Raw genomic sequence first — 55172 nt, 5'->3', positions numbered from 1 at the left:
CTAGGGAGGCGGGGCTGCCCGTGCACCTGGACGGGGCGCGGCTCTTCAACGCGGCCGTGGCCCTGGGGGTTGAGGGGCGGGAGGTCGCCGCCGGCTTCGACACCGTCTCGGTCTGCCTCTCCAAGGGGCTGGGCGCGCCCGTGGGCAGCCTGCTGCTGGGTCCCGCCGCGCTGGAAGGGGAGATCCGCCGCTACCGCAAGATGCTGGGCGGCGGGATGCGCCAGGCCGGGGTGCTGGCCGCGGCGGGCATCGTCGCCCTGACCGAGGGGCCGCAGGCGCTGGCCCGCGACCACGCCCTCGCCCGCGAGCTCGCCGAGGGCCTGGTGCGGCTGGGGCTCGACGTGGACCTGAAGTCGGTGCAGACCAACATGGTCTTCGCGCGGGTGGGGGACGCCCCGGGCTTCGCCGCCCGGCTCCGGGAGGCGGGCGTGCTGATCAACGCGCTGGGCCCCGACCGGGTGCGCTTCGTCGCCCACCGCGACCTTCCCGACGAGGCCGCCGCCGAGGCGCTCGCGCGCATCGAGCCGCTCCTGGGATAGCCCCGACGGCGTCGGATGCTGTACTATGAGTAAGACATGGCAATTCGCGTAGGAATTTTAACGGTGTCGGACCGCAGCTCCCGCGGGGAGCGCGCCGACACGACGCACCAGGCCATCCGCGAGGCCCTGGCCGGCGGCCCCTACGAGGTGGTGGCCTACGAGGTGGTCCCCGACGAGGTGGCCCAGATCCGCCGGGTGCTCAGGCTCTGGGCCGACCGCGACAGCCTCGACCTGATCCTCACCAACGGGGGCACGGGGCTGGCGCTGCGCGACCATACCCCGGAGGCCACCCTCGAGGTGGTGGACCGCCAGGTGCCGGGTCTGGCCGAGCTGGTGCGCAGCGAGGGCGTGAAGAAGACCCCGATGGCCGCGCTCTCGCGCGGGGTGGCGGGGGTGCGCGGCTCCACCTTGATCATCAACCTGCCCGGCAGCCCCAAGGGGGCGCGCGAGTCGGTGGAGGCGCTGCTCGGGATCCTGCCCCACGCGATCGAGCAGGTGAGCGGGCGCAGCGTACCGGGCGGACACGAACACAGCTAGCCTGTATAAAATGGGGCGCATGACGCCACCGAATCGTTGGGCCAGCGAGCGGGTTCGGGCGATGCCCGAGTCCGTTTTCCTCTTGATGGACCGGGCCAAGAGCGCGGCACGTGCCCAGGGGAAGCGGGTGATCGACCTTTCCATCGGCGCTTCCGACCTGCCGGTGCCGGGCGAGCTGATCGCCGAGCTGGAAAGCGCCGCCCGCGACCCCGCCACCTGGGGCTACTGCCTGAAGAGCTGCACCCACCGCTTCCTCGAGGAGGCGACCCGCTGGTACGCCGGCCGCTTCGGGCTCGAGCTCGATCCCGGCTCGCAGGCGCTCAGCCTGATCGGGAGCCAGGAGGGGCTGGCCCACCTGCTTCTGGCCGTGGCCGACCCCGGCCAGGCGGTGCTCATCCCCGAGGTTGCCTACCCCAGCTACTGGGGCGCGGCGGCGCTGGCGGGGCTGGAGGCGGTGCCCCTGAAGCTGGGCGACGACCTGCTGCCGGTCTTCGAGGACCTGGAACCGGAGGTGCTCGCGCGGGCGCGGCTGATGGTGCTCAACTACCCCAACAACCCTACCGCGGCGCTGGCGGGCCGCGACTTCTGGGAGCGCGCCCTCGCCTTCGCCGAGGCGCACGACCTGCTGATCGTGCACGACAACCCCTACATCGACATGGTCTACGAGGGCGAGGCGGTGAGCCCGCTGACCCTCGAGGGGGCGCTCGAGCGCACCGTCGAGCTCTTCAGCTTTTCCAAGAGCTTCCACATGGGCGGGTTCCGGCTGGGCTTCGCCCTGGGCAACTCAGAGGCCATCGCCGCTCTGGAGGCGGCCAAAGCCCCGGTGGACTTCAACCAGTACCTGGGCATCCAGCGGATGGGCATCGCCGCGCTGCGGCTGCCGCCCGACCGGGTGCTGCGCGACGTGCAGGTCTTCCGCGGCCGCCGCGACGCCCTGGTGGAGGCCATGGAGGGCTGCGGGGTGCCGGTGAGCCGCCCCAAGGCGAGCATGTACCTCTGGCTCAAGCTTCCGGACGGCATGGACGACGTGCGCTTCGCGCTGCGCGCGGTCGAACACGCCGGGGTGGCGCTGGCGCCGGGGCGCGGCTTCGGCCCCGGCGGGCACGGCTACGTGCGCTTCGCGCTGGTGCAGCCGCCCGAGGTGCTGGCCGAGGCCGGGCGCCGCGTCGCGGCCCTGCTCGACTAGCCCGCGCCTGGACGAGCCGGTCGCCCACCCCGGCTGCGGCGGGGGACGGCAGCGGGTAGAATCCGTTCATGCGACGACGGAAGCGCCGCCGCCGCACCCGCCTGCGCGAGCGCTACGAGCGGCGCCTCTTCGAGATCCTGCGGGAGCTCTCGATCCCCCTGGTCATCCTTCACTTCACGCTGGCCGTGGGCACGCTGGGGTACATGGCGCTTTCCGGCGGCGACTTCATCAACAGCTTCTACATGACCGTGATCACCATCGGCACCATCGGCTTCGGCGAGGTGGTGCAGGGGGCCGACACGACGGCCGGGCGCATCTTCACCACCTTCCTGGCGCTCGGCGGGGTGGGGGTTTTCACCAGCACGATCACCGTCATCGCGCGCGTGATCTTCAAGGAAGAACTGCAGCACCTGTGGAGGAGGCTTTCCATGATGAACGCCATCGACAAGCTGGAGGGGCACTACATCCTCGCCGGGTTCGACGAGGTGACCGCGGAGCTGGCGCGGCTGCTCGAGCGCCGCAAGGTGCCCTTCGTCGTCCTCGACGACACCCAGGAGGGGCTGGCGCGCATCGCCGAGCTGCGCCTGCCCTACTACCTGCCCGAGGCCCCGTTCGAACAGGAGACGCTGCTGGCCGCGGGCATCCGCCGCGCCGAGGGGATGGTGGTCAACCTCGGCGACGACGCCCGCAACATCTCGATCATCGCCGTGGCGCGGCTCCTGCGCCCCGAGCCCGAGGAGTTCGCCATCTACTCCTTCGCCTCCTCGCCCGACGACGCCGAGCGCCTGGAGGAACTGGGCGCGAACCGCGCCTTCTTCCCCGGCCGCATGGTCGCGGGGCGGCTGGCGGCCTACCTGTTCCACCCCGAGTCCAGCTACCTGCAGGGCCTCTTCGACCGGCTGGCCTTCGGGGAGGAGACCGACGTGGACCTGCTCGAGGTGCGCGTCGAGGAAGGCCACCCCTGGGCGGGCCGCCGGGTGGGCGAGCTGCGGCGGGAGCTGCGGGTCAACGTGGTGGCGCTGCGGCTGCCCGGCGGCCGCCTGGAACTGGAACTCGACGACGAGCGCGAGGTGCAGCCGGGCTGCGCCCTGATCCTGTTCGGACGCGCCGAGCGGCTCGAGAAGCTGCGCGAGCGCCTGGAGGTGGAACGTGAGCTCCCGTAAACTGCTGACCGACTTCTTCGTGTTGATGGCGCTGACGACGAACGTCAGCTTCGTGGTCTTTCCCAACGGGGTCGAACTCTTCGTCACCGTGGTCACCAACCTGGCGGCGACCCTGCTCAAGGTGGGCGAGGGCCGGGTGCTCTCGGCGGAGCTGATGGCCACCGGTTTGGTCGCCGACCTGCACCTGATCCCGGCGCTCTACTTCTTCTACTCCGGTAACCCCGCCGAGGCGGTCTCGCTGGCGTGGGGGGCGCTGGCGGCCAACGTGGTAAGCGTGCTGCTGGTGGTGATCGACACCGTCCTCAAGAGCTATATGGAGGAGGAGTAGCCGCGGCGGTGGCGCGACGGCTCTTCCTCCTGGGCGGTGCGGCGGCGCTGGAGGCGGCCAGCCGCGAATTCGTCGCCGCCGCGGGGCCCGATCCGGAGCCGGTGCTGCTGCTCCAGGGCGGGCCGGGTTGGGAGCGGTACCTGCCGCGCTACCTCGAGCCGTGGAAACGCCTGGGGGTGCGGCGGTACCGTGTCGTAGCGCCCGACGGCGACCGGCTCGACGTGGAAGCGGCCCTGCAGGCGGTGCGGGAGGCCACGGGCATCTTCATCGGGGGCGGGGACACCTCGATCTACCACCGCCTCTACGGCGCCGAACCCCTGCGCTCGGCCCTCGCCGCGCGCTACCGTGCGGGGGTGCCCCTGGCGGGGCTTTCGGCGGGGGCGCGGCTGGCTTCGCGGAGCTGCATCCTCGACCCCACGGAGACGGGTACGAACGCGATCGCTACGGTGCGTGGCCTGGGCTTCGTCGAGGACGTGGTGGAGGCCCACTTCGACACGCCGCGCGCCCGGTCCTGGCTCCTCGCGGCGATGCGGGTGACGGGCAGCCGCCGCGGCTGGGGGATGGGCGACGGGGCCTGCCTGGTTTTCGAGGACGGGCGGTTCGAACGCGTGCTGGGGGGACCGGCGTACCGGGTCGAGATGAGCGACTTCGCATCCGGAGCGCACGTCTTGCACGAGCTGACGTAGGCCGCCGGGCGGCTACCCCCCGATGCCCAGCATCACCCGCTCGCGCACGGTGGGCAGCGTCGAGCCCTGCCGCGGCTTCTTCCCGGCGGCGGCCAGCAGCGCCTCCTGCAGCGCGGCCACCGGATCGTCGGCCTCGAACGCCCAGGCGATGTCGAGCTCCAGGTCGGTGAGCAGGCAGGGGCGGATCTTCTTGTCCGAGGTCAGGCGCAGGCGGGTGCAGTTCGAACAAAAAGGCTCGGAAACCGAGTTGATGAAGCCGATGGTGCCCTGGCTGCCGGCGACCTTCCAGACCCGGGCGGGCGAGCTGGGGTCGGTGGGCACCTCCTCGAGCGGCCCGAAGCGCTCCTCGATGCGCCGCCGCGTCTCGGCCCCGGAGACGAACTGCCGCTGGTACTCGTCGAAGGGCGCGTTGTTGAGGTGCATGTACTCGATGAAGCGGACGTGCAGCGGCCGGTCCACGGAGAGCGCCGCCAGGTCGCCCACCTCCTGGTCGTTGATCCCGCCGATCACCACCGCGTTCAGCTTGACGGGGTGGAGCTCCAGCTCGAGCGCCAGCTCGATGGCGTCCCACACCTGGGCGATCTCGCCGCCGCGGGTCAGGTTGCGGAAGACGTCGGGGTTCACGGCGTCGATCGAGATGTTGACGCGCGAGAGCCCCGCGGCGAGCAGTTCCTTGTGGCGGCGGCGGAAGAGGGTGCCGTTGGTGGTCACGGCCACGTCGCGCACGCCCGGGGTGGCGGCCGCGGCCTCGATCATCTCGGGCAGTTCGCGCCGCACCAGCGGCTCGCCGCCGGTGAAGCGCACCGCGTCCATGCCCAGGCGGGCGGCCGCGCGCAGGAAGTGGCGCACGTCGTCCGTGGTGACGGTTCCGGGAGGGTCGCTCATCTCCATGCCCAGCGGGTGGCAGTAGACGCAGTGGTAGTTGCAGCGCGGGGTGATGGAGATGCGCAGGTCCCGGAGCACGCGGCCGTAGTTGTCGATGAGCTTCATACCGCCCCCTTCCACCGTGTTGCACATTATAGCAACACGCTTTCGGGGCGAATGCAAGCCTGCTTACCGCCCACGCCTATACTGGGGGCGATGAACGAAGCGACCGAACGCACGCATTCCGGGTTCGTGGCCATCCTGGGCAAGCCCAACGTGGGCAAGAGCACCCTGCTCAACCAGATGCTGGGGGTCAAGGTGGCCCCCATCAGCCCCAAGCCCCAGACCACCCGCAAGAGCGTGCGCGGCATCTACACCGAGGGCGACCGACAGATCGTCTTCGTGGACACCCCGGGGCTGCACAAGCCCGCCGACGCCCTGGGCGACTACATCAACCGCCAGGTGACCGAGGCGCTGGCGGACGTGGACGTCGTCCTCTGGCTGGTGGACCTGCGCCACCCGCCCACGCCCGAGGACGAGCTGGTGGCGCGCACGCTGGAGCCGCTGGTGGGGAAGAAGCCGGTGCTGCTCGTGGGCAACAAGGCCGACGCCGCCAAGTACCCCGACGAAGCGCTGGAGGCCTACGCGGCGCTTTTGCCCGGGGCCGAGGTGCGCAAGATCAGCGCGTTTTCCGAGCGCGACGTGGCCAGGTTGCGGGCCGAGCTCCTGGCGCTCCTGCCCGAAGGCCCCTTCTTCTACCCGCCAGGCCACGCCAAGAGCGACCAGCCCATCGAGGACTGGATCGCCGAGACGATCCGCGAGGAGGTGATGAAGCGGCTGCGTCAGGAAATCCCCTACGCGGTCGCGGTCAAGGTGGAGGAGGTGGCCGAGCGCCCGGGCGGCACCCTCTACGCCCACGCCGTCCTCTACGTGGAACGCGAGGCGCACAAGCCGATCCTGATCGGTAAGGGGGGGCGCATGCTGAAGGAGCTGGGGCGCGCGGCGCGCAAGCAGCTCGAGCTCTTTTTGAACCGCCCGGTCTTCCTGGACCTCGAGGTCAAGGTCTACCCCAACTGGCGCAAGAACCCCGAGGCCCTGCGCGAGCTGGGTTACGAGTAGCGCGGACGGCGGAAAGGCCGGGCGTTCTTCCGGGCGCCGGCGGGGCCGCGGGCCGGAAGCGGGCAGGCCCGAATCGGCGTCGGGCTCCGGTTCCTGCCGCGTCCGCGCCCCATTCTCAAGGGGGCCTGGCCTTGCCCGCCGCAGGTTGCGGGCTGCGGGCACGTCGCCGGAGGGAGCGGTACGTGGTGCGCCGTCCGCGGTGCGGGCTGGGCGGTAGGCGGCGGGGAAGACCGCGGGTCGTCCTGGACTTCCGCTGCGTGTCGCGGCCGCACCCCTTGCCCGGTCCTCCTCCGGAGGCCGCCTGATTCGCCGGCGGTTCGGCCGCCGCGTCTTTTCTGGGAACGCCAAGGAAGCACGGGCCCGGCTCGGCTGGCTTGAGGACGCTCGAGGTGTGGCCACCGGCCACAGGCTGCAGCCCGCAGGCTTTTCTGTGGCCCCAGGGCCCCGGGCCACGCGCCGCGAGCGTCCGAACGGATCCAGCCCGCCGCTTGCTCCAGGTCGCGGCCACGGGGCAGCGCCTGGCCCGGCCGGGCTACAGCTTGTAGAGCATGAAGGTGAGCAGGCCTTCGTAGGGCCCTGCGGGCTCACCGGGCTCGAGCCGGACCCTCAGGTCCAGGTCGAAGCGGGCGCCGCCCACGCCCTCGCGCACGGTGCGCTCGAGCGCCGAAAGGGTCCGGCCCGCGAGCACCAGCCGCTCGGGCGGCAGCGTGAGCGGCCCGGTCAGCGGCGTCGCGGTCACGGTCAGCCGCCAGGAGGTGTTGCCCACCACCCGTACGTGCAGCACGCCCGGCGAGACCTGACCGTTCTCGACCCGCACGGGTACCTGCGAGGTCTTCTGGCCGTTGATCTCCAGCCACAGTATTTCGGGCATCCGCACCACGAAGTTCGTGGTCGCGTTGCCGCCCGCCCAGGCCAGGCCCAGAACGAACATCATCAGTCCAATCCATACGCTTTTCTGCATTCCCACCACTCCTTCGTGGGTGGAATGCAACCGGTCGTGCTCGATGAGGGGAAGTGATCGTAGAAATCGCAATCATCTTCTTGGCCGGTTGCACCACTGGCTCCCCGTGCCCCTTGGTGCCCAGATTGGGGACTCACGGTTCAACGCCTCCAAGATTTGAGCCGGAAACCGGCTCGCGAGGATCCGCCCGGGGGCCGGGTCCTCGTAGCCTCAGCCTAGCCGCTATCCGCCTGCGGGAACACCCCCAAACGGGTGAAGTCCCCCGGGCGCTGTTGCCGAAGAGGTCCAGAAAACCCGACACCGTCGCGCATCCCCCGTTTGGGGGCCCCCATTTGGGGGTAGGCAAGCCGCGCCGGCTCGCCTAGCCTGAGACGTGTAGTTGGAGGCGATGACCCGCCAGGTCCCTATACGGGCGCCAAGGGACGAGCGGCGAGCCAGTGGCGCGACCGACCAAACCCCTACAAGGAGGAGATACGACGATGAAGAACGCGATCAAACTCTTGGTGTTGGCCGGTGCGCTCCTGAGCGTTGGGGCGCTGGCGCAGGGCGCGCAGAACTGGAACTTCAACTTCCCCGCCTTCGCCTACGTCTACACCAACACCAGCTCGGTGGACTTCGACTTCACCGCAACCTCGACCGGAACCGTGGTGTACGCGGGGGCCAAGGGACAGGCGTCCAAGGCCAACCTGCAGAGCTGCATCGGCGGCCTCGTCACCTCGTCGCTGAGCGTTACCGCGCAGAGCAGCGCGCCTGCGAGCCCTAGTGCACTTGGTACGTGCGAGTTCGGCCCCACCAGCGTTTCCACCAGCGGCTACACCGTGAACTGGAACGGCCTGGGCAGCGCCGACGGCTCGCTCTTGGTCGTCACCAACGCGTCCACCTACTCGGTGTCCGTCGTGGCCGACAGCGTTCCCTCCGGCGTGACCTACAAGGTGGCCCCCGATTTCGGTGACGCGTCCGGCATTACCTTCACCAGCATTCCCACCGGCACCGCCACCGGCCTGGCCACCCAGGCCGATGGGCTGTACACCCAGTACGCCGGCGTGTACGCCATCCCGCTCACCTTCGCCGCCGACGTCGACCCCACGGCCTCCGCGGCCACCACCAGCGCCGTCACCACCGTCGTTACCTACACCGCTTCCGCTCCGTAATACCCTCATTCCCCCTTGGGTATACTGGAACGGTGCTTAGGACCCTCTTGAACCCCCGGAACCTCATCCCGGGGGTTCTTCTGTTTTTTTCGTTTCACACGGCGCTGGCCCAGGTGGGCATCGGCGTGGCGCCCCCGCGGTTCGAGCTGGTGCTGGCGCCGGGCGAGTCCACCACCGAGAACGCCGCGGTGTTCAGCAAGAACACCCCCGACCAGCAGATCACGGTCTCGATCGTCGACTGGACCAGCCGCCCCGACGGCAGCCTGGTGGCGCTGGAGCCGGGGTCGGTACCGTACAGCGCTTCACACTGGATCCTCGCCAACCTCGACCCCTTCACCCTTGAGCGCGACGGCGCCCACTCCATCCGCTTCACCGTCAGCGCCCCCGCCGATCCCAACCTGGAGGGCAGCTACTGGGCGGCGCTGGCCTTCACCACCGAACCCAGGCCGGTGAACCGCAAGGGCATCGTCGCGCTGATGCGCACGCGGGCGCTGGTGATCGTCTACGTCACCGTCCAGGGCACCGAACAGCCCGCCGCCGAGCTGCAGGGCGTGACGGTCGTGACCGGCGAGGAGGACGGGAAACGGTTCCTGGTCGCCGACGTGGCCAACACCGGCAACGTCTACCTGCGTCTCAACGGCGAGCTACGCTTCGTCGACACCGCGGGCGAGGTGGTGCGCCGCGTCCCGCTGCCCGAGCGGGTGCTGCTGCGCGAGGGGCTGGTGCGCTACCGGCTGCCCTTCCCCGAGGACTTACCGCAGGGCGCGATCCTCGCGCAGGTCGAGATCCAGCCGCAGGGCCCCGCCGGGGGGTACGGCGGCCCGCCGCTCTACGGGGAGGTGGCGCTGCCGTGAGGCGCGCACTCGCGGTGCTGCTGCTCGTCCTGGCCGGGCTGGGCTCCGCCCAGGTCTGGTACTACAACGTGGACCAGGACAACCGCTTCGATCCCCAAACCCTGACGTTCAGCCCCAGCGCGCTCGAGCTGATGTGCGCGGGCCTGCTGGAACCGGGCGGGACGCCCGCGGGCGGGGCCACCGTGAGCAACCTCACGCTCCCCGCCGGCTGCCCGGCCGCGCCGCCGGTCGTCGTCTACGGCACCGACCCCGACACCGGCGACCCGGTCTACGCGACGGTCCTGACCGTCAAGTTCTGGGGCCGCCGCCGGGCGAACGACCGCACCTACGGTACGGACGCGCTCGTCCGCGTGATCAGGCGCTCGTACGCGCTGCAGGTCGACGCCAGCGGCGACCTGGGGCGGGTGGACGACCAGTTCCTGCCCCCCTTCGCCACCCCGCCGGCCGCGGTGCCCCCGCTCACGGGCGCGTGGACCGGCTGGCAGGCTTCGCAGACGATCTCCTTCGCGGATCCGCAGATCTCGAACGTGCAAAACTTCAACCGGCGCAACCGCACCTGCCGCGACCTCTACAACGACCGCTGCTGGACCGCCGTCTTCACCTGGGTGCTGCCGGTGCGGCTGGTGCTGCACGGCAACGAAAGCGGCCGCGCGCAGCTCACGCTCGTGCCCGGCCTCTTCGTGCGCAGGACGGCCACGACGCTCGGCGTGCGCGGCGGGGCGTTCGAAGAGCCCGAGCTGAAGCCCTACGCGCCCTAGTCGTTCCTGATCAGCACGACCCTCTCCAGCTCCACTTCCGTACCGCCGGCCAGGCGGGCCTTCACCGTGTAGCTCCAGCGCTCCCCGGCGTCCTCGGGGACGGTCAGGCGGCCCGACCAGTCGGCGCCCTCCCCCGCGAGGGCGACGCGCCCGCCGTCCGCTTCGATCCAGCTCGCCTCGACCGGGGCGTACCAGTGGACCGCGACGGCCAGCGTCTGCCCGGGTCGGGCCACCGGCAGCGCCCGCACCACGCCCCAGGGGGCGTCGCGGCTGACGCTCAGGAAGAAGGGGAAGCGCGCGGTCGTGCCGTTCGTCGCTTCCACCTGCAGCGCCAGGGGGCCTTCGGCGTCGTCGGGTACGCGCAGGCGGCCGCGCCAGACGCCTTCCTCCTCCGCGACCGGCAGCAGGATGCCGACGATGCGGCCTTGCAGCACCACGACGACCCGGCCGGGTGCGCCCTGAAGGCGCACTTCGACGAGGGGCGCGGCCCCCGGCGGTACCCGGTCGGCTTCGGGCCGGACCTCGAGGATCTGCACCCGGCCGCCGCTGTAGACCTTGCGCGGGGGCGGGCGCACCGCCAGCTCCACCCGCCCCGTCTCGCCGGGGCGCAGCTCGACGGCCGTTTCCGCGACCACGACCTCCCAGCCCGGAGGGAGCAGGTCTTCGAGCAGGCGCACGGCGTAGCGCCCCGGCACGAGCGCGGGTACCGTGAACGCCCCGCCGGGGTCGGTGAAGAGCGAGGTCTGCCGACCCTGGGCGTCTTCGATCGCGACCGCGAAGCGACGGGGCGAAAGCTCGCGACCGGGCTCGGCGACGACGCGCACCCGGCCTTCCAGGACGCTGCGCGCCGCCAGCACGAGCCGCACGGAGACGCGCTGCTTCCGGCGCACCTCGACGCGCACCTGGCCGCGCACCGGCACCAGTACGGCCGGCAACCGGGCCGTATCGACCGCGACGGTGTACGTTCCCGGGGGCAGCTCCAGCCGGAAGCGGCCCTGGGCGTCGGTGCGCGTTTCGCGATCGCCGGCGCGCACGACGAGGCCTTCGCGCAGCCGCTCGGGACCCTCGATCCGGACCTCGCCGGTGATGACGCCTACGTTGCGGCCGCCGAAGAAGCGGGTCACGGCGGGCGGCACCTCGAGCACCAGCGGCAGCTGCGCCCCCAGGCTCAGGGTGGTGCGACCGCCGTACCACTCGCGATCGACGCGGGCCTGCAGCAGCGCGCCCCCTGCGGGCACCTCCAGCGCCAGGGCGGTCTTCAGACCGGGCTTCCAGGGCGCCCAGGCCAGATCGGCCCGGGTGCGCAGCTCGCTGCCGCCCATCCGCAGCCCCAGCTTGACCTCGTTCAGGTCCAGCGGCCAGCCGAGCCGGCCGTCCAGCGCGATCAGCGCCAGCCCGTCGGCGGCGCTGGCCTCGCTGCCACCGGAGACCGTGAACGTCGTGCGGCCCGCGCGCCGCTCGACGCGGGCCTCGGCGCCGAGGTCGCCCCAGGGAGCGGGCAGGTCGAGCCTCGCGCGGGCGAAGCCGCTCAGGCGGTCGGGGCCGGCCGCGGCGCCGAAGGTGACCGGGAGCGGCAGGTCGAGCTCGAGCCGCTCGCTGCTGCTCGCCGCCGCCACCCCCCAGTCGCGCACGCCCAGCCCGGTCCAGACGATCCGCCCGCCCAGGCTGAACGGCTCGGGGTTGACGTCGGCGCTGAAGCGGAACTCCACGGGCACGGCCGCATCGCCGGTGAAGCCGCCCTGCAGCCGCACCGGCCAGTCGCGGTAGCTGAAGCCGTAGGCAAGCTGGCCGCTCAGTTCGGGGCGCGCGGGCCGCAGCGTCAGCTCCGCCGAGAGCGTTCCCGGCCGGAAGGGCTGGGCTTCGTCGCGGCCCGTGGCCAGATCGGCGCTCAGCCGCAGGCTGGGGTCCTCGTCGAGGAGCGCCGCGGCGCCGAAGCCGTAGCCGCGGCCGGAGACGTCGAAGTTCATGCTGCCCCGCCGGACCGGCCCGCTGAAGGCGATCTGGGTGCTCACCGCCCCCTCGTAGAGGCCCAGGGCCACGCCGTAGCTGGGTCCGAAGGCGGCGCTCAGGTACCCCCCCGGCCAGCTCAGGCCCAGGCTGCCCGCGGGCCGGCTGCCCAGGGCGTAGCCCGCGCCGACGCTGAACTGGGCGAAGTCGGAAAGCGGCCCGGCGGCGCCCAGGGCCAACGAGAGGTCGCCGGGGTAGCGGTAGGCGACGCCGGCGCGGCCCAGCAACCGGAAGGCGCCGTCGCTCTTGGCGCGCGCCGGCTGAACGTTGACGTACCCCTCGCGTTGCACCCCGCCGCGCTCGAGCCGCACCAGCAGGCGCAACACCCGCGGCTCGGCCACGGTCACGCGCAGCTCGCGCCGCTCCCCGGCCTCGAGGGGGAGGCGCGCCTGGTAGACGGGAACCCCCTCCAGGGTGGTCAGGCGCACGAGGACGACGTCGGCGCCGTTGCCGGTGTTGGCCACCTCCAGGGTGAAGCGCCCCAGGGGCGGCAGGTAGGCGACCTCGGCCGGCCAGCGCGCCTCGAGCCCGGGGGCGTAGGCCGCCTCGGTGAAGGCGTCGGCGAAGCCGCCGTCGGCCTGGAGGCGCAGGCGGTCGCGGGTCCCGGCGGGAACGCCCTCGGGTACCCGCAGGGTGACCGGGAAATAATAGGGCCGCCCGGCCTCGAGCGCGACCGTGCGTTCGCGGGTGAGCAGCGGCCAGCCGTGCTGGGAGGCGAGCCGCACCTGCACGCGGCCCGAGCCGCGCAGGACGAAGACGTGGGTGACCGTCGCGCCGGGGGCGGCCTTCTTGACCTCGGGGGAGGCCCGCTCGACCAGCACCCCCTGCCCCAGCCCCGGCCCCCCGAGCAGGATCAGCAGGGCGATCCAGAGGGCAAGGTGCGGACGCTGGCGGGTGCCGTAAGCCATCCCGATCATTCTAAACGCCCATGGCTACGCGATTCTTCCCTCAAACGGGGGTATGAACGGCGGTCGGGGCCGCCGTAGGATAGGATGGGAAGACTGCGGAGATCTTGGAATGCGTGAAATTTGGAAGATTTTAGGAGTATTTTTGCTTACCGTTCCGGCGCTGGCCCAGGTCAACGCCGTCTGGGTGATTCGCGACCACGAGATCGTGGGCGGCGAGCTGCACGAGTACGTGGGCACCAAGGTCTACCCCGTGAACAGCGCCGAAGAGGTGCGGGCCCTCGCGGACAAGGTGCGCCGTGAGGTGCGGCCGGCGCGCTGGGTCTACGATCCCCATCGCGGCTGGGTGGCGCTGCAGCGGCGCGGCTACCGCATGGACGTCGAGGCCGCGGTGGTGGCCTACCGCGACGCTGCCTTCCTGGGGCGGACGCAGTTCGTGATTCCGGTCGAGGTGATCGAGCCCGAGCCGAGCGTTAGCGAGTGGTACGCCCGGGGCGTGCGCGGGCTGATCGGCGAGGGGGTAACCGGGTTTTGGGGCTCGAGCCCGGCACGCATCCACAACATCCGCACTGGCGCGGCCCACCTGAACGGCCGCTGGATCCCCCGCGGCGCCGAGTTTTCCTTCAACCGGGCCGTGGGCGCGATCGACGAGGAGAACGGCTACGTGGAGTCGCTGGTCATCCTCGGCGACGCCACCGAGAAGGGGGTGGGCGGCGGCATCTGCCAGGTTTCCACCACCACCTTCCGCGCCGCCTTCTTCGCCGGGCTGCCGGTGACCGAACGCTACCCGCACAGCTACCAGCTGCGCTACTACCGGCCCGTGGGGCTCGACGCGACGATCTACCAGCCCTGGCGCGACCTGAAGTTCATCAACGACACCCCCGGCGACGTGCTGGTGCTGGCGCAGGTGCGGGGGTACAAGCTCTACGTCCGCTTCTTCGGCACCGCCGACCGCAGCGTCACCTGGGAGGGGCCGTTCATCCGCGACCGCAAGCCGCCGCTCGAGCCGCGCGAGGTGGTGGACGAGACCCTCGAGCCTGGGTACCGCAAGCAGATCGACTGGGCCGCCGAGGGGCTGACCGCGGTGGTGCGGCGCAAGGTCTACTACGACGACGGCCGCGTCTACGAAGACGTCTTCGAGAGTACCTACCGCCCCTGGGGCGACGTCTTCCTGGTCGGCCCGCCGGGGCTCGAGCCCGCGGTGCCGCTCCCGCCGGTCATCGGCAAACCCGAGGTGCAGGGCGCCGGGCCGCCGCCGCGGCCCTAGCGGCACCGTTCGCAAGCGTCGATCCCCGGCCCCGTCGCCGCAAGCGACTTCCCCCCGTCACCCCGGCGAAGGCCGGGGCCCGGGGCCGGGTCGAGGCGCGGTCCTGCGGAACGTTGCCGGCGCCCTCCCCAAAGGGGAGGGCCGGTGCGGGGATTCGGAAAGCGGCCTGCGGCCTGCAGGAACCTGTTTACGCCGTTTCCGCATCCACTTCCCAAAACCTGTTCACCCCCTACCACGCACCACGCACTACGTACCGCCCCCGCGGGGGAGGCCAGGGCGACCGGCAGCCCGTGAACTCCAAATCGAGCCCTCACCCCCGGCGGCTTTGGGGAACGACGTCTTGGGAGGCGGCCGCTAGGCCCCGAACTTTTGCAGCTTGCCCGCGTGCGCCAGCAGCAGCGGCAGCACGTGGGTGCCGTGCAGGTCGCCGAGCGCGCCCTTCGCCGCCTCGTCTTCGGTGAAGCGGCGGGCCGCGTCGGCGCGCAGGTTGGGGCCGTAGAGCAGGAAGGGCACCGGGTGCCAGGAGTGCGCCTTCATCACGCTGGGCGTGGAGTGGTCGCCGGTGACGGCGATCACGTCGGGCCCGAGCGCCAGCAGCTCGGGGAGCAGGGCGTCGAAGGCCTCGATCTTGTGCACCTTGGCGTCGAAGTCGCCGTCCTCGCCGGTGGAGTCGGTCTTCTTGAAGTGCAGGTAGAAGTAGTCGAAGGCCGCCCAGTTGGCCTTCAGGGCCGCGAGCTTGCCCTCGGGGGCGTCGGGATCCTCGCCCACCTCGACCTCCAGCGCGGTCATCCCCACCAGCGAGGCCACCCCGCGGTACATCGGGTAGCTGGCGATCGCCGCCGGCGTCAGCCCGGTAATCTCGCCCAGGGTGGGCCAGACCGGCCGCTTGGAGACGCCCCGCAGCAGCACCCCGTTGATCTTGGGCTCGTCCGCGAGCGCCTGCCGCGCCAGCGCGCTGAACTTGTTGAGCACGTCGGCCGTCTTGGCGCTGGCCTCGTCGCTTTCGTCGTGGGGACGGGCCGCGAGCGGCGGCACCCCGGTCTTCTGGGGGTCGGTATCGTGGACCCGCTCGCCCAGCCCCACGCCCCGCAGCACCAGCACGAAGCGGTGCTCCGACTCGGTGTGGAGCTCGACCTTTACGCCGTCGATCTCGCGGATCCGCGCCTTCAGCTTGGCGAGCACCCGCCGGTTCTCCTCGGTGGGGGGGCGGCCGGCGCGGCGGTCGGCCACGGTGCCGTCGGGGTTCAGGGTGGCGAAGTTCCCGCGCACCGCAACGTCGTCGGGGCCCAGCTCGATGCCCAGCCCCAGCGCCGAGAGGACGCCGCGCCCCACCTCGTAGCGGAAGGGGTCGTAGCCGAAGAGGCTCAGGTGGCCGGGGCCGGAACCGGGGGCGAAGCCCGGGGCCACGAGGGTCACCCGCCCCAGGTTGGCCTTGGCCGCCAGGGCATCGAGGTTGGGGGTGCGGGCCGCGGCCAGCTCGGTGGGTCCGCCCGGCTCGCGGGGCAGCCCGCCCACCCCGTCGAGCACGATGAAGAGGATCTTGCTGGGGGTGGTGCGGCTCAGTTCCTTGAGGTGAGGGAGGAGGTCCATGCCCGCATTCTACTCCCGCCGCCGACCCTTCCGACCGCAAGATACGTACAATTCGACGCACATTAAGATTGACATGAGTAATATCAAATGATATGTTACAGGTAGCGAAAGGGGGCGAGAGCCGTGTGGGCGGAGTGGTTGCGACGCATGACCCCGAAACACAAGGACCGCTTGCTCGAGGTGCTGACCGAGCGTTACGCGGACGAGCTGCACGACGCCGCCCTGGTGGAGGAGGCGGCCGAAGGTCTGCCCTACGAACACCTGCGCAAGGTGCTCCGGCGCATCGCCGCGCGCGAGCGCAAGCACGCGGAGTGGCTGCGCGCCAAGATCCGCGAGCGGGGCGGCACGCCGCCCCCGCCGCCCCGGCTGCCCGCGGCGCCCACCTGGCGCGAGGTGCTCGAGGCCTTCGAGTCCGAGAAGGCCGACCAGGTGCGCTACCTCGAGGAGGCCTACGGCGCCGACGACCCCGAGCTGCGGGAGCTGCTGAGGCGGATCCAGCAGGAGGAAGAAGCGAACTACCGCGACCTGCTGGACGTGGTGACGCGCATGGAGTCGCACGCCGGAGGCGCGTAAGCAAGAAAGGAGGCGGCCGTGATCTCCAAAGAGGCCATCCAAAAGCTGAGGAACGAGATCGGGCTGCGTTCCGGACCCGTCCTCTCGCTCTACCTGGCCACCAACCCCGCGAGCCGCGACGTGCTCGACTACTCGGCGTCCGGGAAGCGCAAGCCCTTCGTGATCCGCGCCAAGGACACGCTCAAAGCCCTGGCGGTGCCCGAGGCGATCGCTAGCCGGGTGATCGACCGGCTCGAGCACGACGTGATCCGCGGCCGCACCCGCGCGGTCTTCGCCACCGAAGACGAGCTCGAGGTCTACGACCTGAACGTCGACCTGCCGGTGGTGAACCTGCCCCACGGCGAGGTGCTGGCGCGCTGGGGCGAGCCCTACGTGCTGCCCCTGGTGCTGGCGCTCGACGAGTACGAACGCTACGCGGTGGTCCTGCTCGACGAGGAGCGCTGGCGGCTCTTCGAGGTCTACCTGAACGACGTGCGCGAGGTGGCCGACGCCTTCCGCGCGGTCGCGCCCGAGACCTGGCGCAAGCTCTCGGAGTCGAAGCCCGCCACCCCCATGGGCCTGGGCGCGCGCGGCACGACGGCGCGCGGCGGCATGGGCCGTGACCGCTTCGACCGCAGGGTGCTGGCCTGGACCCACCGCTTCTACCGGCAGCTCGCCGGCGAGCTGGAGGGATGGCTCGAGCGGCTGGGGGCCGAGCGCCTGATCCTCATGGGGGTGCCCGAGGAGACGCGCTACTTCGAAGAGCTGCTGCCGCGCGCGGTGCGCGAACGGGTGGTGGCCCACCTGCCCATGCCCGCCGGCGGCAGCAAGGTGGACGCCAGCGAGGTGCTGGCGCTGACCGAGGCGGCGATCGAGGAGGCGGAGCGCCGCAAGGAGGCCGAGCTGCTCGACCGCATCCGTGAAGAGGGCGTCTGGGGCACCGAGAACGTGCTCGAGGCCCTGCAGCAGGGGCGGGTCTACGTGCTCGTCATGCCCTGGCATCCCGAGGGCAGGGTCTGGCGCTGTCCCGATACGGGTTACGCCGCGCTGGCGCGCGAGCGCGCCGAGGCCGTCTGCCCCGGCGCGGCGGAGGAGGCCGACCTGGCGGAAACGCTGGTCGAGCTCGCCGGCCTCTTCGGCGCGCGGGTGGAGTTCGTTCGCGGAGACAACGCGGACCGCCTGGAACGCGAGTTCGGCGGTCTCGCGGGGCTCAAACGCTGGTGAACAGGAATGGAGGTGCAACCATGATGCGTTGGGATCCGTTCAAGGAAATCGAGGAACTGCAGGAGCGGCTGGGCCGCGGCCTGGGCATGGGCCGGGGCGCGCGCGGCGAACAGACCCTGGCGCCCCTGGTGGACGTCTGGGAGGACGAGCACGGCCTCCACTTCGCGGTCTACCTGCCCGGCATCGACCCCGACAAGGTCGAGGTCACGGCCGAGGAGGAGACCCTGACGGTCAAGGCCGAGCGCCCCTTCGAGAAGCAGGAGAACGTGGCCTACCACCGGGTCGAGGGACCGTACGGCACCTTCGTGCGCAGCTTCTCGATCCCCGCGGTCTACGACCTCGGCAAGGTGGCCGCCAAGTTCAAGAACGGCGTCCTCTACCTGACCGTGCCCCGGGCCGAGGAGACCAAGCCGCGCAAGATCCAGGTCGAGGTCGAGTCCTGAAGCCCGGCGGGAGGTGGTGCCCGTGATCATGCGCGCCCCCCAGTTCGAGCGGCTCTTCCGGATCGCGGCGTCGCTGGACGTGGACAAGGACGACCTCAAACGCCTTTCGGACTTCCTGGGTAAGAAGATCTACGACCTGCTCGTCGTCGCCGAGCGCAACGCCAAATACAACGCCCGCGACGTCATCTACGAGGCCGACCTGCCCGTGACCAAGGGCCTGCAGGAGACGATGCGCGAGTTCGAGCAGCTGGACGTCGCGCCCGAGCTCGAGCCCGTGCTCGACCACCTCGCGGGCCTGCCGCCGCTGGACCTGGAGGTCAGCGACGAGGTGCGCGCGCGGCTCCCCAAGCTGGCGGGCGCCCTGGTGGTCGCGGCGGCGCGCGTGATCCGCGAGCTGGACCCGGAGGTCAAGAACCCCCGGACCGAGCACTGGGAGCGGCTCGAGCGCGTCTTCGACCTGCTCCTCTAGGCCGCCCCTAAACGCTCAAGCCGGCCCGCATGCGGGCCGGCGTTCGCATGCGGGCGCGGCTCAGACGAACTTGCGCAGGACGCTCGCGATCTCCTCGGGGCTCGCGGGGTCGCCCTCGGCCACGTCGGTGGCGCAGAGCGTCAGGAACTCCTTGAGGATCAGGTTGGCGGCCGACTCCATGGCCTTCTTGGTGGCCGTCATCTGCGTCAGCACCTCGTCGCAGGGGCGCCCTTCGCCCACCATCTTCTGCAGGCCGCGCACCTGCCCTTCGATGCGGCGCAGACGCTTGATGATGCTGTCTACGGTCTCGTCGCCCAGGTCGGTCGTACGCATCGACATATACCCCTACCCCCTACTGGCCCCAGCATACCCCGCAGGGGGGTGAATGTGCTACCGCTCACGACGGCGGTAGGCTGAGGCATGGAGCTCTACCTGGGGACCGGCGGCTTCAGCTACCCCTATTGGAAAGGGATCTTCTACCCGCCGGGGTTGAAGCCGCGCGACTACCTGTGGCACTACGCCCGCCACTTTAACGCGGTGGAGGTGAACGCCAGCTTCTACCACGTGCCGGCGGCCAAGACCTTCGCGGGGATGCTCGAGCGCTCGGACGGGCGGGTGCGCTTCGCGGTCAAGGTGCACCGTTCGGTCACCCACGCGCGCGACGCCACGGACGAGCTCTACGCCCGCCTCTTCGAGGCCACCCGGCCGCTCGCCGAGGCGGGGGTGCTGGGGCCCTTCGTGGCCCAGTTCCCCTACGCTTTCCACCGCACCCCCGCCAACCGGCGCTACCTGCTCGAGGTGGCCCGCCGCTTTGAGGGACGCCGGCTCGCCGTCGAGCTGCGCCACGCCAGCTGGGCCCGCGAGCCGGTCTGGGACGCCTTCCGCGAGCTGGGCCTCGTCTGGGTGAGCGCCGACTACCCGCCGCTTTCGGGCCTGCCGCAAAGCGGCCTGGTGGTGACGGCCCCGGTCGCCTACCTGCGGCTGATGGGCCGCAACGCCGCGAAGTGGTGGGACCACCAGGAGCGCGAGGAGCGCTACGACTACCTCTACGCCCCCGAAGAGCTCCGCCCCTACGCCCGGGGGCTGGCCGCGCACGCCGGGGAGCTGCAGGAGGCCTGGGTCATCTTCCACAACACCCCGCGCGGCCAGGCGCTGGCGAACCTGGGCGGCTTCAAGGACCTGCTCGCGGAGCAGGGGCTGGTCGCGCCCATCGAGCCGCCGCGGCCGGGCTAGGGACCCGTTCAGCGAAGGGCGAGCGTCGCGAGCAGCCGCGGGAGCCGGTCCAGGTCGGGTTCCAGGTGGTCGGGTTCGGCGCCGGCCAGCACCGCGGGCGGGTGGGTGCCCCAGCTGACCGCGTAGGTGCACAGTCCGGCGGCCTTCCCCGCGAGGACGTCGTGGGTGGTGTCGCCCACCATGCAGACGCCGCGGCCGTTCACCGCCGCGAGCGCCGCCAGCACCACGTCGGGCGCGGGCTTGGGCGGCAGCCCGTCGGTGCCCTGCACGTGGTCGAGCAGGGGTAGCAGCCCCACGGCCTCGGCCAGCTTCTGGGCGGTGGAGCTGCGCTTGGTCGTGGCCACCGCCAGCGCGAAGCCGCGTCGCCGCAGCTCGCCGAGCAGCTCCGGCACCCCGGGGTAGGGGCGGCTCCTGTCGGCCATGTGCGCGCGGTAGTGGCGGCGGTAGGCTTCGGAAAGCGCCTCGGCGTCGGCCGCGGGCGCGACCCGGCGGAACATCTCGGCCAGGGGACGGCCGATCAGGTCGGCCATTTCGGCGTCCGTGGGCCGGGGCAGGCCGGCCTCGCGCAGCACGTGGTGGAAGCTCGCGGTGATGTCCGCGAGCGAGTCCACCAGGGTGCCGTCGAGGTCGAAGACGACGGTCGGCTTCAAGGCTTGGGCTTCCTCAGGATGCGGACGCTGCGGATGGTGTCCTGCTGGGTGAGCTTCTCCACCACGTCCATGCCCTCGACGACCTTGCCGAAGATCGTGTAGCCGCCGGTCAGGTGGGGCGCGGGGGCCAGGGTGATGAAGAACTGGCTGCCGTTGGTGTTGGGATCGTTGGTGCGGGCCATGCCCACCCAGCCTGCGGCGTCGTAGCTGAGGTTGGGGTCGATCTCGAGGCCGAAGCGGTAGCCGGGACCGCCGGAACCCCTTCCGGTGGGGTCGCCGGTCTGGGCCACGAAGCCGGGGACGACGCGGTGCCACCTGAGGCCGTCGAAGTAGCGGTGCAGCGCCAGGAAGACGAAGGAGTTGACCGTGTTGGGGGCGCTGTCTTCGAGCAGGTCGATGGTGAACGTGCCCTTGCTGGTCGCGAGTACGGCGTAGTAGTCGTACTTCTTGTGGTCGGTGACCACCTCGGGTTTCTCGAAGTTGCGGACCGGGGCGTCGCTTTGGTAGTCCAGGGTTTCCATACCGCCTGCTTTCTGCGCGGCAGCGGGGGCGGTGCCGCCCGCCGCGCTCTCGGATTTCTTGGGTTTGCAGCCCGCGAGCCCCAGACCGAGGACCAGGGCCAGCGCGAAGACGAGGGCCGTACGCATAACGGCAGGATACCGCGGGGAAATGAAGGGGTGGTGGGCTAGCGGCAGCTCGCCCGCCCGGCGTCGCGCACCTCGCCGTCCGTGGTCACGAAGCGCCAGGCGTAGCCGCCTGGTTCCAGCGTGAGCTCGAGCACCCCGTGGGCGTCGTCCACGAAGGCGCGGCTGAGCGGTTCGGGCGCATCGATTTGGCGCAGGCCCGCGCCCCCGGTTCCCACGACGAACTGCACCAGGCCGCCTTCGGGGTCGTGCGCGCCGGCGGCGTCGCGGGGGGCGAAGCGCTCGTAGTCGTGGTCGTGCCCCGCCAGGTACAGCTCGGCGCGGTAGCGCTGGAGCAGGTCCCACAGCGCGTCCATGCCGGGAAGGTCGCCGTGGCGGCCGGAGCTGTAGCGCGGGTAGTGAGCGAAGGCGAGGGCGCAGCCGTCCGGCTCCTGGCGCAGCCGGGCCTCGAGCCAGGCGTACTGGGGCGACCCCGCGCCGCAGCCCCCGACCCAGTCGCAGTTGCTGTTCAGGGCGTAGAGCCGCCAGCCCGCGAGCCGGGTCGCGTACCAGCCCTCGGGGGGCGCGGCCCGCGCGCCCCAGTAGCGGAAGTACCCGCCGCCGCCGCTGTAGTACTCGTGGTTGCCGGGCACCGGCAGGGTGCGGCTCTTGAAGCGCCCCCAGGAGGGCGCGTAGCAGTCCTTGAACTGGGCGTCGGTGCCCGCGGAGTAGGCGAGGTCGCCCAGGGCGAGGACGTACCAGGTCGCGCCCTTCGGGGCCAGGCGTTCGATCAGCGCGGCCGTGGCCTCGTCGGCGTCGGACCAGCAGGTGGCGATGTCGCCGGCGACGTAGAGGGTCACGGACGCCGGCTCCTGGGACTGGGCGCAGCCCGCCCCGATCAGGGCGAACAGCGCGAGCGTCGGCAGCAGGAGGGCGCGCTTCATATCTTGGGCAGGGTGATGCCCCGCTGGCCCTGGTACTTGCCGCGGCGGCTCTTGTAGGTGGTCTCGGGTTTCTCCCCTTCGAAGAAAAGGATCTGGACGATGCCCTCGCCGGCGTAGACGCGGGCGGGAAGCGGGGTGGTGTTGGAGATCTCGAGCGTCACGTGCCCTTCCCAGCCGGGCTCGAGCGGGGTGACGTTGGCCACGATGCCGCAGCGGGCGTAGGTGGATTTGCCCAGCGCGATAGCGATCACGTTCTCGGGCATGCGGATGTACTCGACCGAGCGGGTGAGCGCGAAGGAGTTGGGCGGGATCAGCACCGCGTCCCCTTCGATCTCGACGAAGCTCTGGGGGTCGAAGGCCTTGGGGTCGACGACCGCGCCGTAGGCGTTGGTGAAGACCTTCCACTCGGGAGCGGCGCGCAGGTCGTAGCCGAACGAGCTGACCCCGTAGGAGATCACCCCTTCCCGCACCAGGTTTTCCTCGAAGGGCTCGATCATCCCCTCCTCGCGGGCCATTTTCCGGATCCACCAGTCGGGCTTGACGCTCATGAAGCGAGTATACCCAGCTAGTCCGCGGGCCAGAGCGCCAGCCCGCTCACGACCGGGCGCGCGCGCTCGGGGAAGACGAGCGCGCCCCGCAGGTAGAGCTGGGCCGAGCCGCCCGCGTCCATGCGGATCGCCCCCCAGGCCCCCAGCGCCAGCAGCTGCTCGGCGAGGACGCCCGGGGTGGTCTTGCCACTGGTCACGAACCACAGCTCGCCCTCACGGGTCCAGGCGACGGCGGCCTGGTAGGTGACCTTCTCGATCTGCGCCGCGCCCTTGGCGAAGCCCTCGGCCTCGGGGTGGTAGGCGAGGCGGCCGGCCTGGACGAGCAGGGGGCCGGCCTCGAGCGCGTAGCGCACCGGGGGGTCGAGGCGGACGTAGAGCGAGAGGCGCGCCCCCGGCTTGAGCCGTCCGGTCCACTCGCCGTCGCCGTCGGGGTAGGTGAGGGCCCACTGCCCCGGCTCGAGCACGACCGGGGCGGGGTAGGTGTGCAGCACCTGGTCGCCCCGGACCACGATCACGTTCTCGCCCGCCCGGCCGACGCGGCCCGGCAGCGTGTGCGCGGTCAGCCGCGCGGGCCAGCGGTTGAGGCCGACGCGGTAGCGCTCGCCGCCGCCGGTCTCGACCCAGGCCTCGAACTTCGGCACCGCCGCCTGGGGCAGGCCGCCGTCCCACATCAGGGCGCTGCGGCCGTAGGGCAGGCTCACGGGCACCCCGTCCACCACCCACAACCCGATGGGGGTGGCCGTCTTGGGGTCGTAGTAGCCGCCGTTGAGCACGGCGAGCGCCCCCGGCGCCATCTCCGGCAGCTTCCGGCGCCGGCCGGGGGTGCCCACGGGGCGCAGCTTCCAGGCTCCCGCCGCGGCGACGAGGCGCACCAGCTCCAGCGGCTCCGGCGTCCAGACGTACTCGCGGCGCAGCTCGAAGCCGGGGGCGACGGCGCGCACCTGCGGCGGCGGCACGAAGTAGGCGTCCATCACGAAGCGCGCGGGCGCGCCCAGCTCGAAGGTGCGCCAGCGGTAGACCCGGCCCTCGGGGGCGAGGTAGCGGATCTCGGTGCCGCGGTCGTCGTAGCGGAAGCTGAGCCCCTCCAGGTCGGGCGGGTTGGGCACGAAGTAGGGGGCGTAGAAGGTGAACCAGCCGGGGCTCTCGCCCTCGGTACGGGGCAGCTCGGGGGCGGGGCCGGGGGGCAGGTCGAGCACCAGCCGCAGGCGGTCTTCGGCGAGCCGGTAGCGCAGCCGGGCGCTGGGCAGCTCCGCGGGGATCAGCCCCGCGGCGCGCAGCACCCGCTCGTCGAGGCGACGCTCGGGGCCGCGGGGCGGCGGCAGCGCCGGGTCGAGCGGCGCCGTCCAGCCCAGGCCGGGGACGTAGCTGAAGCGCAGCCCGCCCTTCTGAAAGACGAGCGCGCCCTCCTGCTCGCGCACCTCGAGCCCCAGCCAGGCCGCCGGCACCTGGGCCAGCGCCAGGCCGAGGGTCAGGGCCAGGGCCAGGAGACGGCGCACGGTCAGGTTTCCCGGGGCAGGTAGAGGCGCGGGTTGGCCTCGGGGAAGGGGTTGTCGCGGGCCTCGAGGGCGGCGAGCTCCGCGGGGTCGGCCCCGGAGCGCAGGGCCTCGGCCAGGGCGAAGAAGGCGCGGGCGTGTTCGCGGTAGCGCTCGCGGGCGTAGTCGGCGGCCTGGCCGGTGTGGATCAGGAAGGGCCAGTCCGAGGCCTCGAGCAGCAGCAGCTCGCGCATCATCTGCCGCAGGGTGCGCACCCGCTCCTCGCGGCAGCCGCGGGCGGCCAGGATCATCTCGGACTCGGCTTGGTAGACGGTGCGCCAGTAGTCGCGGGTGGCGTCGTTCAGCCAGACGCGGTGGTCGCCCCCCTCGCCCCAGGAGCCCTCGGGAAGGCTGAGGGGCAGCGCCGGCTCCTGCACGGCCACGCGCGCGGTCACGGCCTCCAGGGGGCGGGAGGCGAGGGTGCGGTAGACCTGCTCGAGCCAGGCCACCCCCTCGAACCACCAGTGGCCGAAGAGCTCGGCGTCGTAGGCGGCGGTCGTCACCCCTCCGGGGTGGCGGCGGGCCAGGTCCTCGAGCAGGCTGGCGAAGTGGCCGGCGTGCACCCGTACCCGCTCGAAGGCGGCCTCCGGGTCGTAGGGGGCCTTGCCGCCCAGGTCGGTCTGGCGCGAGGTGACGCGCCAGTGGTGCAGCCCCGACTCGGGGTCTTTGCGGTGGAACTCGCGGTAGACGGGATCGCCGGGGTAGCCGTAGTCGGCGCTCCAGACGACCAGTGAGGTTTCGCGGCTGCGGGCGAGCATGCGCAGGCCCGAGGGCAGCTCGAGCACCCGGTGGACCCGGTCGCCCTCGTCGCGCTCGTTCGAGCGGCCGTAGGGCCCCGCGGGCTCGCCCCCCTCGACCAGCGCGGCGTCGGTGAAGGCGTAGCGCAGCCCCGCGTCCATCAGGAACTCGTCCACGCCCGGGCGCATTCCCGCCGGGGGGCCGGGAACCGGCGGGGTCCACAGCCCCGCGGGTCGGTAGGCCATCTCCGGTAGCCAGTAGCCCAGCGGCTCGACGCGGAAGTGGCGGCGGTAGGTGTGCACCCCGGTGCGCACCTGGGCGGCGAGCGCCTCCGGGTAGCCGAGGAGCGGGGAGTAGCCGTGGGTGGCGCTCGAGGTGACGAGCTCGATCTGCCCCCGGGCCTGGGCGCGGCGGAAGGCGCCGGGCAGGTCGCGGTCCAGCTCCTCGAAGGCCGCCAGTGTGCCCTCCCAGAAGCGCAGCTGGAAGGCGGCCGAGGCCTCCAGCTCGCCGCCGCGGTAGCGCTCCAGGTCGCTTCGGGCGCGCTCCCGGCGGTCCTCCGCGTAGCGCGCGAACCCCTGCTGCACGTCCGCGTCGGCGAGCTGTTCCACCAGGATGGGGGTGAGGCCGATCGTCAGCGGGGCGGGGACCCCGTCGGCCCAGAGGCGGTCGAGCGCCTGCGCCAGCGGCAGGTAGGTCTCGGCCATGACCTCGTAGAGGGTCTCCTCGCCGAAGGGCCAGGCCCCGTGGGCCCGGACGTAGGGCATGTGGGCGTGCAGAACCAGGACGAACTTCATCGTCCTCATCCTACCGTCTGCGCCAGGCGAACCCCACGAGCCCCGCACCGGCGAGCGCCAGCGCCCCGGCGAAGAGCGAGCGCCAGGGAAAGCGCTTGCGTGCGGGCGGCAGCACGCCCGAGCTCCAGACGCCCGCCTGGTCGGCGGCGACGACGTCGAGCGCGCGCGGCGCGTCGGCGGGGCCGTCCAGATACCAGACGCCGCCGCCGGGCAGCGCCCGGCGGAAGCCCCAGGGTTCGAAGGGGTCGTAGAGGCCGGCGGCCACGTAGGCGCGGGGCCGCCGGGTCAGGTCGGTCTGCACCCAGATCCAGTCGCCTTCCCGCCAGGCGCGCGCGGGGCCGGCGGCGCCGTCCGGCGTGCGCCGCTCCGCCCCCCAGCCGCTGATCAGGTAGGCCTCCTCCCAGCCGCCGCCCGCGGGGGTGCGCAACCCGGCCCCGGGCAGGGACTCCTCGCCGCCGGGTTCGCTGTCGAGGTAGACGGCGACGACGGCCAGCGAGAAGCCCAGCGGCGCGCCGGCGGGGTTGGGGTAGCGGTCCAGGCGGATGCCGAGCCGCCAGCGGCCCTCCACCCGCTTCATCTCGAAGCCGGTCAGGTCGGCCGCGCCCACCTGCTGGTATACGGCGGCGCGGGGGTAGCCGAGGTCGGCGCCGTGGTCGTCGCCGACCGGGTCGGTAAGCAGCAGCAGCGCGAGAACGAACCAGTTCACCGTACACACTCCAGAAGTCGGGCCGTCAGCTTTTCGGGGTCGTGGCGCACGAAGGCGCCGGCGTGGGCGAAGTCGCCCTCGACGACGCGCACGCCGTCGGCGCCGAAGGGCGCGGGGTCGTAGGCGACGGGGTGCTGGCCCTCTTCGGCGTAGCGCGCGAGGGCTTCGGGGTCGAGCGGGGCGGTGTGCACGAGCACCGCGTCGGGCCGGCGGCCCAGGTGCTCGGCCACCGCCTTGTAGTGGGCGTAGGCGTCCATGCCGTCGGTCTCGCCGGGTTCGGTCATGACGTTGGCCACGTAGACCAGCCGGGCGGGGCTCTCGGCGATGGCCCGCCGCAGGCCGGGGGGCAGGAAGCTGGGGATCACCGAGGTGAAGAGGCTGCCGGGGCCCAGGACGATCAGCTGCGCGCGCGCCACCGCGCGCAGCACCTCGGGCATCACCGGGGGGTTCTCGGGCTCAAGCCAGACCCTGCGGACCCGGCCCGGCGCCTCGCGGATGCGCGACTCGCCCTCCACCCGCGCGCCGCCGGCCAGCTCGGCGACGAGGCGCGCGGGATGGGGGGTCGAGGGGTAGACCGCGCCCGAGAGCGCCAGCACCCGGTCGGCCATCCGCACCGCCTCGGCGAAGTCGCCGGTGAGCTCGAAGAGGCTGACCAGGAAGAGGTTGCCGAAGGTGTGCCCCGAAAGTCCCTCCCCGCGCTGAAAGCGGTACTTCATCAACTCGGGCATCCGCTCCACCTCGCTGAGCGCGGCCAGGCAGTCGGTGAGGTCGCCCACCGCGGGCACGTCGAAGCTACGGCGCAGGCGGCCGGTGGAGCCGCCGTCGTCGGTGACCGCGACCACGCCGGTCAGGTTGGCCGTGCGCGTCTTGAGGCCGCCGAGCAGGTTGGAAAGCCCGGTCCCGCCGCCCAGGGCGACGACGCGGGGGCCGGCTTCGAGCCGCCGCTTCTTCCAGATGCGCTCGGGAAGCTCGTCGGGATCGGTGACGGCCGAGAGGATCGAGCGGTTCATGGCGCGGATGCCGAGGCTGAACACCCCGAGCCCCACGAGGAAGGAGACCGTACCCGAGAGCCAGAGCGGCAGGCCCAGGTTGCGGGTGAAGAGCACGAAGTCGAGCACCCAGTCGAGGAAGACGCCCTGCCAGCTCAGCTGGGCCACGCCCAGGAACATCAGCAGCATGCCCGCCGCGGCGACCAGGACGTAGCGCTTGACCCCCATGCCCGGCCGCAGCCAGCGCAGGAAGCCGAGCAGCCGCCTAGCCCTCTTTGCCCACATCGCGGTGCTCCCGTTCGACCTCGAAGTCTTCGCCCAGCTCGCGCGCCAGCCGCTCGACGACGGCCACCGAGCGGTGGCGGCCGCCGGTGCAGCCGACGGCGACGGTGTAGCCGCTGCGCCCCGCGGCGCGGGCGGCGGCCGCGGCGCGGGCGGCGGTCTCGCGCAGGGCGCGGTAGTAGGGCTCGGCCTCGGCGGTGAAGACGTAGGCGGCGACCTCGGGGTCCGTGCCGCTGCGCGGCCGCAGCGCCTCGTCCCAGTGAGGGTTGGGCAGGGCGCGCACGTCGAGCAGCAGGTCAGCCACCTGGGGCGGCCCCCACTTGTAACCGAAGGAGATCAGCCGCAGCACGAAGGGGCGCTCCTCGCCGAGCAGCTGGGCCAGCCGCTCGCCCAGCTCGCCGGGGCCGGTCTCGCTGGTGTCGAGGATCCAGTCGGCGCGGCCGCGCAGCGGCGCCAGCAGCCTGCGCTCGGCCTCGATTTCGCGCAGCAGGTGGCCGCCGCGGAGCGGGTGGGCCCGCCGGGTGAGGTTGTAGCGCGCGAGCAGGACCTCGGGCCGGGCCTCGAGGAAGACGAGGACCGGCCCCGCGCCGGCGCCGGCGAGGGCGTCGATCGCGGCCGGCGCCGCGTCCAGGAAGGCGCGGGCGCGCACGTCGATCCCCAGCGCGGCCCGCCGCACCCCCGCGGCCTCCAGCGCGGGGACGAGCTCGGCCCAGAGCGCGGGGGGCAGGTTGTCCACCGCAAAGTAGCCCAGGTCTTCCAAGTGGGCCAGGGCCGTGCTCTTGCCGGCGCCGGAGAGGCCGCTGATCACGACGACGCGCATCCTTTCCAGTTTGGCATGCGTTGCGCAAGGCCTCATGAGACGGACGGCCGTCCCCCGGCGGCCGCGTATAATCGCCTTGGTATGCGCGTGCGGGCGGGAGAACCGCGGGACGCCGCCGACCTGCGTCGCCTGCTCGAGGGGATCGTGGGAAGGCGGCTGGAGCCGGAGCTGGTGGGCGAACTGAACGCCCAGCTGCTGCGTTTCCTGGGGGGCGAGGGCACCACGCTGGTCGTGCTCGAGGACGAGGGCCGAGTCGTGGGCGCGGTGACCCTGTGGTTGCGGCGGGGCCTCTACGACGACGGCCCGGTCGCCGTGGTGGACCGGCTCGTGCTCGACCCCGGCTACCAAAGCCCCGAGCACGCCCTGCGCCTTCTAGAGCAGGCCTTCGGGGTGGCCCGCACCGTGGGCGCCCTCGACGTCGAGGTGCTGGAGGCCGAGGGGTCCTACCTGCCCGAAGCGGCCCTGGAGGCCCTGGGGCTCGAGCCCGCACGCCTGTGGAAACGCCGCATGCTCTAAAGGAGGCCGGAATGAACGTACTGCCCAAAGGAGCCGAACCGCCCCACCTCAAGCTCACCGCCCTGGACGGACGCGAGCTCGACCTCGCCGCGCCCCCGCAGGCGTTGGTGCTGGCCTTCGTCCACCCCGACGTCGCCGCCAGCCGCAACGTGGTCGGTTTCCTGCGCAAGCTGCAGGAGATGCTGCCCGAGCTGCCCGTATGGCTGGTCTCCAGCGCGGACCGCGAGGCCACCGAGCGCTACGTCAAGGGGTACCTGGGCAACTACCTCGAGGGCTACCCGGTCGTCGCCGAGGGCTGCGCGGTGCTTGAGGCCTTCGGCGCCACCCACGTGCCCACCGTCCACTACTTCGCGGACGGGAAGGTGGACGTGGCCTTCACCGGCTTCCACAAGCTCGCGCTCAACACCCTGGCCGAGCGCGCCGCCGCCGCGCTCGAGGCCCGGGCCAAACCCCTGATCACCGACCTGGAGAACAAGGGCGAGTACGAACTGGCCGAACCCAGCGGTTGCTAGGACGATGCAAGGGCCGGTGACGCGGCTGTACAAGCTGAGCATCCAGGTGGCCTTCAACCTGGCCATCGTGGTGCTCGTCCTGGGCATGTTCGTGGGGGTCTGGCGGGTGCTGGCCAACCTGGGGCACACCCTGGGCCCTGGCACCACCCCCGAGGCCTTCCAGACGCTGATCACCGACGCGCTGACGCTGCTCGTCGTCATCGAGCTCGTGCGCACTTTCGTGGACTACTTCGAGTGGCAGCGGGTGCGCATCCACGTCCTCCTCGACGCCGGCGCCATCTTCCTGCTGCGGGAGCTGATCATCAAGCTCTACGCCCACGACTACCAGGGCCTGGAAGTGGTCGGGTGGACCGCGGGCATCCTGCTGCTGATGCTCGCCCGCACCCTGGCGGTGCGCTGGCCGCCGCCCCGCCACCCGGTAGGGGAGGAGGAGGCCGATTCCTGAAGCCCGCCCCGAGGTCGTGCTGGGGTGGGTGCTGGGCGCCGACCTGCGCGACCCCGAGGTGCTGGCCGCCTACGACGCCGCCCGCAAGCGGCTGCACGACCAGCTGAGCCAAACCTTTCCCGAGTTCGCCTGGCGGATCGAAACCTCCGAGCGCCGCGCCTTCATGCCCCGCGGCGCCCTCGACCCCGTCGACCTGCTCGAGGTGGGCGTGGCCGAAAAGCTGCACCGGCACTGGGACTACGTCCTCGTCGTGGTGCCCAACGAGCTGATCTCGCGCCACGGACCCAGCACCCTGGGCGTGCCCAGCTCGGCGCTGGAGGCGGCGGTGATCTCCAGCAGCCGGCTGGGCTCGGGGGCCCGGCTCGCCGAGCGCCTGGCGGCGCTGGCGCTCCACCTGCTCGGCCACCTCTGGGGGCTGGACCACGCCGCGTCGGGCCCCATGCGTCCGGTCGAGAACCCCGAGGACCTGGCGCCTGCGCCCTTCCCCGCGGCGCAGCGCGAACAGGCGCGGCGCCAGCTTGAGGAGGTGGCGCGCACCCGTCTCGAGGACGTGCGTGCGCGCTGGGGGGCGCTGAGCTTCTACGGCCGCACCTTCGCCAAGGACCCGCGCGAGATCCTCGCGGCCATCTGGGGCTACCGCCCCTGGCGGATGCCGATCTACCTGGGACGGCTCAGCGCCGCCGCGGCGGTGAGCGTCGTCTACTTCCTCCTCACTTCGGACGCCTGGGCGCTGGGGGCGCACCTTTCCTGGCGGGCGGTGCTGGGTCTGGCGGCGCTCAGCGTCGTGGCCGCCGCGGTCTTCATCTTCTCGGGGCAGGACCTGGGCCGCCTCGGCCGCGAGCACGCCTGGCGCGAGCAGCTGGCCCGCACCCGTCTGGTGCTGCTGGGAACGCTGGGGCTGGGGATGCTCTCGTTGTGGCTGGGCCTGCTCCTGCTCTCGCTCGCGGGGGCCTGGATCCTGCCCCGGGCGCTGCTCGAGGCCTGGATGGGCCTCGCCCCCACGGCCGAGCACCTGCTGCGCTACGCCGTCTTCACCGCGACGATCGGGGTGCTCGGGGCGGCGCTGGGCGGCAACCTGGAAGAGGAACGCGAGATCAAGGCCGAGCTCTTCTTCGACGAGGAAACCTGAACCCAGGGCAACCCGGAGAGGCCGGAGGGGCGCCGACGCGCTCCGGCTATAGTCTGGATATATCAAGAACCATAAGCCATTACATTGACATATTCGCTGTGGTATGCAATCAATAAAGTTGCGGTATCGATGCTGCCCGTAAGGGGCCGGCTCCGGCGTGCGGCGGCGCGCGCCGGCTGGACTAGACTGAACGATAGGAGGAACACAAGATGGTGATAAAAAAGGAGCACGCGCAGGCGCTCGAACGTCTGCTCGCGGACGAGCAGGCCAACAAGCCCTACACCCCGCTCGAGGAGGTGGACGAGCCCACCTTCGTGGAGCTGGAGCTCGCGGGCCTGGCGCGTTTCAGCACGCCGGTGCGGATCGTCCCGACCTACTTCGGCCGTGAGCTGGCGCTGTTACTCCGCGACCTTTACGCCCAGGGCCCCGACGCGCGCCCCGAAACCGAAGCGGGCGCGGAGGGCGAGCTGGTGGTGCTCGAGGGGCGCGGCCTCGCCCGCCCCGAGGCCTGGCCCGAGGGCTGGCGCTGGATCGGTAGCGAGGTCGTAGCCATGCTCGACGCCGCCGAGCGCGCCGGACGGGTGGGGCCGCTGGCCGCGGACGCCCTGATGGAGCGGGGCCTGGCCGTGCGGGTGCGCGACCGCGCCAGCAAGAAGGAGTTCCTGACCCTCTCCAGCGCCGGGCGCCGGGTGCTGGAGATCTACCGCGCCGCCGAACCCGGCCTCGAGATCGACGCGGCGCTGGCCGAGGCGGTGCGCAAGCTGCCGCTGGGCCCGGCACCGGCGAGCGAGCTGCCCACGCCCGCGCACGACGAGCAGCGGCTCGAGGCGATGCGGCTCGTCGCCTACTCGCTGCCCGACTCCGACGTCTTCGCCTTCACCGCGCTGGGGCAGGCGGTCAAGAAGGCGCTGGCCACCGGCGGCTGGGGCGAGGGCGACGTGCTGACCGCCGACATCCTCGGGGCGCTGGCCGACTACGTCGACGCCGGCGAGGCGACCGAGGCGGGGCTGGCCACGCTGCAGGCCCTGGGCTACGTGGGCCCCGCGGGCGAGCTGCTGCCCGCGGGCGAGTGGGCGCTCGAGGCCCTGCGGCTGTGGCAGGGCGGCGTCCGCGAGGAGGTGTGGAGCTTCGCGCTCGAGGCCGAAGAGGCCGAGGTGCTCGAGCAGATCGCGGCGCTGTGGCAGAAGGCCAGCGAGACGAACCCCGAGGAACGCCCGAGCTTCGAGGCGCTCCGACGGGCGATGATCGACCGCAAGGCGGCCGAGTACAAGGCGCTCGTGGAAAAGTACGGGCGCAAGCTGGACGAGATGCCCGAAAAGCAGCGCCTCATCGCCGAGCGCTTCCAGGCCGCGGCGGACCTGGCGCGCTGGTACGACGACAACTTCGACCTGCGCGAGGCGCTCTTGAGCCTCGAGTCCTTCGGTCTCCTCGAGACCGGTGAGGACGAGAAGGGCAAGGAAGTCTTCTACCTGACCGACTGGGGCGAGCTGGTCCTCGACGACCAGCGGGCCCAGCGCCGCGACGTGAGCGCCACCGCGGTCAAGGCCGTGACCCTGACCCGCCGCAGCTTCTCGGCCCCGGGGTACGCCTGGTGGCGCGAGGCGCGCGAGCAGGGGCTCGTGGGCAGCGCCGAACCCACGCGCTCGGGGCTCTTCTACGCCCAGCTGGCGGAGCACGTCGAGCGGCTGCCGCACCTCTCGCGCTACGAGCTGATGGTCTTCCACGTCGTCCCCGCCCGCGGCATGAGCGAGGACGAGGTCTACGCCGCGCTCGAGGGCCGGCTCGACCGCGAGCGCATCCGCTGGGCGCTGGAAAAGCTGGAGGCGCGCCACCTGATCGACCGCCTTCCCGACGGCAACGTCGTCGAGACCCGCGCCGGCGAGCTGCTCGACCGCGCGCTCGCGGGCGTGCCCGAGGGCTTCGGCCACCCGGTCAACCCGCTGATCTTCCGCGTCGTCGAGGCCCTGCGGGCCGTGGGCAGCCTCTACGTCAAGGAAAAGCGCGTGCGCGTGCTGCCGCGCAACCTGAGCGAGGCCATCGAGTACAGCGGGCTGCCCCGCGACGTCTTCGAGGACACCCTCGAGGCCGCCCGCGCGGCCGGCTTCGTGGGGCGCAACTCGGTCAACGAGGCGGGGCTGCGGCTGCTTGAGGCCGCGGAGGCCATGAATCCCGGCGAGGACGTCCACGGTCTCGTAGAGTTGGAGTAAGGAGGCCGCCATGGTGGACCTGGAACAGGTGAAGCAGCTGCTCGAGCGGGGCGACGTAACCGAACTGGCCCGGTACCTGGCGCGGACCTACCCCCAGGGGCTGGTGGGGGAGCGCGACGCGCTGGTGACCCTCTTCATGCAGACGGGGATGGAGCACGCCCAGGCCGTGCGCTGGGCCAGCCGGCTGGAGAAGGAGGGGCACGCCCACCACCTGCCCGGCACCAGCCCGCGCTGGATCTTTACCAGCAGGCCGGTGTCGCTGGCGGCGCTGGCGCGGATGGTCAAGGGCGAGTGGGGCGCCTTCGTGGGCGCGAGCGACGAGGCGGTGGAGGAGGCGCTGGAGTTCTTCGAGCGGCAGCTCGGCGTGGACCACACCACCGCCCAGGAGATCTACCGCGGCCTCGAGGCCGCCGGCTACGTCTCCGTGGCCTACCAGGAAGGCCCCGACTACGCCCGCGACCGGGTGCTCTTCGAGTTCCCCGAAGTCTTCCTCAAGCAGGTCTAGACGTGTTCGTACTGGAGACCCTGGGCCCCCTGGCCGCCGGCCCCGAAGGCTTTCCCCGGCGCGACGGGGCGCCGTACCTTCCCGGGGCCGACCTGCGCGAGGCGCTGCTGACTGCGGCGCTGACCTACGCCATCGAGCGCGACGAGGCCTTCGCCGCCGAGATGCGCCGTTTCGCGCAGCACGCCTTCAAGGGCAGCGCCGGCGAGCTGGCGGCGGCGATGCTGGAAGCGCTGCTAGTGCGCCAGCCCGAACTGGAGGCGCTGGCGCCGGCCGACGTGCCGCTCGCCGAGCCAGAGCGGCGGCGCGTCCTGGTGGTAAACACCGCGGCGGGGCGGGTGGAGGGCGGGCTCGAGCTGGAGCTCTTCGAAGGGCGCGCGGAGGTGCCCGCCCTCCTGCAGCCCGAACTGGAAACCTGGCTGGCCGCGGCGGCGCGGCGGTACCGGGCGGTGCTGTCTTCCGCCGAGGCGGCGGAGCTGACGCGGGTCCTTCCCGAGTCGGAGCCGCTGTACCGCGCGCTGGAGGCCCGCGAGGGCGAGGGGACGTTCTGGCCGCTGCGCGCGGGTTACTGGACGCCGGAGCCCGAGGGCGGGCGCTTCCTGGCCTTCGCGCGTTCGGCGGCCGCGGACCGGGCGCTCGAGCGCCGTTTCCGCACCCGGCCGCTGCCGCAGCGGATCCTCTACGACCCCGAGACCCGGCGCAGCCTGGGCTGGGTGAACCTGAGGAAGGAGGGCTGATTCGTGTTTCCCATCCGCGACTCGATCCGGCACCACGGACCCGCGCTGGTGACGCGCCTGCTCATCGCCGCCAACGTCCTGGTCTTCTTCTGGCAGCTGAGCCTGGGGCCCGAAGGCTTTCGCTGGGCAGTGAACGCCTACGGGTTCGTGCCCAAGCTTTTCTTCGCCGACCCCGCGGGCGAGTTCGGCCGCATCTTCACCAGCATGTTTCTGCACGGCGGCTTCGAGCACATCCTGGGCAACATGTGGTTCCTCTGGATCTTCGGCCCCGCGGTGGAGGCGCGCCTGGGCGGCGGCCGCTACCTGCTCGTCTACCTGCTGGCGGGAATCGGCGCCGCGCTCGTCGAGGCCCTCTTCCTCCCCGGCAGCACCGTGCCCATGATCGGGGCCTCGGGGGCGATCTCCGGCGTACTGGGGGCCTACTTCCTGCTCTTCCCCACGGCCTGGATCCTGACCCTGATCTGGCCGCTGCCCCCGATCTTCTTCTGGTTCCCGGCCGCCTTCTTCATCGGCTACTGGGTGCTCATCCAGGTCCTCTACGGGGCCCTGGGGCTGCCGGGCGTGGCCTGGTGGGCGCACGTGGGCGGGTTCACCGTCGGTTACCTGCTCACCTTCCTGTCCCGGCCCCGGCGCGAATACAAGGCCGAGCCCTTCTGGCACGGCATGTACGGTTTCTAGGAGGTGCATAGGTGAACAGCAGCGACTGGATCAGCCAACTGTTCTGGCTCTTCATCATCTTTTCGATGATGAGCCCCTACTTTCAGCAGCAGGCCCTCTTCGCCGCGCGCGCCCGCAAGATGGCGGCGCTCGAGAAGAAGCGCAAGAGCCGGGTGATCACCCTGATCCACCGCCAGGAGGCCATCAGCCTGCTCGGCATCCCGCTGGCGCGCTTCATCGACATCGACGACTCGGAGCAGGTGCTCCGGGCCATCCGCATGACCGACAAGAACGTGCCCATCGACCTGATCCTGCACACGCCGGGAGGGCTGGTGCTGGCGGCCGAGCAGATCGCCGAGGCCCTCAAGCGCCACCCCGCCAAGGTGACCGTCTTCGTGCCCCACTACGCCATGTCCGGTGGCACGCTGATCGCCCTGGGCGCCGACGAGATCGTGATGGACGAGAACGCGGTGCTGGGGCCGGTGGACCCGCAGCTCGGCAACAAGCCCGCGGCCTCGATCGTCAAGGTGCTGGAGATGAAAGAGGTCGCCGACATCGACGACGAGACCCTGATCCTCGCCGACGTCTCCAAGAAGGCGCTGAAGCAGGTCAAGGACACCGTCGTGGGGCTGCTCAAGAACACGATCCCCGACGACCGCATCGAGGACGTGGCCACCCTGCTCAGCCAGGGCACCTGGACCCACGACTACCCCATCGACGTGGCCCAGGCGCGAGGTTTCGGCCTGCCGGTGAGCACCGAGATGCCGCCCGAGGTGTACGAGTTGATGGAGCTCTACCCCCAGCCGCGCGGTGGCAAGCCGAGCGTGCAGTACATTCCGCTGCCGCACCAGCGCGAGGTGAACGGCAAGGGCCGTTAGCCTGCCGCCCTCCCGGCCGCCGGGCGCGCCCGGTGGCCGGGGACGTCATGCGTCGCACTCCGCGGCGCGCTTCAGGTAGGCGAGGACGGCGGACCAGCCGCTTACCAGGACCAGTACCGTCACCCACGCGATGTAGGGATAGTCGGCGGGGGTGAGGGGCCGGGAGGGGACGAGCGGCGCGGCGACGCCCAGGAAGACGGCCCCGATCAGCAACAAGGCGAACAACGCGCGCCCCGTGTGCGCGTGGCCCGGTCCGCAAGGGGCCCGGCGGGCAAGGTGCGCGAGCCACAGCAGCGCGCCGCCCCAAGCGATTACGAACCACGTCACCAGGACCATGACCAGAGGTTAACGGTTACCCGCCCTGCCGGGCCACCGCCCGCAGGTAGGCCGCGGCGGCCGTGAGCAGCGAAGCCGCCACGACCCAGGTAAGCCAGCGCTCCAGCGGGGTACGGAAGACCCCGGCGGCGAACGGGCCCTGCTGCGTCAGCCGCCCCCAGACCAGGCAGGCGACGAGCGCGGCGATCCATCCAAAGGTCAGGATTCCCAACCAGCGCCCCGCGCGGTTCACGCAGCCGGCGCTGCGGCAGCGCCCCGCGCGGTACGCCAGCCACAGGAAGCTCGCGCTCGCGGCCGCGGCGAAGGCCACCACCCCCAGCAGGTCGCGGATCATGGCGCCCTCCCTTCGGGCATCGGCTTTCCCCTGCTTTCATTCTACGCCTTCGGTGTAAATGTGGCCGGGACGACGCCACGAAGAAAAAAGGGTGCGAGAATGAGGGCATGCGGGCCCGGATCGCGCTCCTGGCAACCCTGCTCCTGGTGACGGCGTGCGCGCAGCAACCCGACGCCGGGCGACCCTTCGCCATGGGCTTCACCAGCTGGCCCTACGCTTTTACCGACGAGGCCTGGGCGGTGACCGTGGCCGAGGTCCGGGCGCACGGGGAGCTGATCACCTTCCACCAGGACCACGGCGTTCCCTGGTGGGAGGCGGCGACGGGCACCGCCTACGACCCCAACGTCGAGACCACCCTGGAGCGGCAGGCCGCTGCTCGTTCCGGGTTCCGCTGGGTCTACGTCTCGGCCACCCCTCAGAACAACGACCGCCGCACCCTGGCGGGGCACTGGGGGGCGCGCGACCACGAACCGCTGCCGCCGGAGTGGGCGGGGCGCAGCTTCGACGATCCCGAGGTCATTAGCGCCTACCTGAATTATCTGCGCCGGCTGGTGCGGACGCTCGAGCCCGACCTGCTCGCTTACGGCATCGAGGTAAACGCCGCCTACACCCCGGACGACCCCCGCTTCGCCGAGTTCCTGGCCTTTTGCCGCAAGGTCTACCCGGTACTCAAGCGCGAGTTTCCCGACCTCACCGTCTTCCTCACCTTCCAGACCGACAGTTGGGAGGTGGGCCGCACCGATCAGCTCGAGGTAACCCGGCGGCTCCTGCCCTACACCGACCTGATCGCCCTGTCCACCTACCCCTACGTCACCCCCGAAGCCGTGCGCCGTGGCAGCGCCGAGGGGCTGCCTCCGGAGGGCTGGCTCGACGTCTGGGCGGCGCTGGATCCCGACAAACCGCTGGCCGTCAGCGAGACCGGCTTTGCCGCCGAGGACCTGGTCATTCCCGCCTACGGCTTCGACGTCCGCGCCACGCCCGGCATGCAGGCGGCCTACGTTCAGCGGCTCCTCAGTGATCTGGAGCGCCTCAAGGCGCGCTTCGTGGTCTGGTGGGAGGTGCGCGACTACGACGAGGGTTACGCTTTCCTCAAGGAACACGGCCTCGACGATCCGGCCCTGCTCATCTGGAAGGACATCGGGCTCGAAGACGGCCGGGGGAGGCCGCGGCCGGCGCTCGAGGTCTGGGACGCCTGGCGCGCCCGTCCGCTGCGCCCCTAGCCCTGCGACCGCGGTGGCTGGCCGCCTTCCTCGCTTCGCAGCAACGCCCCCAGGTAGCTCACCGCGGCGGCGGCGACCGAAAGGCCCAGCAGCGAGCCCAGGCCCTTGGTGACCCAGACCGGCAGCTCAGACGGGGCGATCCGGCCGGAGGCCACCGCGTACGTGACCAGGGCCACGAGGGTCAGCACCAGGAGCACCAGGGCGAAGCCCAGCGGCAGGGTGCAGCGCGGGCGGCGGCAGCCGCGGCCGAGGGCGGCAACCCAGAGGAAACCCGCGGTAAAGACCAGCGAAAGCAAGGCGGTCTGGGTGGTGGCGTCCATCTTCAGCACTATAAGGCCGCGGGGCGGCGTTCGCCCCCACATTCCCCGGAGCGCCGCGGCGGCTCCGCGTTGGTGGAGCGTCCCGGCTCGAGCAGGGCCGGGTAAGGGTCGCCGGCGATACCCAGGCAGCGGGCGAGGACACGGGCGAGCCGCCGGGCGAAGCGCTCGGGGTTATCCGTTCGGCACACGACGTCAAGGTCGCTTCCCTCCACGTCCAGCTCCAGCGGAAAGGTACCGGCGAGCACGGGGTCTGCACCCCGCAGCGCCGGGTGGCGCGCGAGCCGTGCGAAGGCGGCGAGAGCCGCGGCCGCGCGGGCGGTCACGCTCCCATTCTGCCCCGGAGAGGCTGACCGGTGGGTCAGTTTCGCGGTAAGCTGAAAGGGTGCGCGCCGTATGGAACCTGCACCTCGCCACCTTTCTCTTCTTCCTGGCCTACGGCCTGACCGTGCCCACGCTGCCCCTTTACCTCAAGGCCCAGGGTCTCGGGGCGGCCTGGATCGGCTGGGCGGTGGCGCTGATGCCGCTTGCGGGGTTGGCGTTGCGGCCCTTCGGGGGATGGGCCTCCGACGGTTGGAGCCGTAAGAAGCCGAGCCTGATCGGCCTGGGTTTGGGGGCGCTCTCGGGCCTCTTCTACCTGGGGCCCCTGGGCGCGGTGCTGGCCGGGCGCTTTCTCCAGGGCGCGGCCATGGCCCTCTTCGCCCCCAGCTCGCTGGCCATCACCAGCGACCTGGTGCCCGAACACGTCGTGGGCCGGGTCATGGGCACCCGCAACCTGATCCTGGGCATCGGGGTGATGAGCGGCACCGCCCTGGGCGGCTTCGTGGTGGACCTCTACGGTTTTTCCGCGGTCTGGCTGCTGGTGCTCGGGGTGCAGCTCGTCTGGATTCCCTTCTTCGTCTGGGGCGTGCCCGAGACGCTGGACGCCCCCTCCGCCAACCCCTGGTGGGCCAACTTCGGCACCGTCCTGCGCGACCGGGGCATCCTGGCGCCCACGCTGGCCAACACCGGTTTCGCCGCGGTCTTCGCCACCCTGCAGACCTTCTACCCGCTCGTCCTCAGCGAGGCGGGTTTCCGGGCCGCCTGGGTGGGCGCCTTCCTGGCCTTCTACAGCCTGGTTTCGGTCTTCTTCCGCCTTCCCGCCGGTTACCTGGCCGACCGCTTCGAGGCCGGCTGGGTGGCGCTCGCCGGGTTCGTGAGCGCCACGCTGGGCCTGTTCCTGCTCTGGGCGCTGCCCCTGCCGCCGTTCGCCTTCGCCGCCGGCTTCTTCATGGGCGCCGGCGCCGGCCTCTACCTGCCCGCCAACATCGTGGCCGTAACCCGCGCCGCGCGGCCGGAGATGCGGGGCTCGGCCTTCAGCCTCTTCACCGCCAGCTGGGACCTGGGCGGCCTGGTGGGGCCGCCTGTGGGCGGTGCGGTGGCCGCGGCGCTGGGGTTGAACGCGCTCTTCCCGCTGATGGCGCTGGGGGCGCTGCTGACCGTCCTGGTCTTCGTCTGGGTGCGGGGCGGCGGCGGCCGCGCGCGTCCGGCGTAGCATGAGGGCATGACGATTCTCCGGCGTTTCTTCGCAGCCCTCTTCGGTCTGGTGCTGCTCGCCGCCCTGGCCTTCGCCGGTCTGGTGGCCTGGCTCTGGATCACCGACTACCGGCCGCAGCCCGTGGAACCGCTCGCGGTTCAGGGGCAGGGAAGCTTCGGCGCGCCCGGCGGCCTGAGCCTTCTGACCTGGAACATCGGCTACGCCGGCCTGGGGGCCGAGCAGGACTTCTTTCTCGACGGCGGCCGCCACGGCTGGCCCGCCCGCGCCGAGGTGGAGCGCTACCTCGCGGGCATCGCCGCCTACCTCAAAGACCGCCCCGCCGATGTGGTGCTCCTCCAGGAGGTGGACCTGTCTTCCCGCCGCAGCTACGGCATCAACGAAGTGCTGGCGCTGGCCCGGGCGCTGCCCGGCTACGCCTTCGTCCTGGCCAAGAACTACGACGTCGCCTTCGTTCCGGTGCCCGTGGCCCGGCCGATGGGCCGGGTCAAGTCGGGGCTGATGACGCTGTCGCGCTGGCGTCCTTCCGCCGCCGAGCGGCACGCCCTGCCCGGCCGTTACGGCTTCCTGGTGCAGCTGGTGCAGCTCGACCGCGCCTTCGTTTTGACCCGTTACCCGGCCGCGGACGGGCGCGACTGGGTGGTGATCAACACCCACAACTCGGCCTTCGACGCCGGTCAGCTGCGCGAGCAGCAGCTGGGCTACATCAAGGAGGTCATGACCCGCGAGTACGCCAAGGGGAACTACGTTGTCGTGGGCGGTGACTGGAACCTGATCCTGCCCGGGGTGGACCCCGACACCGCCTTTCCCCACCGCGAGCCGCGCCCCGGGTTCTACCTGCCCTTCCCCGCGGACTGGACGCCCGCCGGCTGGACCTGGGCCTACGACGCCGCTGCGCCCACCAACCGCTCCGTGAGCCGCCCCTGGAAGGCGGGCGAGAACTACGTGACCGTGATCGACGGTTTCCTGGTGAGCCCCAACGTCACGGTGCAGGAGGTGCGCACCGAGGACCTGGGCTTCGCGGACACCGACCACAACCCGGTGCGGGTGCGGCTGAGCGTGGGGGAGCGGTAGTTGGTAAATAGGTTTTCGGAGGTGGGGTGTGGGAGGTGGATAAGCGAACTGTACGTAGTGCGTGGTGCGTAGTACGTGGTAGCCAGCTTGAATCGAGCGCGCTATGCGCGATGGCGCGCTGCGTTGTCTCCACAGGCCACAAGCTATAGGCCACAGGCTACGAGCCGGTTTTAACCCCCACCCCGGCCCTCCTCAAGGGGAGGGGGCGTTGTTTTACAGTAACCAAGCCGTGGATTAAAGGCGTGGCATGGGCCCCGGCTCGCGGGCGCCAAGCGCCCTTGGCCGGGGACTTGCCTTCACTTTTTCAACGACCCATTACCGATTCCCCGGACGAGGCCGGCTGGCCCGCCGAGATCCCGGGGTCCATGCCGGAAGAGAAGCCGGGGTTCTCCTGTCGCTGATGCGCAAACGTTGCAACGAAGAGGTGAAACCTTCCTCTACCGGTAGAAAGCCGAATGATGGGCATGGTGCTTCTACTGACCACAAGCTACGGGCTACAAACCATCCTGTCACCACCACGCACTACGCACTACGTACCACGTACCCGCAAGGGCTGCCCCCTACGGCGAGATAGCGCACCCTACAAGCCACGAGCTACAGGCTGCTTATTCCGCCAATCGGCCCCGCCCCGCTCGGGTTAGGATAGGCCCTATGGCGAAGGAGCAAGGCGTCACGCCGCAGTCGCAGGACTTCAGTGAGTGGTACATCGACGTCATCCAGAAGGCCGAACTGGTGGACTACGGCCCCGTACGCGGCACCATGGTGATGCGCCCCTACGGCTACGCGCTGTGGGAGAACCTGCAGCGCGAGCTCGACCGGATGATCAAGGAGACCGGGCACCAAAACGCCTACTTCCCCCTCTTCATCCCCATGAGCTTCCTGCAGAAGGAGGCCGAGCACGTCGAGGGTTTCGCTCCCGAGCTGGCCGTGGTCACCCACGCCGGCGGCGAGGAACTGGAAGAGCCGCTGGCGGTGCGGCCCACCAGCGAGACCGTGATCGGCTACATGTGGTCGAAGTGGATCGGCAGCTGGCGCGACCTGCCGGTGCTCATGAACCAGTGGGCCAACGTGGTGCGCTGGGAGAAGCGGCCCCGCCCCTTTCTGCGAACGACCGAGTTCCTCTGGCAGGAGGGGCACACCGCCCACGCCACCCGTGAGGAAGCCGAGGAGGAGACGCGGCGGATGCTGGGGGTCTACGCCAAGCTGGCCCGCGACTACGCCGCCATCCCGGTGTGGGAGGGCATGAAGACCGAGAAGGAGAAGTTCGCCGGCGCCGTCTACACCACCACCATCGAGGCGATGATGCGCGACGGCAAGGCGCTCCAGGCCGGCACCAGCCACTTCCTGGGGCAGAACTTCGCGCGCGCCTTCGAGATCACCTTCCAGGACCAGGACCTGGAGGAGAAGTACGTCTGGACCACCTCCTGGGGGCTTTCCACCCGCATGATCGGGGCCATCATCATGGCCCACGGCGACGACCAGGGGCTGATCCTGCCGCCCAAGCTGGCCCCCGTTCAGGTGGTGATCGTGCCCATCTACCGCAAGAACACCCGTGAGGTGGTGCTCGAGGCCGCCCGCGCGCTCGCCCGCGAGATCCGGCGCGCCGGGGTGCGCGTCCACACCGACGACCGCGACCAGTACAGCCCCGGCTACAAGTTCAACGAGTGGGAGCTCAAGGGCGTGCCGTTGCGGATCGAGATCGGCCCCCGCGACGTGGAGGCCGGCCACGCGGTCCTCAAGAGCCGGCTGGGCGGCGAGAAGGAGTTCATCGGCCTGCGCGACCTGCCGGGGCTCCTGCCCGAGCGGCTCGAAGCCTTTCACCGCGCCCTCTACGAGCGCGCGCTCGCCTTCCGCGAGGCCGGGGTGCGCCGGGTGGACGACTACGACGCCTTCAAGGCGCAGGTGGAGCAGGGCTTCGCCGCCGCCTTCCACTGCGGCGAGGCCGCCTGCGAGAAGGCCATCCAGGAGGAGACCAAGGCGACCACCCGCCTGATTCCCTTCGACTTCCCCGACGAGGAGGGGGTCTGCGTGCGCTGCGGCAAGCCCAGCGCCTACGGCAAGCGGGTCCTCTTCGCCAAAGCCTACTGATCCAGGGCGCGGCCTTGCCCCGGCGCCCCGCGCGGTAGGCTGGACGCATGAACTACCGCATCGCGGCGCGGCGCGTCTACTGGCGCTGGTTCGGCGAGGTGGACCTCGCCGGCGGCCCCACGCTGCGGATGAGCGGCGACGCGGCGCGCTGGCTGCGCGAGGGCGAGGAGGTGCAGCTGCGGATCCGGGGCGGGGCCGCGGGCAACCTGCTCGACGCGAACGACTACGTGCTCGAGCGGGCGGGGCGGGTGCACTGGCCCCCCTTCGCGCGCGAGGTCGAGCACGCGCGTTCCGGCGTCTACGCCCGCACCCTCTACGGCTACGCCCTGCGCGTGCGCGAGGCGCGGTCCGAGCCCGACTACGAGGCCATCGCCGAGCTGGAGCAGTACCACCACGCCTCGGACCACGAGACCGTGGCGGTGTGGCGCTGCCCCGACGGCCGCCGGGTGCGGGCGGCCGCCAAGCCCCGCTGCCGGCAGGGCGAGGGGCGGCTGCTCGACATCCGCGGCTCCACCCCGGCGAGCCGTTTCCTGGTCATGGAGCTCGTCGAGCGCCTGCCCTTCGAGCCCGCCATCGTGGCCTACCTGCGGCTCGACCCGCCGCTGCCCGCCATGCACCGGCGCACCGCCGGGGGGATCGAGCGGCGGATCCGCGAGGAGGTCTTTCCCGAAGACTGGTTCCACCCCACCTTCGACGTCAAGGACCTGCTGCCCGAGGGGCGGTCCTGGGAAGAGGCGGCGCAGCGGGCGATCGACCGGGTGCGGGTGGCGGCCGCGCGCGTCGCGCGCGTCGTGGTGCATCCGGACTACCGCTCGGACGGCCTGGGGGCGCGGATCGTGCGGCTGGCGCTCGAGTGGGCGGTGGAGCGCGGCGTTCCCGACGGACGGCGCGACAAGGAGCTGGCCTGCACGGTGGCGCAGATGGCCCGCTACCACCCCTTCTTCGAAAACGCCGGCTTCCGCTACCTGTGGGACACCGCCTCGGGCCGCCCGGTGCTGGCCTACCCCCTCACCGACGCGGCGGCGCGGCGGATGCGGCGCTTCTTGCAGTCCGACCCCTACGCCGTCGAGCACCGTGGGCGGCTCTACCGGCCGAGCTACGGGCGGGTGCGCGGGCTCGCGGGCCCGGTGGTCTTCCACGGGGTGGACAAGGCCTACGCCAGCGACCTGGACCTGGAGGAGCTGGCGCCGGAGGTGCGGGGGATGCTCGAGGCCTTCGGGGTGCGCCGCCGCCGCATCGAGCGCCGGGTGCTGCGCGGGGTCAAGCTGCGCATCGAACCGGGAACGGTGCAGCTGCTCTGGGGCGCCAGCGGGGCGGGGAAGACGACGTTGCTGCGCCTCCTCTGGGACGAGATGCCCGACGCCGGCTGGGTGGACGTGCCCGAGGGGCGGGTCGAGGCCTACCTGCCCGGCGTCGCCGAGCCCGTTGCGGGGGACGAGGTGCTGCTCGAGCGGGTGGCGCGCCGGCTGCAGGACGTGCCGGCCGCGGCGGAGCTGCTGGGGCGGATGGGCCTGGCCGACGCGGTGCTCTGGCGCGCGCTACCGGACCAGCTCTCCACCGGGCAGCGTGAACGCTTCCTGCTGGCGCTGCTCCTCGCCGGACGGCCCGACCTGCTGCTGATCGACGAGTTCGCGGCCCACCTCGACGGGCCGAACGCGCGCCGCCTCGCCCGGGCGCTGGCCCGCCTCGCGCGCGAGGCGGGGATCACCCTGGTGGTGAGCAGCCACCGGGAGGAGGTTCGCACCGCGCTCGAGCCCGACCGCATCGTCTACGTCGGCTACGGCTCGGTCTGGTCCGAGCCGGGCCAGGGAACCTCGGCGAGGTCAACCCAAAGCATCCGCCCCCGGCGCGGCGGCACGGGGAGCGGCACGGAGTAGCGCCGGGGGTTTTCCAGCACCCAGGCCCACAGCGGCGCGCCCCGGGCGTAGGCCTCCAGGAAGGCTCCGGCGCGGTGGCGTTCTTCGTGGGCGCGCAGCTCTTCGGCGCTGAAGGGCCCCTCCACCCCGGCCACGTCCACCTGCCCGATGAGGCGGCCGCCGCTGACGATGCCGATGGGGCCGCGGACGCGGGTGGGGTGCTTGCGGATCTCCCAGGTCTTCACGCCGTCCACGATCCAGCCGGCGTAGGGCTCGCGCACGATCAGACCGCGCTTGGGGCGCCGCATGCGGCCAGTATAATCGGCCCCATGGCGCCCGCTAAGCTGCGCTGCCCGCGCGAGTCCAAGACCAAGAAACGCGCGCGCGCCCTGCGCATCCTCCAGAAGCTGGAGGCCGCCTACCCCCAGGCGCGCACCGAGCTGCGCCACGCCAACCCCTTTCAGCTGCTCGTGGCCACCGTGCTCAGCGCCCAAGCCACCGACCGCTCGGTCAACGAGGCCACCCCCGCCCTCTTCGAGCGCTTCCCCACCCCCGAGGCGCTGGCGGCGGCCACCCCCGAGGAGGTGGAGCCCTACATCCGCCGCATCGGCCTGTACCGCACCAAGGCGCGCAACCTGGTGGCGCTGGCGCGCCGGCTGGTCGCCGAGCACGGCGGCGAGGTGCCGCGCGACAAGCAGGCGCTGATGGCGCTGCCGGGGGTGGGCTGGAAGACGGCCACCGTGGTGCTGGGGGCGGCCTTCGGGGTGCCGGGCATCGCCGTGGACACCCACCTGGCGCGGCTGGCGCACCGGCTCTGCCTTTCGCGGGCGGGTACCCCGGAGAAGATCGGGGCCGAGCTGGAGGAACTCTTTCCCCGGGAAAAGTGGGTCTTCGTGCACCACGCCCTCATCCTCCACGGCCGTTACGTCTGCACCGCGCGCAAGCCGAAATGCGACGCCTGCGTGCTGGCGGACGACTGCTCGAACCGTCAAAACGCCTGAGCGCGTCAGGGTGTTATGATGGAGGACGTGAATATTGCGGGTGCCCTTGCCGACTTGTACACCCTTCAGGAGCGCGACCAAGAGCTTGATAAAATCAAGGAACAGCAGGAGTTGCTGCCGCCCGAGCTGATCGAGGCCCGCGAGAAGTGGGCCGAGCTGTCGGCACGGCTGGGCCAGCTCAAGGAGCGCTACCTGACCCTGCAGCGCGAGTACAAGCAGAACGACCTGGAGATCAAAGACCTCACCGCCAAGCGCAAGCAGGCCGAGGACGAGCAGATGCAGTCCTCGAGCGTGCGCGAGCAGACCCAGTTCGAAAACCGCATCCAGCAACTCTCGACCCGCATCGACGAGCTCACCGAGCTGACCATGCCCATCCTCGAGGAGATGGAGAACCTGGCCGAGCAGATCCAGGCGCTCGAGGCCGAGATGGCCGAGATGAAGCCCGAGCTCGACGCGCTCGAGGCCAAGAACGCCGAGCGCGTGGCCCAGCTCGAGGCCGAGTACCAGGAAAAGTTCGCCAAGCGCGAGGAGATGGCGGCCAGCATTCCCAAGAACCTGCTGCGCGAGTACCAGGCCATCCGCCGCGCCCGCAAGGGCGTGGGGGTGGCGCTCGTCTACGCCAAGGGGGGCGTCTACCGCTGCAGCGCCTGCAGCGTGCAGCTGCCCACCCACGTGGCCCAGCGCGTCTACCAGGGGCAGCAGGTGGTGCGCTGCCCCAGCTGCGGCCGGCTGCTGTGGAAGGGTCCCCAGGAAGGGTAGCCCCGAAACGAACGCCCCAACCGCCTCGGAACTCCGAGGCGGTGGTTCTTGTGGGCACCGCGGGGCCGCGCGCCCGGGAGCGCCTCGCGGCTCGCGTTTCCTTGCTCAGCGCTCGAGCGGCTCCACGAAGTCGATCGCGTCCAGCTGGCCGGTTTCGATGGCGTACCCCGCGGGCAGGGCGAAGCTCTCGGTCCGGGTGACCGTACCGGCGGGGTCGACGGTGTGCACGACCACGCCGCCGGCGCGCAGGCAGGCCACCTGCATTCGCCCGGGTGCGGGGCTGCAGCGGTAGGGGGCTTCGCCCGGCAGCGCGACGAAGGTGCTGCTCGTGGTGTCGGCGTTGACGACGAAGCCGGTGGCCTCGGTGAAGTCGGGGTAGAGGGCGCGCTCCACGAAGAGCATCGAGCCGCCGAAGTCGAGGCCGCCGAAGTCGGCGGGGCCTTCGAACTGCATGAAGGCGGGGTCGCGTCCGATGGTGCCCTGGTATCCGCCCTGCGGCGAGGGCACCGCCGCGACCAGGGCCGTCCAGCTGGCGTCGGGGTTCATGTTCCCGCAACCCAGCAGGTACCCGCCGGCCCAGACGCTGCGGCCGGGGCGCCAGCCGCACTGGGTCGCGTAGCCGCTCACGTCCGCGGTCCAGACGACCTCACCGGTCTGCAGGTCGATCATCTGCAGCTGCCGGGTGCCGAGGGTGTCTTCGAAGTAGCGCAGCGCCGCCGGCAGGCTGCCGCCGTCCTGGAAGCTCAGGTTGACGTAGCTGAGCTGGTAGCTGCCGGGCAGGCTGGCCACGGTCACCGCCTGGGCGTCGGCGGGGCCGAGGCGGTAGAGCGTCTCGGAGCCGCTCGAGCCGGGGTCTTGCAGCATCACGGCCACCAGCTCCCCCGCAGCGGTGCGTACGGCTGCGAAGGAGACGGCCTGCGCCGCGGGATCGGCCCAGGCGTCGTCGTTAAACGAGGTCAGGGCGCGCACCGTTCCCTGGTCGAGGTCCCAGAGGTAAAGGTTCAGCGGGCCGCCCGACGACCGCCCCAGGAAGACGACCTCGCGCCCCGGCGCGCCGTCGGGCGTCGGGGTCGCGGCGACGCCTTCCTGGACCACCACGTTGCGGTAGGTGGCCGCGTAGCCGCCGGGGGCGCTGGTACGGATGTCGTAGCGGCCCACGGGCAGGTTGATCCGGTAGTTGCCGCTTCCCGGCGAGGTTTCGGTCAGGGCGTAGCTCGTCGAACCGAGGCTGCCGAGCTCGGTCACGTCCGCGCTCAGCCCACCCGGTGGTCCTTCGAGCACCACCTCCCCGCGCAGGGGTTTGGCGTGCAGCCGGAACGGTTTCCCGCCCCCCACCAGCGTCGCCTCGTCGTCCTTGGCCGCGCCTAGGTCGAGGTTGGCGGCCAGGGCGCCGCTTTCGAAGGTCTGCCCGGGGGCCACCCGGACCTCCGCGGGGCCCGCCTGCCAGCTGCAGCTCCAGGACCGGGTGTCGATGGCGCTGCGGTCGTTCGGGGTGAGGGGGTCGCCGGAGACCGTGAACCACAGCCGCCACCTAACGGGGAAGGGCTCGGTATTCGGCAGCTTGTAGCGGAAGACGGCCCCCGAGAAGGCGTAGCGCTTGTGGCCGTGGTCCGCGAAGGCTTCGGTGGTGGTGTTCGCGATCAGCTGCACCACGCCGGTCGCGGCGTTGGGGTCGGGCCGGCAGGCCGCCGCGGGCCGGGCGGTCGCCGGGCCCTTGACGTAGGTCTGGTCCTTGAACCAGTGCCAGTACTCGTCGGCCAGCTTCCCCTGCAGCGCGGCGTTCGTTCCCGCGACCGTCATGGGCTCGTGCATGTAGGCGTCCATGGCCGCGTCGAAGGCCAGCCCGCGTTCCCGCAGCACGTGGTACCAGAAGTCCTGGCTGCGGTAGTGGGCGCCGCGGCCGAAGTAAGGGAGCGGAATCCAGTCGCTGCGGGCCGAGTAGTCCGGCGTCAGCTGCGGTTGGAAGGCGGCGTCCTGAATCGAGTTTTCCGAGAGCGCCGCGGTGCTTTCCGCCCACCAGCCGGCGCTGCCGCCGTAGCGCTGCTGCACCGCGTGGAACAGTTCGTGGACCAGGGTGCGCCGCATCGCCGGTGTCACGGCGCCGTTGGCGGGGGCGCAGACCACCATGATCCGGGTATCCGTTTGGTAGAAGCCCAGCGTGCCGGGGTCGCACTCGCCGGTACCGGCCGGCATCAGGTAGAAGCCGTAGCTGGCGTTGCTGTAGTCCATGCGAATGGGGGTGCCGCGGCCCTGGACGATCGGCTTCGCGCCCACCACCTGAAGCAGCGGCGGACGCAGCTTGGTGTTGCGGTAGAGGCCGAGGACGGCGTCCATCGCGGACTCGAAGGCGGCGACCGCGGCGCTGGAGAAGGCGCCCTTGGGGGTGACGATCGCCCTGCCCCGGGGCAGCCAGGCGCTCCCCAGGCCGCCGCTCGAGCGCACCTCGCCGGCCGCGGCCGCAGGGCGGTCGGCGGCGTCGTCGCGCACCGGAAGGAAGACCAGCCCCTCTTGCGGGAGCGAGGGGAGCTGGACCAGGAAGGCGCCCAGCTCCGTCGCCGGCGTTCCCGGGATACGGAACCACATGGGGTCGGGTACGTGGGGGGTGCCGCCGGGGTCGTAGACCGCGAGGGCCAGCCTGTCGGGGTCCACGCCTTCGGGGAGGGGAACGACCAGCACGAAGGGTTCGCTCGCGGGGAGGTAGCGGTCGGCGGCGATGCGGTAGGCGTCGCCCGCGGGTTGCACCCCCGCGGGCAGGGGGAGGGCGGGCCGCGGTGCGGGCTCGAGGACGACCGCGACCGACGCCTCGACCGCCCCCGCCACCAGCGAGACCGCCAGCCCGTCGGGGCCTTCGAGCCAGCCGCCGGCCGGTCCCAGGCGGCCGATGACGTTGGCGGGGGGACGGGTGCCGCCGCAGCCGGCGACGGCCAGCAGCAGGAGCAGCAGCCCGAGGCGGCGCCACGGGAGGGGCTGCGGTAGGTGAAGCGCGCGCATTCTCGACCTCCTCAATCGTTCGAGCACCTCTCCGCGACCTCGAAGACGTCGGCCTCGAGCAGACGGCCCACGAGGCAGCGCACCCCGGGGCCCCCGGTGTAGTTGCGCAAATAGAACGACCGCCCGTCCTCGCTCCGCCCGACCGTGCGGGCGGCGACGCCCCCTGTGGAATACACGCGCAACCACACCCTCAGGACCTCGCCGGGGCGGGGGTGGCCCACGGGCCGGGGCCCGCGGGCCGCGCCGGGCGGGCGGGCGTTGTGAAAACGAAGCCTCCAGCCGTCGGGGCCGCGCTCGAGCTCCCCCCAGACCTCCAGGAAGGCGCCCGGCTGCGGCCAGTAGTCGAACACCTGCCCTTCGACGGGGAGCGCGAACCGGGCGCCCGCGATGACGCCGCGAACGAGCCCCTGGTAGCTGCCGAAGGCCAGGAAGCGGCCGGACACCATGACGTAGCCGGCCTCCGCCCGGCCCTGCACCGCGTCGGCCACGCTCACGGAGCGGTAGGTCGTGGCCAGCGCGGGCAGCAGCCCCAGGGCGAGCGCGCACAGAATCCGGCGAAGCATACCGCCTCCTAGTAGGGGAGCGGGCCCGCGAACCGCACCACCGCGACCCGCATCCGCGAGGGGTCGCTGACGGTCAGGGCGACGCTGGCGTCGGCGCCGGTGCCGCGGCCGACGTAGAAGGCCATCGAGCGCAGGGTGCGGTTGCTCACCGCGGCCAGCGGCTGGTAGTAGAGCGTCTGCCAGCTGCCGTCGCGCAGCGCTAAGTTCTGGTACTCGTAGCCGGCGAGCTGGGCGGTGTCGTCGAAGAGCAACGTCAGCGCCCAGTCGACGAGGGCGTCGGCGAAGCTCTGTCCGGTGGCCGCCTCGAAGTTGGCGATGCCGACGAGGTCGCTCTGGACCCAGGGCTTCCACAGCGAGGCGCCGGCCTTTTCGTGAGCGCGCCACATCAAGAGGAAGTTGAAGCCGTAGATGGCGCGGCCCTCGGCGCCCGGCGGACGGGTCGCGTGGACGATGCGGAACGCCTCGGGGTCGGCCAGCGCGTCGCTGGCGCGCGACTGGATCCGCCCCTGGGCGGTTCCGAAACCGCTCAGTTCCTTGGCGACCTCCGCCGAGGGCTCCTCGATCCAGATCTCCTCCAGCGGGAAGCCGTTGGCCACCCGGTAGCCCATGGCGACGAGGTGCTTCAGCTCGTGCGCCATCGTCCCCGGCAGGGCGACGTTCAGGAAGGCGTCGCGCGTCCAGGAGTAGAGGTTGATCGGCGGACCGGGCGTCGTGGCGTAAAAGATGTCGCCTTCGTTGCTGCGCGGCGCCGAGCCGCTGTCGACGTAGAGGTCGGCCGAATAGACGTAACCGAAGAGGCCGGCGTTGCCGACCTTGGGGCTGAGGACGATGAAGATCTTGCCGTTGCCGTCGAAGTCGGCGGCGTTGCCGAAGGTGGTGCCGATGGTGGGCCAGACGGTGGTTTCGAAGGTGTTCGCGAGCGCGGCGAGCTCGTTGGCGCTGAGCACGTCGTCCCCCGTCAACCCGTCTTCGACGAACCAAACGGCGCTGGCGCTCACGTACTGCACGGTGGCGTTGATCAGCGTCTGGGTGGGGGGTGAGGTGCCGATGTCGGTGAAGACCCAGAAGTCGCACTGCGTCGTCCCCGTTTGGTAGGGGCCGGGGCAGTTGTCGCTGAACCCCTGCGCCCCCACCTGCCGGTTCAGGGGCTCGAGGCCGCTGTCGCGGGCCCGGGCGGCGAAGTCGCGGCTCGCCTGCAGCGCCGGGGCGTCCGTGGGCACGTAGGGGCCGACCGGGCCGGCCTCCGCCGCCGGGCCCAGGGAGGCGGTCGCGACGTTTTGGGCGGCGATCGCGTACGTGATGCCGTCGGGGTCGGTGCCGCTGCTGTCCTGGCCGGCGTAGACGGGGATCAGGGCCACGTAGTCGGCGGGTTGCAGGCCGGGGAGCTGGACGGTGAGGGTGTTGCCGTTGAAGTCGCCGGGACCGTAGACCGTGAGCGCGCCGCTGGCCTGGGTGCTGAACGAGGCGGTCACGAACTTGTCGTCGTCCAGGCTCAGTACGCAGCTCCCGCCGCCGCTGCAGTCGCCGCTCCAGCCCAGGAAGGTGGATCCGGCGGCGGGCGTCGCGGTCAGGCTGACCTGGGTACCCGCCGGGTAACTCTGCGTCGTTCCCGTCGTGAACTCGGCGGCCGGCGGGGTGATCCGCACCTTGCCGCCGCCGCTTCCCGAGAAGGCGAGCTCGAGCGTGAACTGAGGGGGCGCCGCGCTCTGGCAGGCCGCGAGGACCAGGACGAGCCCCAAGAGGAGCAATAGACCCAAGGTGTAGGAACGCTTATAAGCTTGCATTTGCCCACGACCTTAGCCACAATGCCCTTAACAACGTCTTAACGGGGGTCCCGCAGCGATGCGCCTACGCCTGCTTGGCAGCCTTGAACTCGAAGGGGTCCGCTTCACCCGCCCCAAACCCCTGCTGTTGCTCGCCTACCTGGCCCTGGAGGGCTCGCGCGAGCGGCGCTTCCTCGCCGAGCTGTTCTGGCCCGAGGCCAAGCGACCGCTGGGCAGCCTCTCGGTGGCGCTGACCCAGCTGAACAAGGCGCATCCGGGTGCGGTGCGCGCGCACGGTCGCCGGTTGTACACGCCGCTAGCCACGGACGTGGACGAGCTGATCGACGCGGTGGCCCGCGGCGCGTGGGAACGGGCGGTGCGCCTGTACGGGGGCGCCTTCGCCGAGGGGCTGGACCTGTGCATGGGGCACGAGCTCGAGGAGTGGGTCTACCAGATGCGCGAGCGGGTGGCCGTCTGGGTCGCACGCGCCCACCTGGAGCTAGGCCACCAGGCGCTCCACCGGGGAGCGTTCGACCGCGCCCGCGAGCACGCCGAGGCCGCCTACGGTCTGGAGCGCGCCTGGGGGCTCAGCGACCCGGCCACCACGGTCGAGCTCCTGCGCAAGAGCGGCAGTCCGCTGCTCGACGACTTCGTGCGCGACCACGGGCGCACCGAGCCCGTACCCTGCCGGGTTCCCCGGCCGGTGGCCCGCCACCTGGGCCGGCGCGAAGAGCTCGAGACGATCGAGCGGCTGCTGGTGCGCGAGGGGCAGCGCTGGGTCACCCTCGTCGGTTTAGCGGGCGTGGGCAAGACCCGCACGGCCATCGAGGCGGCGCAGCGCTTCTGCCGCAGGCGCTACTTCGCCGACGGGGTGGTCTGGCTGGGGCTCGACGCCGACGCCGACGCCGACCTGCCCGCGCGGATCGCCGAGGCCCTCCAGCTGGCCCCCGGCCCCCGCCGGCCGGGCTGGGACGACCTCGCGGCCCGCATCGACCAAAGATCGGTCTGCATCGTACTGGACGGTATCGAGCGCTTCCACCCGCAGGCCGGCGAGCTGGCGCGCCTCGTCGTTCGCTGTCCGAACCTGCACCTGCTCGCTACCAGCCGGGTGCGCCTGGGCGCGGCCGAGGAGCGCTGCCTCTACCTCGACGGATTGAGCATCGACCCCGAGGTCCCCGGGGAGCCGTCGCCGGCGGTCGCCCTCTTCCTCGAGCGCGCCCGCAGGGTGCAGGCCGCTTTGGGGGAGGGCGTGGCCGCCGTCGAGGAGCTCTGCCGGGTCTGGCAGGGGCACCCCCTGGCCATCGAGCTGGCCGCGTCCTGGGCCGACCTCTTCCCGGCCGAGGAACTGGTCCGGCGCTTTTCGCCCCCGCACCTGCCGCGCCCACGCAACGGCGAAGGCGACCTCGAAGCCCTCCTTGAGGAAGCCTACGAACAGCTGCCCCCCGCCGCCCGGCGGGTCTTTCCGGGGCTGGGGGTCTTCGAAGGGGGCTTCGACGTCGAGGCCGCCGCGGCGGTGCTGGGTGCCGACGCCGACACCCTGGCGGTTCTCAGCGACCGCGCCCTGGTCTGGGCCCGCAACGGACGGCTGGGGCTGCATCCGCTGCTGCGGCAGCTGGCCCTGCGCAGGCTCGCGCAGCGGCCCGGGGAGGAGGCCGAGGTGCGCTCGGCGCACGCGCGCCACTACCTCGAGCGGTTGTCGCGCCACGTTCAGGAGCTCAACCGCGGGGACGAGCCCGCGTTGGCGCTGATGCGCGGGGACCACGCCAACCTGCGTGCCGCCTGGGAGCGGGCGGCGGCCTGGGGCTGGCACGACCGCCTGGCCCCCCTCGCCGAGCCGTTGCTCCGCTTCTTCGACCGTCAGGGGCGGTTCGAGGAGGGGCGTCGCTGGTTCGAGGCCGTGCTCGCGCGGGCGAAGGACGGCGGGTTGCGCGCCCCGTTCGCCCTGGCCGCCGCCTGGTTGTGGATCCGCCTGGGCGAACTCGAGACTGCGGAGCGGCTGATGGAGGGCGTCGCCGCGGGGCCGGATCCGGCCCTCGACGCCCGCATCGAGCAGAACCGGGGGATGCTGGCCTACCGCCGCGGCGACTTCACGTCCGCCGCCGAACACTGGCGCCGGGCGGCGGCGTGCGCCCTGGAAAGCGCGGATCCCTGGGCGCGCACGGCGGCGCTGCAGAACCTGGCCATCGCGGTTTTCTCCACCGGCGACCACGAGGCCGCGCGCCGGTTCTTCTTAGAGGCGCTGGCCACCCAGGAAGCGCACGGTCACGAGGCCGACATGGCCAAGACGTACAACAATCTGGGCAACCTCCTGCGCGTGATGGGGCGGAGCGACGAGGCGGAGCGCATGCTGAACCAGGGGCTGCGCCTGGCGCGGCGCCTGGGCCTGGGGCAGATCGAGCCCTTCCTGCTCTACAACCTGGGGCAGCTGGCGCTGGCCTCCGGGAGGTACGAGGCGGCGCTGGGGCGGTTCGCGGCGGCGCTGGAGGGCGGGCGGCGTTCCCGCGAGCGGGTGCTCGAGGCGAGCTGCCACCTCAACCTCGGCCTCGCCTCGGCGCAGCTGCGGCGCTGGGTGGAGGCCGAGCGCCATCTGCGGCAGGGTCTGGCGGCGGCGTGGCGGGTGGGGGAGGCGGCCGAGGTGGCCCGTGGTCTGGTTGTCTGGGCGCGGCTGGAGCTGGCGCAGGAGAACCCGCGCCGCGCCTGCCGCCTGCTACGCACGGCGCTGGAGCTGCCCGAGCTGCGCGCGCACAACCGCCGCGAAGCCGAGGAGCTGATGGAGACCCTCGACCCGGGGGTCTGTCCGGAGGCGCCCTACCGCTCGCCGGCCGAGGCGCTGGAAGACCTCGGCGTCGTCACCCCGGCGTAAGCGCTGGGGCCTGCCCCGGGCATGATCCGGGGCAGGCCCGGAGTCCTGACCTGTGCCACGAAATCCGTCCTTCCGGACGGGGGGCCGCTGAGCCTCCGGGTTCCGGAATCTTACAACGCGCGGACGGTGACGAACGCGCTACGTTGGTTCACTCGCAACGCGCAGCCACCGCAAAGGCCCCAACCTCACCGGCTACGCCGGTTCGTCGGGAAAGGCGCAGGGAGGGTAAGGAAGCAAAAACAAGACAAGACCCCGGGTCGCGCGGCCCGCGGCCGCTTGCCCGGGGTGACGAGCGTATGGTTGAAGCAACGACACCAAGATCCCCGATCCCGGCGCTCCGCGCCTCGTCGGGGATGACGGAGACCGGTGGTGCGTAGTGCGTGGTGCGTAGTGCGTGGTGCGTGGTGCGTAGTGCGTGGTGCGTGGTA

At 71.7% G+C, this 55172-nt stretch carries 55 protein-coding genes and 1 riboswitch (1 of these 56 running past the window's edge); of the genes, 33 read left to right on the top strand and 22 right to left on the bottom strand.

Annotation, left to right across the window (positions count from 1 at the left end; genetic code table 11):
- From HNQ05_RS02615 to HNQ05_RS02590, 6 genes are all read left to right on the top strand, one after another.
- Nucleotides 1–539: the 3' portion of a threonine aldolase family protein gene (locus HNQ05_RS02615; protein WP_147145752.1), read on the top strand. It extends 475 nt beyond the left edge of the window; only the last 539 of its 1014 coding nucleotides appear in the window; its start codon lies off the left edge, out of view; the stop codon is at nt 537–539.
- Between the two features lie 36 nt (nt 540–575).
- The gene (locus HNQ05_RS02610) at nt 576–1076 is read left to right on the top strand and encodes a MogA/MoaB family molybdenum cofactor biosynthesis protein (protein ID WP_147145754.1); all 501 of its coding nucleotides are present in this window, start codon (nt 576–578) and stop codon (nt 1074–1076) included.
- A gap of 19 nt (nt 1077–1095) precedes the next feature.
- A complete protein-coding gene (locus HNQ05_RS02605) occupies nt 1096–2262 on the top strand; it encodes an aminotransferase class I/II-fold pyridoxal phosphate-dependent enzyme (protein WP_246104081.1) in 1167 nt (388 codons plus the stop codon).
- Between the two features lie 68 nt (nt 2263–2330).
- Nucleotides 2331–3425 (top strand): potassium channel family protein, encoded by a 1095-nt coding sequence (locus tag HNQ05_RS02600; RefSeq protein ID WP_147145756.1) that lies wholly within the window; start codon nt 2331–2333, stop codon nt 3423–3425.
- Entirely contained in the window at nt 3412–3753 is a 342-nt protein-coding gene (locus tag HNQ05_RS02595; RefSeq protein ID WP_147145758.1) for a DUF6394 family protein, read from the top strand. Before HNQ05_RS02600 ends, HNQ05_RS02595 begins: the two co-directional genes overlap by 14 nt.
- A gap of 8 nt (nt 3754–3761) precedes the next feature.
- A complete protein-coding gene (locus HNQ05_RS02590) occupies nt 3762–4439 on the top strand; it encodes a Type 1 glutamine amidotransferase-like domain-containing protein (RefSeq protein ID WP_183677562.1) in 678 nt (225 codons plus the stop codon).
- Nucleotides 4440–4451: 12 nt separating this feature from the next.
- Here HNQ05_RS02590 and moaA read toward each other — a convergent pair whose 3' ends face one another.
- Complete coding sequence (gene moaA / locus HNQ05_RS02585; protein ID WP_147145762.1) at nt 4452–5429, bottom strand: GTP 3',8-cyclase MoaA; 978 nt, start codon at nt 5427–5429, stop codon at nt 4452–4454.
- Nucleotides 5430–5519: 90 nt separating this feature from the next.
- Here moaA and era point away from each other — a divergent pair, with 90 nt between their 5' ends.
- Nucleotides 5520–6422 (top strand): GTPase Era, encoded by a 903-nt coding sequence (gene era, locus HNQ05_RS02580; RefSeq protein WP_147145764.1) that lies wholly within the window; start codon nt 5520–5522, stop codon nt 6420–6422.
- A gap of 532 nt (nt 6423–6954) precedes the next feature.
- Here era and HNQ05_RS02575 read toward each other — a convergent pair.
- Nucleotides 6955–7383: a hypothetical protein gene (locus tag HNQ05_RS02575; RefSeq protein ID WP_147145766.1), complete on the bottom strand. Its 429-nt coding sequence runs from the start codon at nt 7381–7383 to the stop codon at nt 6955–6957.
- 73 nt (nt 7384–7456) lie between these two features.
- Nucleotides 7457–7543: riboswitch (cyclic di-GMP riboswitch) on the bottom strand.
- A 319-nt stretch (nt 7544–7862) separates the two neighbouring features.
- On the opposite strand from HNQ05_RS02575, the gene HNQ05_RS02570 reads away from it, so the two are divergent.
- Genes HNQ05_RS02570 through HNQ05_RS02560 form a run of 3 tightly spaced genes read left to right on the top strand, consistent with a single transcriptional unit; the run spans nt 7863 to nt 10146 of the window.
- The gene (locus HNQ05_RS02570) at nt 7863–8534 is read left to right on the top strand and encodes a hypothetical protein (protein ID WP_147145768.1); all 672 of its coding nucleotides are present in this window, start codon (nt 7863–7865) and stop codon (nt 8532–8534) included.
- Nucleotides 8535–8566: 32 nt separating this feature from the next.
- A complete protein-coding gene (locus HNQ05_RS02565; RefSeq protein ID WP_147145770.1) occupies nt 8567–9388 on the top strand; it encodes a hypothetical protein in 822 nt (273 codons plus the stop codon).
- Nucleotides 9385–10146 (top strand): hypothetical protein, encoded by a 762-nt coding sequence (locus tag HNQ05_RS02560; protein WP_147145772.1) that lies wholly within the window; start codon nt 9385–9387, stop codon nt 10144–10146. The genes HNQ05_RS02565 and HNQ05_RS02560 overlap by 4 nt, the downstream gene beginning before the upstream one ends.
- On the opposite strand, the gene HNQ05_RS02555 is transcribed toward HNQ05_RS02560, so the two are convergent.
- Nucleotides 10143–13061 carry a carboxypeptidase-like regulatory domain-containing protein gene (locus HNQ05_RS02555; RefSeq protein ID WP_147145774.1) on the bottom strand — a complete coding sequence of 973 codons (2919 nt, stop codon included), beginning with the start codon at nt 13059–13061 and terminating at the stop codon, nt 10143–10145. The two genes, HNQ05_RS02560 and HNQ05_RS02555, sit on opposite strands and share 4 nt — an antisense overlap.
- A 109-nt stretch (nt 13062–13170) precedes the next feature.
- On the opposite strand from HNQ05_RS02555, the gene HNQ05_RS02550 reads away from it, so the two are divergent.
- On the top strand, nt 13171–14325 hold the full coding sequence (locus tag HNQ05_RS02550; RefSeq protein ID WP_147145776.1) for a VanW family protein: 1155 nt from the start codon (nt 13171–13173) through the stop codon (nt 14323–14325).
- Between the two features lie 354 nt (nt 14326–14679).
- On the opposite strand, the gene HNQ05_RS02545 is transcribed toward HNQ05_RS02550, so the two are convergent.
- Entirely contained in the window at nt 14680–15915 is a 1236-nt protein-coding gene (locus HNQ05_RS02545) for a 2,3-bisphosphoglycerate-independent phosphoglycerate mutase (protein ID WP_147145778.1), read from the bottom strand.
- A gap of 147 nt (nt 15916–16062) precedes the next feature.
- Here HNQ05_RS02545 and HNQ05_RS02540 point away from each other — a divergent pair, with 147 nt between their 5' ends.
- The 4 genes from HNQ05_RS02540 to HNQ05_RS02525 are packed head-to-tail and all read left to right on the top strand — an operon-like array spanning nt 16063 to nt 18603.
- Nucleotides 16063–16488: a ferritin-like domain-containing protein gene (locus tag HNQ05_RS02540; RefSeq protein WP_221266717.1), complete on the top strand. Its 426-nt coding sequence runs from the start codon at nt 16063–16065 to the stop codon at nt 16486–16488.
- An 18-nt stretch (nt 16489–16506) separates the two neighbouring features.
- Nucleotides 16507–17691 (top strand): VLRF1 family aeRF1-type release factor, encoded by a 1185-nt coding sequence (locus tag HNQ05_RS02535; protein WP_183677559.1) that lies wholly within the window; start codon nt 16507–16509, stop codon nt 17689–17691.
- Nucleotides 17692–17711: 20 nt separating this feature from the next.
- Nucleotides 17712–18134 (top strand): Hsp20/alpha crystallin family protein, encoded by a 423-nt coding sequence (locus HNQ05_RS02530; RefSeq protein WP_147145781.1) that lies wholly within the window; start codon nt 17712–17714, stop codon nt 18132–18134.
- A gap of 28 nt (nt 18135–18162) precedes the next feature.
- On the top strand, nt 18163–18603 hold the full coding sequence (locus HNQ05_RS02525; protein ID WP_221266727.1) for a DUF1931 family protein: 441 nt from the start codon (nt 18163–18165) through the stop codon (nt 18601–18603).
- 60 nt (nt 18604–18663) lie between these two features.
- On the opposite strand, the gene HNQ05_RS02520 is transcribed toward HNQ05_RS02525, so the two are convergent.
- The gene (locus HNQ05_RS02520; RefSeq protein ID WP_147145786.1) at nt 18664–18936 is read right to left on the bottom strand and encodes a sulfur oxidation transcriptional regulator; all 273 of its coding nucleotides are present in this window, start codon (nt 18934–18936) and stop codon (nt 18664–18666) included.
- A gap of 87 nt (nt 18937–19023) precedes the next feature.
- Between HNQ05_RS02520 and HNQ05_RS02515 the strand changes: the two genes are divergently transcribed.
- Nucleotides 19024–19836 carry a DUF72 domain-containing protein gene (locus HNQ05_RS02515; RefSeq protein ID WP_147145788.1) on the top strand — a complete coding sequence of 271 codons (813 nt, stop codon included), beginning with the start codon at nt 19024–19026 and terminating at the stop codon, nt 19834–19836.
- An 8-nt stretch (nt 19837–19844) separates the two neighbouring features.
- Here HNQ05_RS02515 and HNQ05_RS02510 read toward each other — a convergent pair whose 3' ends face one another.
- The 9 genes from HNQ05_RS02510 to rapZ all read right to left on the bottom strand — a co-directional run bounded on the left by HNQ05_RS02510 (nt 19845) and on the right by rapZ (nt 28462).
- Nucleotides 19845–20486, bottom strand: coding sequence for an HAD family hydrolase (locus HNQ05_RS02510; protein ID WP_147145790.1), 642 nt, complete (start codon nt 20484–20486; stop codon nt 19845–19847).
- Nucleotides 20483–21007, bottom strand: coding sequence for a peptidylprolyl isomerase (locus tag HNQ05_RS02505; protein ID WP_147145883.1), 525 nt, complete (start codon nt 21005–21007; stop codon nt 20483–20485). Before HNQ05_RS02505 ends, HNQ05_RS02510 begins: the two co-directional genes overlap by 4 nt.
- Before the next feature lie 164 nt (nt 21008–21171).
- Nucleotides 21172–22053 carry a metallophosphoesterase family protein gene (locus HNQ05_RS02500; RefSeq protein ID WP_147145792.1) on the bottom strand — a complete coding sequence of 294 codons (882 nt, stop codon included), beginning with the start codon at nt 22051–22053 and terminating at the stop codon, nt 21172–21174.
- On the bottom strand, nt 22050–22601 hold the full coding sequence (gene dcd / locus HNQ05_RS02495; protein WP_147145794.1) for a dCTP deaminase: 552 nt from the start codon (nt 22599–22601) through the stop codon (nt 22050–22052). Before dcd ends, HNQ05_RS02500 begins: the two co-directional genes overlap by 4 nt.
- Before the next feature lie 17 nt (nt 22602–22618).
- Complete coding sequence (locus HNQ05_RS02490) at nt 22619–24097, bottom strand: phosphodiester glycosidase family protein (RefSeq protein WP_147145796.1); 1479 nt, start codon at nt 24095–24097, stop codon at nt 22619–22621.
- A gap of 2 nt (nt 24098–24099) precedes the next feature.
- Nucleotides 24100–25665 carry a 1,4-alpha-glucan branching protein gene (locus HNQ05_RS02485; protein ID WP_147145798.1) on the bottom strand — a complete coding sequence of 522 codons (1566 nt, stop codon included), beginning with the start codon at nt 25663–25665 and terminating at the stop codon, nt 24100–24102.
- Nucleotides 25666–25675: 10 nt separating this feature from the next.
- Complete coding sequence (locus HNQ05_RS02480) at nt 25676–26371, bottom strand: glucodextranase DOMON-like domain-containing protein (RefSeq protein ID WP_147145800.1); 696 nt, start codon at nt 26369–26371, stop codon at nt 25676–25678.
- Complete coding sequence (locus HNQ05_RS02475; protein WP_147145802.1) at nt 26368–27645, bottom strand: gluconeogenesis factor YvcK family protein; 1278 nt, start codon at nt 27643–27645, stop codon at nt 26368–26370. The genes HNQ05_RS02480 and HNQ05_RS02475 overlap by 4 nt, the downstream gene beginning before the upstream one ends.
- Nucleotides 27626–28462, bottom strand: a complete 837-nt coding sequence (gene rapZ, locus HNQ05_RS02470; protein WP_147145804.1) for an RNase adapter RapZ — start codon at nt 28460–28462, stop codon at nt 27626–27628. The genes HNQ05_RS02475 and rapZ overlap by 20 nt, the downstream gene beginning before the upstream one ends.
- An 81-nt stretch (nt 28463–28543) precedes the next feature.
- On the opposite strand from rapZ, the gene HNQ05_RS02465 reads away from it, so the two are divergent.
- The 9 genes from HNQ05_RS02465 to HNQ05_RS02425 all read left to right on the top strand — a co-directional run bounded on the left by HNQ05_RS02465 (nt 28544) and on the right by HNQ05_RS02425 (nt 36045).
- The gene (locus HNQ05_RS02465; protein WP_183677555.1) at nt 28544–28978 is read left to right on the top strand and encodes a GNAT family N-acetyltransferase; all 435 of its coding nucleotides are present in this window, start codon (nt 28544–28546) and stop codon (nt 28976–28978) included.
- Between the two features lie 11 nt (nt 28979–28989).
- Nucleotides 28990–29490, top strand: coding sequence for a hypothetical protein (locus HNQ05_RS02460; RefSeq protein ID WP_147145808.1), 501 nt, complete (start codon nt 28990–28992; stop codon nt 29488–29490).
- A 16-nt stretch (nt 29491–29506) separates the two neighbouring features.
- Nucleotides 29507–29935, top strand: coding sequence for a phosphate-starvation-inducible PsiE family protein (locus HNQ05_RS02455; RefSeq protein ID WP_183677553.1), 429 nt, complete (start codon nt 29507–29509; stop codon nt 29933–29935).
- A 16-nt stretch (nt 29936–29951) separates the two neighbouring features.
- On the top strand, nt 29952–31064 hold the full coding sequence (locus tag HNQ05_RS02450; protein WP_147145812.1) for a hypothetical protein: 1113 nt from the start codon (nt 29952–29954) through the stop codon (nt 31062–31064).
- Nucleotides 31065–31273: 209 nt separating this feature from the next.
- Entirely contained in the window at nt 31274–33271 is a 1998-nt protein-coding gene (locus HNQ05_RS02445) for a DUF505 domain-containing protein (RefSeq protein ID WP_147145814.1), read from the top strand.
- 10 nt (nt 33272–33281) lie between these two features.
- The gene (locus HNQ05_RS02440; protein ID WP_246104082.1) at nt 33282–33776 is read left to right on the top strand and encodes a hypothetical protein; all 495 of its coding nucleotides are present in this window, start codon (nt 33282–33284) and stop codon (nt 33774–33776) included.
- A gap of 2 nt (nt 33777–33778) precedes the next feature.
- Nucleotides 33779–34510 (top strand): hypothetical protein, encoded by a 732-nt coding sequence (locus HNQ05_RS02435; protein ID WP_147145817.1) that lies wholly within the window; start codon nt 33779–33781, stop codon nt 34508–34510.
- A gap of 3 nt (nt 34511–34513) precedes the next feature.
- Nucleotides 34514–35188 (top strand): rhomboid family intramembrane serine protease, encoded by a 675-nt coding sequence (locus tag HNQ05_RS02430; RefSeq protein WP_147145819.1) that lies wholly within the window; start codon nt 34514–34516, stop codon nt 35186–35188.
- 11 nt (nt 35189–35199) lie between these two features.
- Nucleotides 35200–36045 carry an SDH family Clp fold serine proteinase gene (locus HNQ05_RS02425; protein WP_147145822.1) on the top strand — a complete coding sequence of 282 codons (846 nt, stop codon included), beginning with the start codon at nt 35200–35202 and terminating at the stop codon, nt 36043–36045.
- A 45-nt stretch (nt 36046–36090) separates the two neighbouring features.
- Here HNQ05_RS02425 and HNQ05_RS02420 read toward each other — a convergent pair whose 3' ends face one another.
- Both HNQ05_RS02420 and HNQ05_RS02415 read right to left on the bottom strand, forming a co-directional pair.
- Nucleotides 36091–36381: a hypothetical protein gene (locus HNQ05_RS02420; RefSeq protein WP_147145824.1), complete on the bottom strand. Its 291-nt coding sequence runs from the start codon at nt 36379–36381 to the stop codon at nt 36091–36093.
- Nucleotides 36382–36397: 16 nt separating this feature from the next.
- Nucleotides 36398–36715, bottom strand: coding sequence for a hypothetical protein (locus tag HNQ05_RS02415; protein ID WP_147145825.1), 318 nt, complete (start codon nt 36713–36715; stop codon nt 36398–36400).
- Between the two features lie 107 nt (nt 36716–36822).
- Between HNQ05_RS02415 and HNQ05_RS02410 the strand changes: the two genes are divergently transcribed.
- Nucleotides 36823–37935 (top strand): hypothetical protein, encoded by a 1113-nt coding sequence (locus HNQ05_RS02410; protein ID WP_147145827.1) that lies wholly within the window; start codon nt 36823–36825, stop codon nt 37933–37935.
- Here the strand turns inward: HNQ05_RS02410 and HNQ05_RS02405 are convergent.
- Both HNQ05_RS02405 and HNQ05_RS02400 read right to left on the bottom strand, forming a co-directional pair.
- The gene (locus tag HNQ05_RS02405) at nt 37932–38255 is read right to left on the bottom strand and encodes a hypothetical protein (protein ID WP_147145830.1); all 324 of its coding nucleotides are present in this window, start codon (nt 38253–38255) and stop codon (nt 37932–37934) included. The genes HNQ05_RS02410 and HNQ05_RS02405 overlap by 4 nt on opposite strands.
- Before the next feature lie 8 nt (nt 38256–38263).
- Nucleotides 38264–38578 (bottom strand): DUF4269 domain-containing protein, encoded by a 315-nt coding sequence (locus tag HNQ05_RS02400; RefSeq protein WP_183677551.1) that lies wholly within the window; start codon nt 38576–38578, stop codon nt 38264–38266.
- A 59-nt stretch (nt 38579–38637) separates the two neighbouring features.
- On the opposite strand from HNQ05_RS02400, the gene HNQ05_RS02395 reads away from it, so the two are divergent.
- From HNQ05_RS02395 to HNQ05_RS02380, 4 genes are all read left to right on the top strand, one after another.
- A complete protein-coding gene (locus HNQ05_RS02395; RefSeq protein ID WP_147145836.1) occupies nt 38638–39786 on the top strand; it encodes an MFS transporter in 1149 nt (382 codons plus the stop codon).
- Between the two features lie 9 nt (nt 39787–39795).
- Nucleotides 39796–40860: an endonuclease/exonuclease/phosphatase family protein gene (locus HNQ05_RS02390; protein ID WP_147145839.1), complete on the top strand. Its 1065-nt coding sequence runs from the start codon at nt 39796–39798 to the stop codon at nt 40858–40860.
- A gap of 651 nt (nt 40861–41511) precedes the next feature.
- Nucleotides 41512–42948, top strand: coding sequence for a proline--tRNA ligase (gene proS, locus HNQ05_RS02385; protein WP_147145842.1), 1437 nt, complete (start codon nt 41512–41514; stop codon nt 42946–42948).
- A gap of 47 nt (nt 42949–42995) precedes the next feature.
- Nucleotides 42996–44825, top strand: coding sequence for a GNAT family N-acetyltransferase (locus HNQ05_RS02380; protein ID WP_246104083.1), 1830 nt, complete (start codon nt 42996–42998; stop codon nt 44823–44825).
- Here HNQ05_RS02380 and HNQ05_RS02375 read toward each other — a convergent pair.
- Complete coding sequence (locus tag HNQ05_RS02375) at nt 44726–45112, bottom strand: ASCH domain-containing protein (RefSeq protein WP_147145844.1); 387 nt, start codon at nt 45110–45112, stop codon at nt 44726–44728. The genes HNQ05_RS02380 and HNQ05_RS02375 overlap by 100 nt on opposite strands.
- A 21-nt stretch (nt 45113–45133) precedes the next feature.
- On the opposite strand from HNQ05_RS02375, the gene nth reads away from it, so the two are divergent.
- Nucleotides 45134–45805, top strand: coding sequence for an endonuclease III (nth, locus tag HNQ05_RS02370; RefSeq protein WP_147145847.1), 672 nt, complete (start codon nt 45134–45136; stop codon nt 45803–45805).
- Nucleotides 45806–45823: 18 nt separating this feature from the next.
- Complete coding sequence (locus tag HNQ05_RS02365) at nt 45824–46564, top strand: zinc ribbon domain-containing protein (protein ID WP_246104084.1); 741 nt, start codon at nt 45824–45826, stop codon at nt 46562–46564.
- Nucleotides 46565–46669: 105 nt separating this feature from the next.
- Here the strand turns inward: HNQ05_RS02365 and HNQ05_RS02360 are convergent, their stop codons facing one another.
- Genes HNQ05_RS02360 through HNQ05_RS02350 form a run of 3 tightly spaced genes read right to left on the bottom strand, consistent with a single transcriptional unit; the run spans nt 46670 to nt 51875 of the window.
- Nucleotides 46670–49555 carry a carboxypeptidase-like regulatory domain-containing protein gene (locus HNQ05_RS02360; RefSeq protein ID WP_147145853.1) on the bottom strand — a complete coding sequence of 962 codons (2886 nt, stop codon included), beginning with the start codon at nt 49553–49555 and terminating at the stop codon, nt 46670–46672.
- Nucleotides 49556–49566: 11 nt separating this feature from the next.
- Nucleotides 49567–50118 (bottom strand): hypothetical protein, encoded by a 552-nt coding sequence (locus HNQ05_RS02355; RefSeq protein WP_147145854.1) that lies wholly within the window; start codon nt 50116–50118, stop codon nt 49567–49569.
- A gap of 8 nt (nt 50119–50126) precedes the next feature.
- Nucleotides 50127–51875 carry an InlB B-repeat-containing protein gene (locus HNQ05_RS02350; RefSeq protein WP_147145857.1) on the bottom strand — a complete coding sequence of 583 codons (1749 nt, stop codon included), beginning with the start codon at nt 51873–51875 and terminating at the stop codon, nt 50127–50129.
- An 85-nt stretch (nt 51876–51960) separates the two neighbouring features.
- Here HNQ05_RS02350 and HNQ05_RS02345 point away from each other — a divergent pair, with 85 nt between their 5' ends.
- Nucleotides 51961–54744, top strand: a complete 2784-nt coding sequence (locus HNQ05_RS02345; RefSeq protein ID WP_147145859.1) for an ATP-binding protein — start codon at nt 51961–51963, stop codon at nt 54742–54744.
- Nucleotides 54745–55172: the final 428 nt, after the last annotated feature.

The sequence above is a fragment of the Oceanithermus desulfurans genome (assembly GCF_014201675.1).
In the GTDB taxonomy this organism is placed as follows: domain Bacteria; phylum Deinococcota; class Deinococci; order Deinococcales; family Marinithermaceae; genus Oceanithermus; species Oceanithermus desulfurans.
The sequence above is the reverse complement of the archived record's forward strand: the minus strand, read 5'-3'. Positions and strand labels throughout refer to the sequence as shown.

Bases quoted from the DNA above. Each gene is read 5' to 3' on its own strand.
- HNQ05_RS02610 (WP_147145754.1), top strand. From the start codon at position 576: ATGGCAATTCGCGTAGGAATTTTAACGGTGTCGGACCGCAGCTCCCGC.
- HNQ05_RS02605 (WP_246104081.1), top strand. From the start codon at position 1,096: ATGACGCCACCGAATCGTTGGGCCAGCGAGCGGGTTCGGGCGATGCCC.
- HNQ05_RS02600 (WP_147145756.1), top strand. From the start codon at position 2,331: ATGCGACGACGGAAGCGCCGCCGCCGCACCCGCCTGCGCGAGCGCTAC.
- moaA (WP_147145762.1), bottom strand. From the start codon at position 5,429: ATGAAGCTCATCGACAACTACGGCCGCGTGCTCCGGGACCTGCGCATC.
- era (WP_147145764.1), top strand. From the start codon at position 5,520: ATGAACGAAGCGACCGAACGCACGCATTCCGGGTTCGTGGCCATCCTG.
- HNQ05_RS02575 (WP_147145766.1), bottom strand. From the start codon at position 7,383: ATGCAGAAAAGCGTATGGATTGGACTGATGATGTTCGTTCTGGGCCTG.
- HNQ05_RS02570 (WP_147145768.1), top strand. From the start codon at position 7,863: ATGAAGAACGCGATCAAACTCTTGGTGTTGGCCGGTGCGCTCCTGAGC.
- HNQ05_RS02555 (WP_147145774.1), bottom strand. From the start codon at position 13,061: ATGGCTTACGGCACCCGCCAGCGTCCGCACCTTGCCCTCTGGATCGCC.
- HNQ05_RS02550 (WP_147145776.1), top strand. From the start codon at position 13,171: ATGCGTGAAATTTGGAAGATTTTAGGAGTATTTTTGCTTACCGTTCCG.
- HNQ05_RS02545 (WP_147145778.1), bottom strand. From the start codon at position 15,915: ATGGACCTCCTCCCTCACCTCAAGGAACTGAGCCGCACCACCCCCAGC.
- HNQ05_RS02540 (WP_221266717.1), top strand. From the start codon at position 16,063: ATGACCCCGAAACACAAGGACCGCTTGCTCGAGGTGCTGACCGAGCGT.
- HNQ05_RS02530 (WP_147145781.1), top strand. From the start codon at position 17,712: ATGATGCGTTGGGATCCGTTCAAGGAAATCGAGGAACTGCAGGAGCGG.
- HNQ05_RS02525 (WP_221266727.1), top strand. From the start codon at position 18,163: ATGCGCGCCCCCCAGTTCGAGCGGCTCTTCCGGATCGCGGCGTCGCTG.
- HNQ05_RS02520 (WP_147145786.1), bottom strand. From the start codon at position 18,936: ATGCGTACGACCGACCTGGGCGACGAGACCGTAGACAGCATCATCAAG.
- HNQ05_RS02515 (WP_147145788.1), top strand. From the start codon at position 19,024: ATGGAGCTCTACCTGGGGACCGGCGGCTTCAGCTACCCCTATTGGAAA.
- HNQ05_RS02505 (WP_147145883.1), bottom strand. From the start codon at position 21,007: ATGGAAACCCTGGACTACCAAAGCGACGCCCCGGTCCGCAACTTCGAG.
- HNQ05_RS02500 (WP_147145792.1), bottom strand. From the start codon at position 22,053: ATGAAGCGCGCCCTCCTGCTGCCGACGCTCGCGCTGTTCGCCCTGATC.
- dcd (WP_147145794.1), bottom strand. From the start codon at position 22,601: ATGAGCGTCAAGCCCGACTGGTGGATCCGGAAAATGGCCCGCGAGGAG.
- HNQ05_RS02485 (WP_147145798.1), bottom strand. From the start codon at position 25,665: ATGAAGTTCGTCCTGGTTCTGCACGCCCACATGCCCTACGTCCGGGCC.
- HNQ05_RS02475 (WP_147145802.1), bottom strand. From the start codon at position 27,645: ATGTGGGCAAAGAGGGCTAGGCGGCTGCTCGGCTTCCTGCGCTGGCTG.
- rapZ (WP_147145804.1), bottom strand. From the start codon at position 28,462: ATGCGCGTCGTCGTGATCAGCGGCCTCTCCGGCGCCGGCAAGAGCACG.
- HNQ05_RS02465 (WP_183677555.1), top strand. From the start codon at position 28,544: ATGCGCGTGCGGGCGGGAGAACCGCGGGACGCCGCCGACCTGCGTCGC.
- HNQ05_RS02460 (WP_147145808.1), top strand. From the start codon at position 28,990: ATGAACGTACTGCCCAAAGGAGCCGAACCGCCCCACCTCAAGCTCACC.
- HNQ05_RS02445 (WP_147145814.1), top strand. From the start codon at position 31,274: ATGGTGATAAAAAAGGAGCACGCGCAGGCGCTCGAACGTCTGCTCGCG.
- HNQ05_RS02440 (WP_246104082.1), top strand. From the start codon at position 33,282: ATGGTGGACCTGGAACAGGTGAAGCAGCTGCTCGAGCGGGGCGACGTA.
- HNQ05_RS02420 (WP_147145824.1), bottom strand. From the start codon at position 36,381: ATGGTCCTGGTGACGTGGTTCGTAATCGCTTGGGGCGGCGCGCTGCTG.
- HNQ05_RS02415 (WP_147145825.1), bottom strand. From the start codon at position 36,715: ATGATCCGCGACCTGCTGGGGGTGGTGGCCTTCGCCGCGGCCGCGAGC.
- HNQ05_RS02410 (WP_147145827.1), top strand. From the start codon at position 36,823: ATGCGGGCCCGGATCGCGCTCCTGGCAACCCTGCTCCTGGTGACGGCG.
- HNQ05_RS02405 (WP_147145830.1), bottom strand. From the start codon at position 38,255: ATGGACGCCACCACCCAGACCGCCTTGCTTTCGCTGGTCTTTACCGCG.
- HNQ05_RS02390 (WP_147145839.1), top strand. From the start codon at position 39,796: ATGACGATTCTCCGGCGTTTCTTCGCAGCCCTCTTCGGTCTGGTGCTG.
- proS (WP_147145842.1), top strand. From the start codon at position 41,512: ATGGCGAAGGAGCAAGGCGTCACGCCGCAGTCGCAGGACTTCAGTGAG.
- HNQ05_RS02380 (WP_246104083.1), top strand. From the start codon at position 42,996: ATGAACTACCGCATCGCGGCGCGGCGCGTCTACTGGCGCTGGTTCGGC.
- HNQ05_RS02375 (WP_147145844.1), bottom strand. From the start codon at position 45,112: ATGCGGCGCCCCAAGCGCGGTCTGATCGTGCGCGAGCCCTACGCCGGC.
- nth (WP_147145847.1), top strand. From the start codon at position 45,134: ATGGCGCCCGCTAAGCTGCGCTGCCCGCGCGAGTCCAAGACCAAGAAA.
- HNQ05_RS02365 (WP_246104084.1), top strand. From the start codon at position 45,824: ATGGAGGACGTGAATATTGCGGGTGCCCTTGCCGACTTGTACACCCTT.
- HNQ05_RS02360 (WP_147145853.1), bottom strand. From the start codon at position 49,555: ATGCGCGCGCTTCACCTACCGCAGCCCCTCCCGTGGCGCCGCCTCGGG.
- HNQ05_RS02355 (WP_147145854.1), bottom strand. From the start codon at position 50,118: ATGCTTCGCCGGATTCTGTGCGCGCTCGCCCTGGGGCTGCTGCCCGCG.
- HNQ05_RS02345 (WP_147145859.1), top strand. From the start codon at position 51,961: ATGCGCCTACGCCTGCTTGGCAGCCTTGAACTCGAAGGGGTCCGCTTC.